This window comes from Yersinia massiliensis CCUG 53443, from assembly GCF_000312485.1.
Classification (GTDB): domain Bacteria; phylum Pseudomonadota; class Gammaproteobacteria; order Enterobacterales; family Enterobacteriaceae; genus Yersinia; species Yersinia massiliensis.
The window spans coordinates 422040-479710 of record NZ_HE997643.1 but is presented as its reverse complement, the minus strand read 5'-3'; the positions used below and the strand labels follow the sequence as shown (position 1 = coordinate 479710).

Here is a 57671-nt window from a genome sequence, read left to right as displayed (position 1 = left end):
CACACAAAGCAGATCACGACGACGGCCAAACATCGGCAATACTTATTTCGGCTTATCCCTAACAGCAACACCAATCCCAGCAACAGATGCATGCTACTTATATCTGGCAATTGCGGTAGAAAAATAAGGGGCAATAGGCCAACGACAATGGCTGCCGCAACCTGATCGATTTTAAGAGTAATAACAGACCGTCCGTTGTCGATAACCAGATAGCCTCATGCCATCCGTTCATTGCGCTAAGAAAAATCGATTTTCTATGTTGTTGAGTCATGCTGCCAGCACAAAACATGCGAGTTCAGAGTCAGTTCGCGGACTGTTTTGCCCTATTACATAATCAGTTAAAGAAATGCGAAACCTCTCTTAAAAGTGAAAAATTCAGCTAAGACGAAATGCTAAATATGAGGGGTGAAGACCTAGAGGGATTGTGGATGAAAATAGAGGGAAAAAATGGAGAAGAGGAAAAAGAAAAACGGTGCCATTAGAGGCACCGTTTATTATCAGCGTGTATACCTAGATCTTTAGGCACACATAATAACGCGGAAAGTTGTAAACAACTTAGCCGTAGATATTAGCGCGATCACGCAATTCTTTACCTGGCTTAAAGTGTGGAACGTATTTACCTTCCAACTCAACTTTAGCGCCAGTCTTCGGATTACGGCCAACACGCGGAGCACGGTAGTGAAGAGAAAAACTGCCAAATCCTCGGATCTCAATGCGCTCACCTTCAGCTAATGTTCCAGCCATATGTTCAAGCATTTCTTTCACTGCATCCTCAACGGCCTTAGCCGGTACATGAGAGTGCTGGCCAGCAAGTCTTTCAATAAGTTCAGACTTGGTCATATTACCTCCAAGCTTTGCAGCTAAACTACCGTATAGGGGCGTAAAGAACGCCCCCCGTTATTACTCGCCTTTTGCAGCTTTGAACGCTTCAGCCATTGCGCTAGAGAAGTTGCCTTCTTCTGGCTTGTTGTTAACTGTAGCAATAGCATCTTTCTCATCAGCTTCGTCTTTAGCACGAACAGACAGGCTGATTACGCGGTTTTTACGGTCAACGCCAGTATATTTGGCTTCAACTTCATCACCTACGTTCAGAACTAACGTTGCATCTTCAACGCGGTCGCGAGTTGCTTCGGAAGCACGCAGATAACCTTCTACGCCGCCAGCCAATTCAACTGTAGCACCTTTTGCGTCAACTGCAGTGACTTTACCAGTAACAATAGCACCTTTCTTGTTAACAGACAGGTAGTTATTGAACGGATCTTCTGCTAGTTGTTTCACGCCCAAGGAGATGCGCTCACGTTCTGCGTCAACTTGCAGAACAACAGCTGCGATTTCGTCGCCTTTCTTGTATTCACGAACTGCTTCTTCGCCTGCAACGTTCCAGGAGATATCAGACAGGTGAACCAGGCCGTCGATGCCGCCGTCCAGGCCGATGAAGATACCGAAGTCAGTGATAGACTTGATTTTACCTTCAACGCGGTCGTTTTTGTTGTGGGTTTCTGCAAACAGCTGCCATGGGTTAGATTTGCACTGTTTCAGGCCCAGAGAGATACGACGACGTTCTTCATCGATGTCCAGAACCATAACTTCCACTACGTCGCCAACGTTAACAACTTTAGACGGGTGAATGTTTTTGTTGGTCCAATCCATTTCTGAAACGTGTACCAGACCTTCAACGCCTTCTTCGATTTCAACGAAGCAGCCGTAATCAGTCAGGTTAGTAACACGACCAGTCAGCTTAGTGCTTTCTGGGTAACGTTTAGCGATAGCAACCCATGGATCTTCGCCCAGCTGTTTCAAGCCAAGGGATACACGAGTACGTTCGCGGTCGAATTTCAGAACTTTAACAGTGATTTCGTCGCCCACATTGACGATTTCGCTTGGGTGTTTAACACGTTTCCAAGCCATGTCAGTAATGTGCAGCAAGCCATCAACGCCACCCAGATCAACGAATGCACCGTAGTCAGTCAGGTTCTTAACGATACCCTTAACTTCCATGCCTTCTTGCAGGTTTTCCAGCAATTGATCACGCTCAGCGCTGTTCTCAGATTCGATAACTGCACGACGAGAAACAACGACGTTGTTGCGTTTCTGATCCAGCTTGATGACTTTGAACTCAAGCTCTTTGCCTTCCAGATGCAGAGTATCGCGAACTGGGCGCACATCAACCAGTGAACCAGGCAGGAACGCACGGATACCGTTCAGTTCGACTGTAAAGCCGCCCTTCACTTTGCCGTTGATCACACCAGTAACGGTTGCAGCTTCTTCGTAAGCCTTTTCCAGCATCAGCCATGCTTCGTGACGCTTAGCTTTCTCACGGGACAGCAGAGTTTCACCGAAGCCGTCTTCAACAGCGTCCAGTGCAACGTCAACTTCATCGCCGACTTGAATTTCCAGTTCGCCTTGCGCGTTCTTGAACTGTTCTGCTGGAATTGCTGACTCAGATTTCAGACCGGCGTCAACCAGTACGATATCTTTATCGATAGAAACAACAACACCACGGACGATAGAGCCCGGACGTGTTTCAATTGTTTTCAGGGATTCTTCAAAGAGTTGAGCAAAAGATTCTGTCATGTTTATGATCTTCAGGATTCTTAAGTTTAACGTCCATCTAGCATCCCGCCGGATGGGGTTGTTTCACATGCCTCGCCACATATCCTTGCAGCAAGGTTTCAAGTGCTCATCAAGAATAATTTTAATTAAAAAATACATTATTGAGAGCTCAGTTTTAACTGCATTGACGTTATTTTTTTAACGGCAATGCAAGAATTCGTTGGGCATAAGCCAGCGCCTGTTCAATCACTTGCTCGATAGACATACTGGTAGAATCCAGTACTAATGCATCTGCAGCAGGGACTAAAGGCGCAATAGACCGATTACGATCGCGATCATCTCGCTCCTGTATCTCGGACAAAAGACGTTCAAAGTTAACATTAAACCCCTTTTCCTGCAACTGTAGCATACGTCGATGTGCGCGTTCTTGCGAACTTGCATCAAGAAATATTTTTACCGGCGCATCAGGAAAGACTACTGTTCCCATATCGCGGCCATCAGCAATTAGACCGGGCGCTTCACGAAATGCCCGCTGGCGGCGCAATAACGCCTCTCGGACCCGCGGAAAAGCCGCCGCCTGAGAGGCCGTGTTTCCTACTGTTTCGGTACGGATCTCGTTGCTGACATCCTCACCTTCTAAAATGACTTTTAGCTGCCCATTTTGCGAGACAAAGCGAACATCGAGATGTGCGGCAAGTGGAACCAATGCCTCTTCGGTGTTGATATCAACCTGATGATGCAGTGCCGCTAAAGCTAAAACACGGTAAATCGCACCAGAATCTAGCAAACGCCAGTCCAACGATTCAGCCAGTGCTTTGCAAAGCGTGCCTTTACCTGCACCACTAGGCCCATCAACGGTAATCACCGGGGCTATCGCCGCCATTTCTCTCTCCTTTACGGTAGGCAAAACCTCTTGTCTACCCCATCGGGCAAACACAGGAGCAACATTATACGCCGCATCGATGTGAACTGTTACCCCACCGTGGTTTACTTGCTGAAAATAAGACCATGGTAGTGGCAGGAGTGTAGAAGAGATGGGAAGGTTCGCCAGAAAAAATTTTTATTATTAATGGAAGTGGTGGGTGATCATTGGGTATGAGCCACCTCTCTCACCTAAAAGATGAGCACCCAGTGGTGCCCATCATCAGACTGATTAAACAGATAATCTATGGCTAGGCGAGCTGGCTCAAACGGGCCAACTGTTCGAAATAATCGGGGAACGTTTTCGCGGTACATTTAGGGTCAAGGATAGTGATCGGTATATCTGATAACGCCACCAGCGAGAAACACATCGCCATACGGTGGTCATTATACGTACCGATTTCTGCGGTGGTTAACTGCACGGGAGGCACGACGCGAATAAAGTCGTCACCTTCTTCAACTTGCGCGCCCACTTTTCTCAGTTCAGTTGCCATCGCCGTTAAACGGTCAGTTTCTTTGACTCGCCAGTTATAGATATTACGAATAATCGTCGGGCCCTTGGCAAATAGCGCTGTTGTCGCGATTGTCATCGCAGCATCAGGGATATGGTTCATGTCCATATCAATGCCATGCAACTCACCACGACTACACTCAATATAGTCGTCACCCCAAGTCACGTTTGCGCCCATTTTTTCCAGCACATCGGCGAATTTGGTATCACCCTGCACACTTTTCTTACCAATACCTGTCACGCGCACTGTACCGCCTTTAATGGCGGCGGCGGCTAAGAAATAGGAGGCCGAAGAAGCATCACCTTCAACTAAATAAGTGCCCGGCGTACGATAAGTTTGTCCGCCTTTAATATGGAAAACCTGATAGTTTTCATGTTCAACCTTCACGCCAAAGGCACTCATCAGATGCAGAGTAATGTCGATATAAGGTTTAGAAACCAGTTCACCTTGGATCTGAATATCCGTGTCCTGTTCAGCCAATGGTGCAGTCATAAGTAGTGCGGTCAAAAATTGGCTTGAAACACTGCCATCAACTGTCAGTTTGCCGCCGTGAAAGCCCCCACGTAGACGCAGTGGCGGGTAGTTTTCTTGCTCCAGATAATCTATCTGAGCACCACCTTGACGTAATGCATCAACCAGATGACCAATGGGCCGCTCTTTCATTCGGGGTTCGCCAGTGAGTACGATATCGTTATTGCCCAGGCACAATGCAGCGGCTAATGGTCGCATTGCCGTTCCCGCATTCCCTAAAAACAGTTCCAAGGGTTGACTCGCGGTTAACTTGCCACCGACACCATCAACTTCGCAACGGGTGCGATCCGCAGAAAGGCGAACATTGACACCCAGTGCTTGCAGCGCATTGAGCATGTGACGAATGTCATCACTGTCTAACAGGTTATTGAGCTGGGTTGTCCCTTCGGCCAGCGCGGCCAGAAGAAGTGCACGGTTAGAAACACTTTTAGAACCGGGTAAATTAACGGTGCCATTAATCAGGGCAATGGGTTGTAACGTCAGGGATTCCAGCATGGGTAAAGCACTCTCCAGTCTTCAATGATCAACAGCCCCGTATAGGTCGGGGCTGTCGTTATGGCAGATTAAATAACAATCAAAATAAGGTATTACACATTCGTTGAGGCTGACATCCGCCCCGAGAGATCAACCATGGCGACGTTCAAAGTCAGCCATAAAATCTGTTAATGCTTTAACGCCTTCAATTGGCATGGCGTTATAGATAGAGGCACGCATCCCCCCTGCAACACGATGGCCTTTCAGCGCTTGCAAGCCTTGTGCTTCAGCTTCACTCAAGAACACTTTGTCCAATGAAGCATCGGCCATTTGGAAGGGGACATTCATCCAAGAACGGTTAGCAATCGCAACTTGGTTGCGGTAGAACCCCGTCTTATCAATCGCGCCATAGAGTAACTCGGCCTTAGCCTGATTACGTTTTTCCATCGCACCCAAACCACCCTGCTCTTTCAACCATTTGAAGACTAAGCCAGAGAGATACCAAGCAAAGGTCGGTGGGGTATTAAACATCGAGTCGTTCTCAGCCAACACTTTATAATCAAGGATCGACGGTAACTCTATACGAGCTTTACCTAATAAATCGTCACGAACGATCACCACCGTCAGACCTGCCGGACCAATGTTTTTCTGAGCACCAGCATAAATGACGCCATAGCGGCTGACATCAATCGGGCGAGAAAGGATGGATGAGGAATAATCTGCAACGACAATTTTGTCGCCGAAATCAGGTTCTTCGTTGATAGCCACACCGTCAATAGTTTCATTCGGGCAGTAATGCACATAGGCTGCATTACCACTCAATTTCCATTGCTTCATGGGCTGAATACCTGTCAGGCCGTTATCGTGAGTCGTGACATCGATAACATTCGGTGTGCAGTATTTTTGTGCTTCTTTTACTGCACTGTGCGCCCAATATCCGCCGTCAATATAATCAGCACTTTTACTGTCGCCCAGCAGATTCAGTGGTACTGCGGCAAATTGCGCACGCGCGCCACCATGGCAGAATAACACTTTATAATTAGCCGGAATCTGCATCAGGTCGCGCAGATCTTTTTCTGCCTCTTCAGCGACCTGTATAAACTCTTTACTGCGGTGACTAATTTCCATCACCGACGTTCCAAGGCCATGCCAGTTACGTAATTCTTGTTCCGCACGACGTAAAACTTCAACCGGTAGCATCGCTGGACCAGCGCTAAAATTATAAACCTGTGTCATTTCCCCTCACCACACTCTACTGAGATTGCCATCGTTATAACCCATCACTCGGTTTTATCATTCGAGTCCGCCTGCTGCAATGGTTATTCGCCATCGCGAGGGAAACTTTCAACCTCATCAGCAGCAGACCGTGCCATATCTTATTATTATCTTGAAGTTATTCACTAAAAGCGGTCTTAGCATGGCTTTACAGCATGATAGATAACTCATTTTGCCCGTTGATGGTGCAAAGCCTCTACCCAATGGTGATGACCACAGCGCTGGCATGTCGCTTGGGTATCTCTGGCGAGCGAAAGAATTAAGCTACATTGACTGCAAGCATACTCGCCCGATTTCTCAATCGTCGTGAACGGTCTAATACAGCATTTTGGTAGTACGGGCAGGCCTGGCTTGACTTGATCATCGGAGAAGAAAAAAACACTGATCGCACCGTTCACCTCTAGAATGCCGAGGCGCACTTGGCCAAGATGTTCGACACCTTGCTGGCGTAACTCCATAAAAAACTCGTCATGGGTGATATTTTCCTGTTGCATCGTTTTCCAAACAAATACGCCATCACTGACGATGATGAGGGGCTTGCCTTCCATCCATTGTTGGATTTTTTCACTGCGTGACATCAGATAAGTGGCTAGGCGATACAAAAGCATGATGCTGATAAATACCATGACCACAGGTAAGAGTGGCACATCATCATAAAAGGTGACGTCACCGGCGGCTGAACCCAACGTCAGAATGATCACCACTTCAAATAGCGACATCTGCCGTACACCACGTCGGCCGCTCAGTTTGAGAAATAAAAAAACCAGCACAAAGGTGAATAAGCACCGAATACCCACTTCAGCGAGAAATTCGATAGGGAATTTATCCAGCGCCATCCGGTTGAAATCAAAAGTTTGCATTCTATTGTTATCCTATCGCCTTAAACGCAAGTTAAAGCCCAGTGGCTTCTTACCTGGTAGTGAACTCTTACCTATTAAAGGTAGCTGGCAACTAGGTATTGACGTTTTAATTCAGATTAGCGGTAACAAAATAGAAACGGAGGCCGAAGCCTCCGTCGAAGATTGACTCGCTCAATGAGCAACTGGATTAATATTTGTGGAACAACTGTTGGATTTCTTGAGGTTTTTGCGTTTGAGTTAATGCCAGTTGCAGTAATACACGTGCTTTTTGCGGGTTGAGGGAGCCAGAGGCGACAAAACCGTATTTGGTGTCATCAACTTCTGCATCTTCAGTCGTGGAACCTGTCGGTACTCGGGATGAGCGTACAACGGCAACACCGTTATGAGCAGCCGTCGCCAGCGTATCGAACACCGAATGGTAGAGATTACCGTTGCCGACACCTGCACTAACAATGCCTTTATAACCATCTGCGATCAATGCTTTAGCTGGTAAATCAGAAGCGTTGGCATAGTTATAAACAATACCGACCTTCGGCAAGGTATTCAGGTTACTGATATCGAAAGCAGGTTGTCTTGGCTCGGGTTGATGAAGATAATTCACCTTACCATCATAGATATACCCTAACGATCCGGTATTCGGTGACTGGAAAGTTTGGACCGATGTCGTATTGGTTTTCATGACATCACGGCCCGAGAGCACCTGATCATTCATGGCAACCAAGACGCCACGTTTGGCTGAGTTCTCATCGCTGGCAACCACCACCGCATTATAGAGATTTAGTGGACCATCAGCGCCAAGTGCCGTGGCCGGCCGCATCGCCCCAACCATGACCACAGGCTTATCGCACTTCACCGTTAAATCGAGGAAATAGGCTGTTTCTTCCAGCGTATCGGTACCATGAGTAATGACGAATCCGTCTGTTTTGGCACAATCGGCATTAATTTTTTTCGCCAATTTCAGCCAGACTTCATCATTCATATCTTGAGAACCAATATTCACGACTTGCTCGCCTTGAATATTCGCCAGTTTTTTCATTTCTGGTACCGCATTGACCAAGGCATCAACCCCCAGTTTACCGGCGGTATAATTGGATTTGGTGGCTGAATCACCACCACCCGCGATAGTTCCTCCGGTTGCCAATAAAGTAATGTTGGGCAATGCAAAGGCCGAACCGCTGATCCCTGCTAAAATACCAGCTAATACCGTTAGCTTTATAGATTCCATAATTATGACTCCATGATTTATAAGCTAGCGAATTATCCGGAATATCCATAATAAAACTGTGACAATTACTGTACTTTAGGAATACGTGGAGCTATTAACTAAAACCCCGTATGATTGCGCGTTTTTAGTACCGCCAAAAAGTGATGACCATGACCCAAACCTTTATCCCCGGCAAAGATGCTGCACTGGAAGACTCCATTTCTCGCTTTCAGCAAAAACTGACTGACCTCGGTTTTAATATCGAAGAAGCCTCTTGGCTCAACCCTGTTCCTCACGTTTGGTCGGTACATATCCGCGACCGCGATTGTCCGTTGTGCTTCACCAACGGCAAAGGTGCTAGCAAAAAAGCAGCACTGGCATCAGCCTTGGGTGAATATTTTGAGCGTTTGTCCACTAACTATTTCTTTGCCGATTTCTATTTAGGCAAAGCCATCGCAGAAGGTGATTTTGTTCATTACCCAAATGAAAAATGGTTCCCGATTCCTGAAGATGATTTACTGCCGGAAGGCATTTTGGATGAACATCTGCTGGCGTTTTACGATCCAGAACAGGAATTAGTCGCCAGTGATTTGGTTGATTTGCAATCAGGTAATGCCAAACGTGGTATTTGCTCGCTGCCATTTACCCGCCAGTCAGATTTAGAAACCGTCTATATTCCAATGAACATCATTGGCAACCTGTATGTTTCAAACGGCATGTCTGCTGGCAATACAGCAAATGAAGCCCGAGTACAGGCGCTGTCGGAAGTTTTTGAACGTAATGTGAAAAATCGCATTATTGCGGAATCTATCAGCTTGCCGGAAATTCCAGCCGAGGTGCTTAATCGCTATCCGGGCGTGGTGGAAGCTATCGCTAAGTTGGAGGACGAAGGTTTCCCGATCCTCTCTTATGATGCTTCTTTAGGCGGCGCATATCCGGTTATCTGTGTGGTGTTGTTTAACCCATCAAACGGTACCTGTTTTGCTTCGTTCGGTGCACACCCAGATTTTGGTGTGGCGCTGGAACGTACGGTGACCGAGTTACTACAAGGCCGCAGCCTAAAAGATCTGGATGTCTTTACTGCGCCTACGTTTGATGACGAAGAAGTGGCTGAGCATACCAATCTGGAAACACATTTTATCGATTCAAGCGGTTTGATCAGTTGGGATATGTTTAAAGAAGATGCCGACTATCCATTTGTTGACTGGAGCTTTAAAGGTACCACCGAAGAAGAGTTCGCGACTTTGATGGCTATCTTCAAACAAGAAGATGCGCAAGTGTATATCGCAGACTACGAACATCTGGGTGTTTACGCTTGCCGTATTCTGGTACCCGGTATGTCTGATATCTACCCAGCAGAAGACTTGCTGATGGCAAACAACACCATGGGTGTTCACCTGCGTGACACCTTGTTGGCCCTACCTGATAGCGATTGGCAGCCTGCGCAGTATTTGGAACTCATCCAGCAGCTCGATGACGAAGGGCTAGATGATTTTGCCCGCGTACGTGAGTTATTGGGTATCGCGAGCGGCAAAGATAACGGCTGGTATACCCTGCGAGTTGGTGAGCTGAAATCGATGTTGGCGTTAGCAGGCGGCGACCTAGAGCTTGGGCTCATTTGGCTTGAATGGACGCAGGACTTCAACTCTTCTGTCTTCACGGCAAAACAGGCCAACTATTACCGTTGTCTGCAAACCCTCTTGTTGCTGACTCAAGAACCTGATCGTGAACCGATGCAATATCACAGCGCATTCGTGAAAATGTATGGTGCAGAAGCCGTAGAGGCTGCCTCTGCTGTCTTAGCAGGCGAAGAACGCTTCCACGGCCTGTTCAGTGTAGATGAAGACCTGAAAGCATTACCTGCGCATCAAGCACTGCTCGGTGCTTATGACAAATTGCAGGCAGCCAAACGCAGCTACTGGGCTAAAGGCGAGTAAAACTTCATTCTCCCGCTGATTAATCAATAATTGGCGGGAAATGCTCTCTTGAAAATCCGATTATTTATCGTTGCATTTATTCCCATCCCAAATAAGCATCAATTACTGAGTTCAACAATTGTTTTTGTCATAAAAAAACGTTATTTTCTGACGCCGTTTCTGCTGATAAGCAGCACTATTAAACAATTATTATTAGCTGAAGAGAAAAAGCAGACAAAAAGGTGAATAAATAGTTAATTTTTTATTAACGCTAATAATAAAAATAACTACAACCCCCCTTATTGATTAACCTTCCGAGTGGCATCAAAACCTCTCAATCAAAATTTTTTGTAAATATTAAAATAATTTTTTACGTTTATAATCAAAGCATTAGTGTTATTACCCACACATTTTATAATGATTTACCCGTAACTAAACTCACGCAATATGATCCACATCAATTTTCACGCTATACTGCTTTGCTAGTATCTCGTTGTGCTTTATTAACCCTTAAGAGAGAGTTAGTGTGAAAGCTGACAACCCCTTCGATGCCTTATTACCTGCGGCGATGGCTAAAGTAGCCGAAGATGCCGGTGTCTACAAAGCCACCAAGCATCCGCTAAAAACGTTTTATTTAGCGATTACTGCTGGTGTGTTTATTTCAATTGCGTTTGTTTTTTATATTACAGCGACTACCGGTACTGCTGGCGTGCCTTTTGGTTTTGCCAAGTTAGTGGGTGGTATTTGTTTCTCCTTGGGGCTAATGTTAGTAGTAGTGTGTGGGGGCGACCTTTTCACTTCTACTGTACTGACAACTGTTGCTAAAGCCAGTGGTCGTATTACTTGGCGTCAACTGGGCTGCAACTGGGTTAATGTCTATATTGGGAACCTTTTCGGGGCACTCTTCTTCGTTGCACTCATCTGGTTCGCTGGCCAATACACAGTGGCAAATGGTCAATGGGGGCTAAATGTCCTGCAAACAGCTGACCACAAATTGCACCATACTTTTATTGAAGCAGTCTGTTTGGGGATTTTGGCAAACTTGATGGTTTGCTTGGCGGTTTGGATGAGTTACTCCGGCCGTACCATAATGGACAAAATGTTTGCGATGATTCTACCGGTGGGCATGTTTGTTGCCAGCGGATTTGAGCATAGCATCGCCAATATGTTTATGATTCCTATGGGGATTGTGATTAAAAACTCCGCTTCGCCTGAGTTTTGGCAATCCATAGGAACAGCACCAGAGCACTTTGCTAACCTAACTGTAAGTAACTTTGTCATTAATAACCTGATTCCAGTCACTATCGGCAACATCATTGGTGGCGGATTATTGGTTGGTTTAACTTACTGGGTAATTTATCTGCGCGGTGACCAGCAACACTAAGTGTGGCCGCACACGGTTTTCGAAGAAATTAACATTAAAAGGTAGATGCATTATGACCGAACTTAATGAGAAATTGGCCAAAGCATGGCAAGGTTTTACCCAGGGTGACTGGCAGAACGAAGTAAACGTTCGTGACTTCATCCAAAAGAACTATACCCCTTATGAAGGTGATGAGTCCTTCCTTGCCGGCTCTACCGAAGCAACCGACAAGCTGTGGGCGCAAGTCATGGAAGGGATCAAACTGGAAAACCGCACTCATGCGCCAGTTGATTTCGATACCGACGTTGTTGCGACCATCACTTCCCATGATGCTGGTTATATCAATAAAGATCTGGAAACTATCGTTGGTTTGCAGACTGAAAAACCATTAAAACGTGCTCTGATCCCATTCGGCGGCATCAAAATGGTTGAAGGCTCTTGCAAAGTTTACGGTCGTGAACTTGACCCGCAACTGAAAAAAGTCTTTACCGATTACCGTAAAACACACAACCAAGGTGTGTTTGACGTTTACACCAAAGACATCCTGAACTGCCGTAAATCTGGCGTATTGACAGGTTTGCCAGATGCTTATGGCCGTGGCCGTATCATCGGTGACTATCGTCGCGTAGCCGTTTACGGTATCGACTTCCTGATGAAAGACAAACTGGCTCAGTTCAACTCTTTACAGGATGATCTGGAGAACGGTAAAGACCTGGAAATGACTATCCAGTTGCGCGAAGAAATTGCTGAACAGCATCGTGCTCTGAATCAGATCAAACAAATGGCAGCTAAATATGGTTGCGATATCTCCGGTCCAGCAACAAATGCCCGTGAAGCAGTACAGTGGACTTACTTCGGCTACTTAGCTGCGGTTAAATCCCAGAACGGCGCAGCAATGTCCTTCGGTCGTGTTTCTACTTTCCTTGACGTTTATATCGAACGTGACATGAAAGCAGGCAAACTGACTGAAATCGAAGCGCAGGAATTAATCGACCATTTGGTGATGAAACTGCGTATGGTTCGCTTCCTGCGTACCCCTGAGTATGATGAGCTATTCTCTGGTGACCCAATTTGGGCAACTGAGTCTCTAGCCGGTATGGGTGTTGATGGCCGTACTCTGGTGACTAAAACCAGCTTCCGCTTCTTGAATACCCTGTACACCATGGGGCCATCTCCAGAGCCGAACATGACCATTCTGTGGTCTGAAAAACTGCCACTGAACTTCAAAAAATACGCAGCTAAAGTGTCTATCGATACTTCATCTGTACAGTATGAAAACGATGATCTGATGCGCCCTGACTTCAACAACGATGACTATGCTATCGCTTGTTGTGTTAGCCCGATGATTGTCGGTAAACAAATGCAGTTCTTCGGTGCTCGTGCAAACTTGGCAAAAACCATGTTGTACGCAATCAACGGCGGTGTTGACGAAAAACTGAAAATCCAAGTTGGTCCTAAAGAAGCACCAATGATGGATGAAGTGCTGGACTATGACAAAGTCATGGATCGCATGGATCACTTTATGGATTGGCTGGCCAAACAATACGTGACCTCGCTGAACATCATTCACTACATGCATGATAAATACAGCTATGAAGCTGCGTTGATGGCACTGCATGACCGTGATGTTTACCGTACTATGGCATGTGGTATCGCAGGTCTGTCTGTTGCGGCTGACTCACTCTCTGCTATCAAATACGCCAAAGTAAGCACCATTCGTGATGCTGATGGCTTGGCTATCGACTTCAATATCGAAGGCGAATATCCACAGTTTGGTAACAACGACTCACGTGTAGATGACATTGCTTGTGACCTGGTTGAGCGCTTCATGAAGAAAATTCAGAAGCTGCGTACTTACCGTGGCGCTGTTGCCACTCAGTCAGTGCTGACCATTACCTCTAACGTGGTTTATGGTAAGAAAACCGGTAACACTCCAGATGGTCGCCGCGCGGGTGCGCCATTCGGTCCAGGTGCGAACCCAATGCATGGCCGTGATCAGAAAGGTGCTGTTGCCTCTCTGACTTCCGTTGCTAAACTGCCGTTTGCTTACGCTAAAGATGGTATTTCTTATACCTTCTCTATCGTGCCAAACGCACTGGGTAAAGACGATGAAGTTCGTAAAGCGAACTTGGCGGGTCTGATGGATGGTTACTTCCATCACGAAGCGTCTATCGAAGGTGGCCAACACCTGAACGTGAACGTCATGAACCGTGAAATGCTGTTAGATGCGATGGAAAATCCGGAAAAATATCCGCAATTGACTATCCGTGTATCAGGTTACGCTGTTCGTTTTAACTCGCTGACGAAAGAACAACAGCAAGACGTTATTACACGTACATTTACTCAGTCGATATAAGTTTTAGACCTTAAATAATTCGAGTTGCAGGTAGGCTGTAACAGAGTATCACCAGTGGCTTATACCAATAAGTCGCTGGGTAATCGAAAACAACCTACTCACTTGCAGTTTGAAGTATGACAGTCATAACTAAAATAGATTAGACTAAAGGCTCCACCTTAGTGGGGCCTTTATTTATTCAGTATTGGAGTAACCTGCAATGTCCGTACTTGGCCGCATTCACTCATTTGAATCCTGTGGCACCGTTGATGGCCCTGGTATTCGATTTATCGTCTTCTTCCAGGGTTGTTTGATGCGTTGCCTGTATTGCCATAACCGTGATACTTGGGACACCCATGGCGGTAAAGAAGTTACCGTTGAAGAATTGGTCAAAGAAGCCGTTACCTATCGCCACTTTATGAATGCTTCTGGCGGCGGTGTGACCGCTTCCGGCGGAGAAGCCATCTTACAGGCTGAATTTGTTCGCGATTGGTTCCGTGCATGCCACGAAGAAGGTATTCACACTTGTCTGGACACGAACGGTTTTGTCCGCCGTTATGATCCGGTTATCGATGAATTACTCGATGCGACCGATTTAGTGATGCTGGACTTGAAACAAATGGATGACAGCGTACATCAGAATTTGGTGGGCGTGTCCAATCACCGTACGCTGGAGTTTGCCCGCTATTTGGCAAAACGTAACCAGAAAACTTGGGTCCGCTATGTGGTAGTACCGGGTTGGTCAGACGATGATAAATCGGCACATATGTTGGGTGAGTTTACCCAGAACATGACCAATATCGAGAAGATAGAGCTGCTGCCTTATCATGAGTTAGGTAAGCATAAGTGGATTGCGATGGGCGAAGAATACAAGTTGGATGGGGTAAAACCTCCAACTGCGGAGATTATGGACCGCGTGAAAGGTATTCTGGAAAGCTATGGCCACAAAGTAATCTACTAAAAACCGCCTTGCGGCTGACTCTAGCCAAACAAAATAATATTCAATCAATGCCGCCCGTTGGATACCCGACTGGCGGCATTATTTTAGCCGTTAAATCGCGGCAAAAGGTGTTTGCTGCTGATCTGGCTTACGCAACAACATCATCAAATACACCAACGCGACGCCAGCAATCATGATGAACAATAAATTGTCTGAGTAACGCTGCATCAGCAATGAAGTCATGGTCGGGCCGGTCAGACTACCGATGGTATAACTCATCAAAAGCGCCTGATTCATCGCTACTAATTCGTCAGCACTGGCTTTTTCGCACGCCCACGCCATCGCGACTGGATAAAGAGTAAAACCCGCGCATCCTAGAATAAATAACGCCGGCGCCAAGGCGTAATGACCCAGGATGGCAACACTCCCCAAGATCACCACAAACACCTGAATCCGCAGCACCAATAAACGGCCATAACGGTCTGCCATTTTACCAATCGGCCATTGACCGATAATCCCAGAACTTACCAGTAAAGCCATCCACCATCCTACACTGGCATCGCTCATTCCTTGATGGGATAAATACAACGGCAGCAGCCCATAGAGCGAACCTAATAGGACACCTGAGATAATGCAACCATTGATGCCCAAACGTGCGCTACGGCGCTTTAGCATCGGCCAAATAGCGACGTGAGAGGATTCACTCCCCTCCTGATGTGAGAAATGAGCAAACAAGAGCGGCAACATCGCAGTAATGACTAATGCACTGACCCACGGAATAACATTGAGCAGTTTTGTCGACACCACACCCAGCAACAATTGCCCAGTCACGGTTCCCAAATAGTAAACCATCATATAAGCGGCCAACAGTTGCCCGCGGTTGGTTAACGTGCCGCTACGTAGTAAAGCGCTTTCGACAATCACCCAAATCAGTGCACAAGCTACGCCAGCGAAGAAGCGCCACCCCAACCAGCTCCAAAAATCGACTGATAGCATGAGGCCACAGGTCGCTAGAGCAAATAAAATGCAGGAATAGTGATAACTGCGATTAAATCCTAATCCTTGAATTAAGCGCCCAGCAACCAGTGTTCCAACTAAGTTCCCCGTAAAATAGGATGAGCTAACCATCCCCACTTGCCAAGTCGGCAACTGTTGATGGGATAACCACAAAGGAACCAATGTATTTAAAACCGCGATAGAAATCGTAAACAACAAAAGCCCACAGAGCAAAAGTAGCACCGGGCGAGAATATGCGGACATGATTAAAGAAAAACCGTCGAAACGATGAGAGTGAGCGCATCATGCCACTGGTGATAAAAAAGTCAATTACCGCTCTGATGGGAATAGCACAATATGCTGGTTTGCCCGACGATAAGCGAACGGGGCTCGAAGCCGTATTCTGAAAAAGAAAAAGCGCCCGAGGGCGCTTTATAACGAATAAATGATAGAAGCAGTAATTTTCAATCAGCCACTTTTTACTCACTCGTCCCTATTAACCGATAAACTCAAGACCACCCATATATGGGCGCAAGACTTCCGGTACTTGGATACGGCCATCAGCCTGTTGGTAGTTTTCCAATACCGCCACTAAGGTACGGCCAACAGCCAGACCAGAACCATTCAATGTATGCACCAAACGGGTCTTTCTATCTGTTTTATTACGGCAACGTGCTTGCATACGGCGCGCTTGGAAGTCCCAACAGTTTGAGCATGAAGAGATTTCACGGTAGGTATCTTGTGCCGGTAACCATACTTCCAGATCGTAAGTCTTGCTGGAACCAAAGCCCATATCCCCGGTACAGAGCAGCACTTTACGGTACGGTAATTCCAGTAACTGCAGCACTTTCTCTGCATGGCCGGTCAACTCTTCCAGTGCCGCCATTGAATCTTCAGGGCGTGTTATCTGCACCATCTCGACTTTATCGAATTGATGCATACGAATTAAGCCACGAGTATCACGACCATAAGAACCCGCTTCTGAACGGAAGCATGGCGTATGCGCGGTCATTTTCAATGGCAAGGATTCTTCTTCCAGAATCTCATCACGAATTAAGTTAGTCAGCGGGACTTCAGCCGTAGGAATCAAAGCATAGTTGCTGCTATCTGATTCTTCTTCCAGTGGTTTGGTGTGGAACAAGTCCTCGCCAAATTTTGGCAACTGACCAGTACCATACAACGTGGCATGGTTGACCAAATAAGGAACGTAAGCTTCTTGATAGCCATGTTTCTCGGTATGCAAGTCCAGCATAAACTGAGACAGCGCACGGTGCATGCGAGCAATTTGCCCTTTCATCACCACAAAACGCGCACCCGTCAGTTTCACCGCAGCAGCGAAATCAAGGCCACCGGCCATTTCACCCAAGGAAACGTGATCTCTCACCTCAAAGTCATACTTACGTGGTTCACCCCAACGGCTGACTTCAAGGTTGTCATTTTCATCTTTGCCAACGGGCACAGAATCATCTGGCAGGTTTGGAATTGACAAAGCCAAGTCACGGATTTCGTTTTGCAACTTATCCAGTTCGACCTTAGCGGCATCCAGTTTTTCACCCAGCACATTGACTTCTAAACGCAATGGTTCGATATCTTCGCCACGCGCCTTGGCCGCACCAATCAATTTCGATCGGGCGTTACGTTCTGCTTGCAGACTTTCTGTTTCAACCTGTAAAACTTTGCGGCGCTCTTCTTGTTGGCGCAACATCTCAACATCAAGTTTAAAACCTCTGCGAGCCAGTCTTTCGGCGACTGCGTCTAGCTCATTGCGCAGCATATTGGGATCGAGCATGCTAGTCCTGTGCTTGTAGTTATGGATATACCCTCATATATGAATATCGGGCATAAATGGTTAGTGAAAGCGAATTTAACGCTGTAAGCGGTTAAAGTGGTGTAAACAGCCACTTACCAAGCAGTTATAGCGCTAACCTTACCGCAACGGCAAGGCTAGCGGTAGCGTTTTATCGGGCTATTTTGATCCTGCTCAGCCAACCATGCCAGCTTTTCACCGATTTTCCCTTCCAAGCCTCGGGACGATGGAGAATAGTAGCGGGTAGCGGCCATTTCAGGCGGGAAATAGTTCTCACCTGCGGCGTAGGCATGCTGTTCATCATGCGCGTAGCGGTACTCCGCACCCAACCCCATTTCTTTCATCAATTTGGTCGGTGCATTGCGCAGATGTTCTGGCACATCAAAGTCAGGTTTGTCACGCGCATCCTGCATCGCGGCTTTAAACGCGGTGTAAACTGCGTTACTTTTCGGTGCGCAGGCCAGATACACAATCGCTTGAGCAATTGCTCGCTCACCTTCTGCTGGGCCGACACGGGTAAAACAATCCCATGCGGAGATAGCAACTTGCATGGCCCGTGGATCTGCGTTCCCAACATCTTCTGACGCAATGGCCAGCAAGCGCCGTGCAACGTACAGCGGATCACCACCCGCAGTGATAATCCGTGCATACCAATACAAGGCAGCATCAGGAGCTGAGCCACGAATAGATTTATGTACTGCCGAAATCAAATCGTAATAACGATCACCTTTATTATCAAAGCGAGCACTCCGTTCACCAGAAACTTCTTTGAGCAAATCAGGGGTTAATACACGTACCCCATTGGCATCAATTTCGGCCATATCTGCCATCATTTCTAGGCTGTTCAAGGCGCGGCGAGCATCTCCGCCCACCAGTTCAGACATCATCCGGCGGGTTTCATCGAGTAACTTGATGTTCTGCCCACCATAGCCACGTTGACTATCTGACATCGCTTGATCAATCACTTTTTCGATATCAGCAGCCGTAAGCGACTTCAGCAAATAGACGCGCGCACGGGAGAGCAAAGCTGAATTTAGTTCAAACGAAGGGTTTTCAGTGGTAGCACCGATAAAGGTGATTGTGCCATCTTCAATATGGGGTAAAAATGCATCCTGCTGACTTTTATTGAAACGATGAACTTCATCCACAAATAGTATCGTGCGCCGCCCTGCGTCCCTATTTTGTCGAGCCCGTTCGATAGCTTCGCGGATCTCTTTTATGCCAGAAGTCACCGCAGAAATACGCTCAACGTCTGCTTGACCATAACGGCCAATCACTTCTGCTAAGGTGGTTTTGCCGGTTCCCGGTGGCCCCCAGAGGATCATGGAGTGTAACTGCCCGGCAACGATTGCCCGCGGTAGCGGTTTACCCGGAGCCAGCAGATGCTGCTGACCAATATATTGATCCAACGTCAAAGGCCGCATCCGCGCGGCCAGTGGTTGAAACTCATTTTGGGAGAAATCGAGGGACATATTACTCACACAAACCTCACTGCCGCTGGTCGTCCAGCGTCACACCTTTAGGTAGGGTAAATTTAAATTTGCTGGCATCCGCTGAGCTATTCTGTTGCCCTTTAAGCGTATAGGCACTGCGCTGCCCATCCTGCTCAACCGCAGTAAAGCTTTTGATCGTACCTGTTGGTGTCACAGTAATCGCAAATTGCTTCAGATTACCGCTTGCACTTTTTGGCGTCAGCTCGAAATCGTCGCCTTTTTGCTTCACATTGTATTGCTTCCAATCATCTGGATTGTTGCGCGTAATCAGCATGAACGGGGTATTGCCAGTCGCATTTTTTAACCAAGTTGCCGTCGCCTGCTCAACAAATGGATTGTAGAACCACAATGTCTCACCATCGGAAATCAGGACACTCTCATCTGGTGAAGTCATATGCCAGTTAAAAAGATTGGGCCGTTTAACCCACAGTTCACCTTCACCTTCCTGCACTGCCGCACCATCAGCGGTGGTGACTTTCTGCGAGAAGTTAGCATGGAAACTATTCACCTTACTTAGGCGACCTTGCAAGTCAGAGCTGGCATCTGCCAAAACTGACGTTGAAATCAAGCCAGATAACAGACAGCAAGCAACAAGCAGTTTTTTCATTATTCTAAATACCTTATAAAATTCACTGATAAATATGGGGTCACGCTTTTTTGCATAAGGGCCGCAATGCGGCCCTGTCTATGTTAACTGCTTCAGAACAAGCGATTATTCATGAGGTGGCGGAGCCAAAACTTCACGATTGCCGTTATGGCCCGGCGTACTCACAATTTGCTGAGCTTCCATTTGCTCAATAATACGAGCAGCACGATTATAACCGATTCGGAATTGGCGCTGAACGCCAGAGATAGACGCACGGCGTTTCTCCAGCACAAAGCTGACCGCCTGATCGAACAGTGGATCCAGCTCTTCATCACTGTCCAACCCAAGGCTGCCGCCTTCACCCTCATCTCCACCACTGATAATACTCTCAATGTACTGAGGACGACCACGGGCTTTCCAATCATTTACCACAGCATGTACTTCCTGATCACGGACAAAGGCACCATGCACACGCACAGGAATTGAAGAGTTCGGTGCCATATACAGCATATCCCCCATCCCCAACAGCGATTCAGCGCCCCCCTGATCCAGGATGGTTCGGGAGTCAATTTTACTGGAAACCGTAAAGGCGATACGTGTAGGGATGTTAGCCTTAATCAAACCGGTTATCACATCAACTGACGGACGTTGGGTAGCCAGAACAAGGTGGATACCGGCAGCACGCGCTTTCTGTGCCAGACGGGCAATCAGCTCTTCAACTTTTTTTCCCACGGTCATCATCAGGTCAGCGAACTCGTCCACCATCACCACGATATAAGGCAGTTTCACCAACATTGGCGGTGAGATGTCCATACTATCGGATGGCTTCCAGAATGGATCTGGAATCGGCCGCCCCATCGCTTCAGCTTGCGCTACGCGCTCGTTGTAGCCCGCAAGATTACGGACACCTAAAGCAGACATTAGCTTATAGCGCCGTTCCATCTCACCGACACACCAACGTAATGCATTCGCAGCATCCTTCATGTCAGTGACAACACCGGTTAACAAATGCGGAATGCCTTCATAGACCGATAACTCAAGCATTTTCGGGTCAATCATGATAAAGCGCACTTCATCTGGTGTCGCTTTATACAAGATGCTGAGGATCATTGCATTCACCCCAACTGACTTACCCGAGCCGGTCGTACCTGCTACCAGCAAGTGAGGCATTTTGCCTAAATCAGCCACCACCGGTTGCCCTGCGATGTCTTTACCGAGCACGATAGCCAAAGGTGAAGGATTATCACGGAATTTAGCACAATCAAGCACTTCTCTCAGGTAGACCGTTTGACGGTGTTTGTTTGGCAGTTCAAGCCCAACATAAGGTTTACCGGGAATCACCTCCACAACACGCACGGCGATAGCAGAGAGTGAGCGGGCCAAATCACGGGAAAGATTCGAAATACGCGAAGCTTTAACGCCCGGAGCCAGATCCAGCTCGAAACGAGTAATGACCGGACCTGGAGAAATACCAACCACCTCAGCTTTCACACGATAATCACCTAAACGCGCTTCAACCAACCGCGCTGTTTGCTCTAATGCAAACATATCAACCGGTTCCTCTTCCGCTGGCGGTGAAGAAAGCAGGTCTAGCGTCGGTAATGGTGTCGTCGGTTTGACCAAAGGCTGGTCATTTCGCATCAAGAACGGGTGAATCAAGCTGTCCATCGCTGGCGTCGGTTCGACAGAAGGAGCAGATTGGCTTGGTGGTATTGATTGCACCGGCGTAGTGGGTTGGGCAACCAACGGTGGTACTGGTGCGGTATAAGTCGGTGCCGCCGCTGGCGGTGTGTATGCAGAGTGTGCATTAGCTGGAGAATAAGCAGATTGAGCCGGTGCTGCTGGCTCTGAATGCGCTTGATAGCCAGATGCATGTTGATGTGGCGGCTCTTGCTCTGAGTGTTCTGATACAAAAGTGCTATTTTCAGCTACGGACTCACTCTGCGCAGAAAGCGTGAATAGTGGCTCACGCGGGCTTTCATCAACTAAATCAGCTATTGGCGAGAAAGTGAAAGCGCTGTGGGTATCGACAGGCTGAGCTCGTTCAACTGCACTATTTTCGCCACTCTCATTTTCACGACTATAAAAGTGATTTTCATGATGAGCAGCATCTTCACTTTGCGCGTTGCTATAACGTTGTTGCTGTTGTGCAGCAAATGCTTGTCGTAATGCTGCCTCTTGCAGAGCTTGTTCATCTTCAGGCTCTGGCGCGGAGAAAATATTTACGCCAGCAACATCAGGCTGCCCATAGCGAGCTGATTGTTGGTCAGCAAAGGCTTGACGTAATATTGCCTGTTGCAGCGCAGCAGCATCCTCTGACTCACTTTGAGGATCAAATGACGTTACATTTACCTGGGCGTTTTGCGTTTCTTCTTCATGCTGCTCACGTTGTTCCTGTTCAGCGATACGCTGCGAAGGCAGCTTAATGCCGTAAGAGGCCAATTCACGTCGCGTTGGAATACGCACAGGATTCGGCCGCGGCAATTCTGGACCAATCCCTTGCTTAACTTGCGAGCTGCTATCGCTGGTTGCCGTAAATGCTGGCATAAATGTCGCGGCTACCGCACTTGCTCCAACCACTCCATCCGCCGAAATTGGGCTAGATGGCGATGCCATTCCCGCGGCCACACCCGCAGCAGTGAGGCCCTCAAAACCAGCTCCTACCCCAGGATTCATAGAAGGTAAGTTTTCTACCTGATCGCTATGACGCTGCGCGGTTGAAAAATCAAATGGCGAATGACGGGTCTGTTCTGCTGGTGTTTCCCATGACCCCATCTGAGGCTCGTGGCGTTCAACGGGTGATAAATTGCGATGCTGGGCTGGAACAGATGCTTCTTCCGGTATTTCAAATGAATACAGCGGTGGTGCCTCGGAGACATTATCAGGTGATGAAACCAGACTGTTAGTAGTCAAGGAGTTTAAGGCAAGGGTATGCACAGTATCATTATGACTAGCATCCTCAGGACTCAGAACCGGGGGAGTAGCGACCTGTGCGGGAGCCGCCACTAACGCAGATGAGTCATCATTTTCTGTAGCACGTAGCGAACTCAGTAAAGGATCATATTCATCGTCATTTTCAGTTAACGGTAATGGTTCATCAGTCACAGAACGTGCTGAAAAAAGGACATCATCCGCATCGGCGTAGGCTGAATTTGCCGCTAGCGCACTAGCTGTTACAGCGCCTGCCGCCGCGGCTTTGTTCGCTACTGAGCTTTTTTCTTGCTCGGCAGTCTTGGCATCATCTACATGGTCGCTGTCATCTTCATCGTCGTAGCGCTCTTCGCGGCGAGAACGATTAGTCATAAATGCCAGTGAACCTAAGACCACACCACCAATTTTTTCGGCGATGACCAACCATGACCAACCGGTAAAGAGCGTCAAGCCAACAGCCCAAATACAAAGCAGCGTCAGTGTTGCTCCTACACCATTAAACCACGGCAACATGGCATTACTAAATAAGCTACCAATCACCCCACCCGAAGCGAAGTAATAGAGATCATCAACATTGAGCGCAGCCAAACCGCATGACGTTAAAATTAGGGCTAATGTGCCAATCAGGCGTAATGAAAGCGCAAAGTAATCAACGTGCTCGCTGGCATCGCGCTGACGAAATGCTGCCCAGCACAACATCACCATAATGACTGGGATTGCATAAGCCAAAACACCAAAGGTAAAGAACAGCGTATCGGCCATCCACGCACCTATACCCCCACCAAGATTGTGGATAGGTTCGTGCCAAGCAGTTTGGGACCAACTGGGATCCGAAGGATTAAAACTCAGCAGCGCTGCCATTAAGTAGGCTGCAAGAAGGGTTACCACAATCAAAACAGCCTCAAGCAAACGACGCCCGCTGCTTAGCTTTTTCAGAGTAACTTCTTTGTCTTCTGTATATTCCTGGCTCAAGAAAGGCTCTCCAGGTTCCTGTTAACTAGTATGAGTAACAACGCCGAGAACCCTCCCGGCGTTGAAACTGTATGAATAAACAGGAGTGTAACCAAATTACTCAGGTTTTGCACCTGCCTGTTTACCGCGTTTTAATCACAAGGCGGTTACTCTGCTTCACTTCTTCCATGACCACATAGGTACGGGTATCGTTCACGCCCGGCAGGCGAAGCAAGGTCTCACCGAGTAAGGTACGGTAAGCGGACATATCAGGTACACGGGTTTTCAACAAATAGTCGAAATCGCCTGACACCAAGTGACACTCTTGAATTTCCTCAAGATTTTTTACAGCAGCATTAAATTGCTCAAACACATCCGGAGCACCACGATTCAGAGTAATCTCAACAATAACCAGCAATGATGCATCCAAATACTGTGGATTAAGCAGTGCGGTATATCCATGGATGAAGCCCTGACGCTCTAAACGGCGAACTCGCTCTAAACATGGTGTTGGTGACAATCCTACTCGTTTTGAAAGCTCTACGTTAGAGATTCGCCCATCCTTTTGTAATTCATTCAGGATGTTACGATCAATACGATCAAGCTCTTTCCCCGGCCGTTTTTTATTATCTATCATCTTATAGTCTCTCTTAATTTCCTTGAGTTTGCGGCATACCCTAAATGTTAGGAGCTTTAGAGCTTGCTACAAACCACGACCCGCAGCCTGTTTTATGCAAATATATCAACACGTTGTTAACTCACACCCTGTCTGTCCAACTGTATGCGAGGTACTCGATGATTATTAGCGTTGAGGAAGAGATAACACATCACAAACAACCGCAGATACATCCCCCCTACGGTTATTCGATAACTGACTCCACATGCCATCCAGTATTAATCGAAAACATTCCAGGGTTTTCGCTTGATGTCAGTGACACCAAAACTGAAATTATGGCGCGCAGATAATTTCTTCTTCCTATGATGTTTTCGCAAATGCGCAGCCGATTGTCAAAGTAAAAGAAGTTAAATCAGTAGAACGTGCCAGAATTAAAATCTCAGCCCCCTTCACTTAGCTATTTTTTCACCGCTTATTTGCTATAAAATGGTGCAAATCACCCTCTATCTATAATGACTTTTTTAATGGATATTGGCTCACAAGCCACATTCTTTATGGGGTCAACGCTTTTTCAGGCTATTTTTGCCATAACGTAGAAATCTATTTTGGTCCAATTTGTCGCCAAACTTATTTTTCTCATCAGCTAACTGCCGATTCTCAATACATTTAGTCTATTAAATAGGCATTGCCTATCAAACAAATCGCTATCAACATTTTTGTCTGCTTTTTTTCATGCACAATTTTCCCTACAATCGCTAACATTGTCCGCCATTGTGGGAAAGAGGTATTCATGAGCACGGCTAAACATAGCAAATTGATTATTCTGGGTTCTGGCCCTGCAGGTTATACCGCAGCAGTTTATGCAGCACGCGCTAACCTAAAACCTGTATTGATTACCGGAATGGAAAAAGGTGGTCAGTTAACCACTACGACCGACGTCGAAAACTGGCCCGGCGATCCCGAAGGACTCACCGGCCCAGCACTGATGGACCGGATGCATGAACATGCTGAAAAATTCCAGACAGAAATTCTGTTCGATCATATCAACAGTGTTGATTTAAAAAATCGCCCCTTCCGCCTATTTGGTGATAGCGATGAATACACTTGCGATGCGTTAATTATCGCAACTGGCGCATCTGCCCGCTATTTGGGGATGGAATCTGAAGAAGCGTTCAAAGGCAAAGGGGTTTCTGCCTGCGCAACTTGTGACGGTTTCTTCTACCGCAATCAAAAAGTGGCCGTCGTCGGTGGCGGTAATACTGCCGTTGAAGAAGCACTGTATCTGGCTAATATCGCTGCTGAAGTCCATTTGATCCATCGCCGTGATAGCTTCCGTTCAGAAAAAATTCTGATTGATCGCCTGATGGAGAAAGTGAAAAACGGTAACATCGTGTTGCATACTGACCGTACGCTGGATGAAGTACTGGGCGATGAAATGGGTGTAACTGGCGTGCGCCTGAAATCAACTCAAAGCAATGAAACCGAAGAACTTGCAGTTGCGGGGGTCTTTATTGCCATCGGTCATAGTCCTAATACCGCCATTTTTGGTGACCAGTTAGCACTGGAAAATGGCTACATAAAAGTTCAGTCCGGCACCCAAGGCAATGCAACGCAAACCTCAATTCCAGGTGTGTTCGCTGCAGGTGATGTTATGGATCATATTTACCGCCAAGCCATCACCTCTGCTGGCACTGGCTGCATGGCGGCTCTGGATGCTGAACGCTATCTTGATGGGTTAGTAAACGATAAATAGCGTTTATTGATATTACATCTTAGATTACTGTCTTACTGAATACATACGGGTAGCTGGCGATACGTGAGCTACCCGTTTCTATTTTGTACATTTAGCACCCCAATGAAAAACAGCAAATTATAGAAATCTACTAATGCGGTAACTATCACAAGCATTATAGTTTCGCCTCAATGCATCACGAGGTAAGATTGCCCCTCGCCAGTTTGCCACCGCCAATGGTGACAAACTTTAGATCTTTATAAGCCCAGAGTCATCAGTATTGTAGGTAGACCACATTCACACCCTATCTTGATATGGCGTGAAATAGCGTCATCCATCTCCCTGCATATCTGAGCCTTTTGGGTATATTTGCGCAGACAAATTGCCTGATGAATAAAACACGACAGTATGAGTTGATTCGTTGGCTGAAAAAACAAAGCGCTCCGGCGCAACGTTGGCTCCGCCTGTCCATGTTACTTGGCCTCCTCAGCGGGTTACTGATCATTGCTCAAGCATGGTTACTCGCCACCTTGCTGCAATCTCTGATTATCGATAAGTTACCGCGTGCGTTGCTGACCACCGATTTTGGGCTGCTCGCGGGCACTTTCGCCTTACGTGCCGTGATCAGTTGGTTACGTGAGCGCGTTGGTTTTATCTGCGGCATGAAAGTGCGTCAGCAGATACGCAAAGTAGTATTAGATCGATTAGAACAGTTGGGCCCAGCATGGGTGAAAGGTAAACCCGCTGGAAGTTGGGCGACCATTATTCTGGAACAAATTGAGGATATGCAGGATTACTATTCCCGTTATCTACCGCAAATGTATCTGGCAGTATTGATTCCCGTACTGATATTGATCGCTGTCTTCCCTATCAACTGGGCGGCAGGTTTAATCTTATTTGTCACCGCGCCACTCATCCCATTATTCATGGCGCTAGTCGGAATGGGCGCTGCTGATGCTAATCGGCGAAATTTTGTCGCGCTCGCGCGCTTAAGTGGCAATTTCCTCGATCGTTTACGAGGACTCGACACTCTTCGGCTGTTTAATCGTGCTAAAGCAGAAACAGACCAAATCCGCGACTCCTCAGAAGATTTCCGTCGTCGTACCATGGAAGTTTTGCGGATGGCGTTTCTCTCCTCCGCGGTATTAGAGTTTTTTGCTGCTATTTCTATTGCCGTCGTTGCAGTCTATTTTGGCTTTTCTTATTTAGGTGAACTGAACTTTGGTAGCTATGGCCTTGGCGTAACCTTGTTTGCTGGGTTCTTAGTGTTGATTCTGGCACCTGAGTTTTTCCAGCCTTTACGCGACTTAGGGACGTTTTACCATGCTAAAGCGCAAGCAGTAGGTGCCGCTGAGTCACTGGTGACTTTTTTGAGCAGCGAGAGCGAGTCTATCGGTCAGGGCGATAAAGTCTTAACTGGTGTAGAAGCGATTACCCTTGATGCCGATGAATTAGAAATTTTAGCCCCCAATGGCAACCGTCTAGCGGGACCACTTTCATTTTCACTGCCTGCTGGCAAACGTGTCGCCATTGTCGGTCTGAGTGGCGCAGGCAAAAGCTCCTTACTCAATTTGCTGCTCGGTTTTTTACCTTATCGCGGCTCGTTGAAAGTTAACGGGATTGAGTTACGTGACCTCGCACCGCCAGCTTGGCGCGATCAATTAAGCTGGGTAGGGCAAAACCCGCATCTGCCTGAACAAACTCTGATAGCCAATATCCTGCTAGACCAGCCTGATGCTGACGACAAACAATTGCAGCAAGCTATCGAACGCGCCTATATCAGCGAGTTTATCAATGACTTGCCGCAAGGGCTCAATACAGAAGTCGGCGATCACTCAGCACGCCTTTCCGTTGGGCAAGCTCAGCGCGTTGCAGTTGCCCGCGCATTACTCAATCCATGTCGTTTGCTACTGTTGGATGAACCAACAGCCAGCCTTGATGCCCACAGTGAGCAGTTAGTGATGAAAGCGCTGGAGGATGCCTCTCGCAGACAGACAACACTGCTGGTCACGCATCAGTTGGAAGATACCCGGGGGTATGATCAAATCTGGGTAATGGATAATGGCCTGTTAATTCAACAAGGTGATTATTCGAGCTTAAGCCAGTCTATCGGTTCATTTGCCAATCTGCTGTCCCACCGCAGTGAGGAGCTTTAATCATGCGCGTACTTCTTCCCTTTTTGGCGCTGTATCGCCGCCATTGGTTCCTCATATGCCTCGGCATTATTCTAGCGATTGTTACGCTGTTAGCCAGTATCGGATTGCTTACATTATCAGGTTGGTTCTTAGCCGGCACTGCCATTGCTGGGCCTGCGGGGCTCTATACGTTTAACTATTTGTTACCGGCTGCCGGTGTCCGTGGTGCAGCAATTGCCCGCACCGCTGGTCGATATGCTGAACGAGTTGTCAGTCACGATGCAACATTCCGCGTGTTGGCTCATCTACGCGTATTCGCTTTCCAAAAAGTCCTGCCGCTCTCCCCTGCTGGCATCGCTCGTTTTCGTCAAAGTGAACTCCTTAACCGTTTAGTTGCGGATGTCGATACCCTCGACCATCTCTATTTACGCGTTATCTCACCCTTGATAGCTGCCATCGTCATTATCGCTGTCGTGACGTTTGGCTTAAGTTATCTGGATGTCAATTTAGCATTGACCCTCGGGGCAATTTTGCTGGGGCTATTGCTGTTAGTCCCATTGATTTTCTATCGTGCAGGTCAGCCTATTGGCCGCGATTTAACTGATCTACGTGGTCAATATCGTTCGCAACTGACATCTTGGTTACAAGGGCAAGCTGAGTTATTAGTCTTTGGCGCACAGCGACGTTTCCGTGCGTCACTAGAGGGAATTGAACAGCGCTGGATGATCCGACAGAGACAACAGGCTTCGTTGGCGGGTCTAGCGCAGGCATTGATGATTCTAGCCTCCGGCTTAACTGTCACACTGATTTTATGGCTTGCTGCTGAAGGCATTGGTGGAAACAGCCAGCCAGGTGCATTGTTGGCCTTGTTTGTTTTTACCTCCTTGGCCGCCTTTGAAGCATTATTGCCCGTGGCTGGAGCCTTCCAACATTTAGGACAGGTTATTGCCTCAGCGACTCGGGTCGCTCAATTGATGGAACAAAAGCCTGAAGTGACATTCCCAGTATCGGGTCCAAAGGTTACCTCTCAGGTGGCGCTGGAAGTGACAGGGTTAAGTTTTACTTATCCGCAGCAGCCATTACCTGTTTTGCAGGATATATCGCTGTCACTGGCCGCAGGAGAGCATATTGCGCTATTGGGTCGTACTGGTTGCGGTAAATCAACACTGTTGCAGCTATTAACCCGAGCTTGGGATGCTAATAAGGGGGTCATCACACTCAACGGAATGCCACTGGCTCACTATGATGAAACAACGCTGCGCCAGATGATGACTGTGGTCAGCCAGCGGGTACATATTTTCAGCAGTACGTTGCGCGAAAATCTGTTACTTGCTTGCCCTGACGCCTCAGATGCACAACTAAAAGTAGTTTTAGAGCAGGTAGGTTTAGCCAATTTACTCGATAACAGTGAAGGATTGAATGCGTGGATGGGCGATGGCGGGCGGCCATTGTCTGGCGGTGAACAACGGCGCTTGGGGATAGCCCGTGCTTTATTGCACCCTGCCCCGTTGTTGTTACTTGATGAGCCGACCGAAGGGTTAGATGCAGAAACCGAGCAGCAAATTCTGGCGTTATTGCGTCAGCATTGTCAGCAGAAAAGCTTGATTATTGTCACTCACCGCTTGCATGGATTGGAGTTTATGGACCGAATCTGCGTCATGGACGGCGGGATGATAGTCGAACAAGGTGATCACAACAGTTTGTTGCAACGTAAGGGACGCTATTACCAATTCCATCAACGTCACTGATGTCGTGATAGGGAAACTATTATTGTGCTCAAATCAACGGCACAGCAGTAGCTCATCAACTAATATGATTAAAAGCGCTTGAAAGCAAAGCAGTATTACTGATGTTGAAACTGAGATGTCGACACTGAGACGTTGATCCTTATATGAGCCTGTTAGCATCGCCAAGGAGATTTATGCGCATTACACAGCTCTCTTCACAGTCATTCGCCTTCCCGTCACCTGAGCTGGCACTGCGTGAACCAAACGGATTGTTGGCGCTGGGGGGCGATTTATCTGCCCCCCGTTTGCTGGCAGCCTACCAACGGGGAATTTTCCCTTGGTTTAGTCCAGGGGAAATGATTTTGTGGTGGTCACCCGATCCACGTGCGGTTCTGTTTCCAGAGGATTTGCATATTAGTCGCAGCATGCGTCGTTTTTTGCGGCACTGCCCTTATCGATTTACGCTGAATCATGCTTTCAAGGATGTTGTCCAAGCTTGTGCCTCGCAGCGTGATGAGGGAACTTGGATTGGCGATGATGTTCAGCAGGCATATTGCCAGCTTCATGCTTTGGGGCATGCCCACTCAGTCGAAGTTTGGTTGGAAAATGAGCTAGTTGGTGGTTTGTATGGCATCGCCATTGGCGCATTGTTTTGCGGTGAATCCATGTTTAGTCGTGCTGACAATGCCTCAAAAAGCGCATTAATGGTTTTTTGTCATCATTTTACCGGTCAGGGTGGAGAACTGATTGACTGTCAGGTCCTCAACGCTCACACTGCGTCGCTGGGTGCGATTGAGATCCCCCGAAACTTTTTTTTACAGCAGTTGAGTCAACTCCAGTTTAGTCCACTACCGGCTGAATGCTGGTTACCGCAATCGTTGAGTTTTTCATCTTCGATGCAGTAAAACTCAACCGCTTAAAACACCCCACATTAGGCTTTATCCCCCTCTTACCGGCAGACTGATTTTGCGGAAATGGTGCGATGACCGCCAACACTTCTTTACATAATGTGGGTTTTTCGGCATTATCTTGCCGGTTAAAAACTAAGGTAGTTACACCTAGAGGATTCGATGGCCAAAGAAGACAATATTGAAATGCAGGGCACCGTTCTTGATACGCTGCCGAACACCATGTTCCGCGTTGAATTGGAAAACGGGCACGTGGTAACCGCTCATATCTCCGGTAAAATGCGTAAAAACTATATCCGCATCCTGACGGGTGACAAAGTCACTGTAGAGCTGACCCCGTACGACCTGAGCAAAGGCCGCATTGTCTTCCGTAGCCGTTAATCGGCTAATCTGTCGCAAGTCGACGACTCGCGAGCTCTGAGGATGTAGTCCCCCTCCGGCGCCCTTCCAATTTATGGTAAGGGCGTTTTGCGTTTTCTTTTATTTACTCAGTCATACGGCTTTATCAGCCATGAAGAAAGTGAAACACCCAAAATAAAAAGGGCGATAAGCTATCAACTTATCGCCCTTTTCTATTTTATTTGCACAAATTCGCCAGCATTAACACACCTTCGGTATTAACACGCTGAATTAGTGAACAGCACCTTCAGTTTTCCGCTTCTGCGCACTCTGGAATTCATAAGCCAGTTGTTGTTTTTCTTTATCCAACTGAACAGTGACCGAGCCACCATCAACCAGAGAGCCAAACAACAACTCGTTTGCCAACGGTTTCTTCAGATTTTCCTGGATCACCCGCGTCATTGGTCGTGCGCCCATCGCTTTGTCGTAACCTTTATCAGATAACCAATTACGGGCTTCTTCACTGACTTCCAGTGACACACCTTTGGCATCTAATTGGGCCTGCAACTCAACAATGAATTTATCCACAACTTGCTGGATAACCGCCGGTGACAAGTGATTGAACCAAATAATGTTGTCCAACCGGTTACGGAATTCCGGCGTAAACACTTTTTTGATCTCTTCCAAGGCGTCCGTACTGTTGTCCTGCTGTTTAAAGCCAATGGAAGTACGCTGTGTTTCGCGTACACCCGCATTGGTGGTCATCACTAAAATAACGTTGCGGAAATCGGCTTTACGCCCATTGTTATCCGTCAGTGTGCCGTTATCCATCACCTGCAATAACAGGTTGAACACATCTGGATGAGCCTTCTCAATTTCATCAAGCAGCAACACAGCATGAGGATGCTTGATAACCGCATCAGTCAACAGACCACCCTGATCGTAACCAACATAGCCTGGAGGTGCGCCAATCAGGCGACTGACAGTGTGACGCTCCATGTACTCGGACATATCAAAGCGTAGCAACTCGATATCCAGTGCTTTGGCCAATTGCACCGTCACTTCCGTCTTACCCACACCGGTAGGGCCAGCAAACAAGAATGATCCGACGGGTTTGTGTTCATGCCCTAAACCAGCACGGCTCATCTTGATGGCTTCAGACAGTGCATCTATGGCCTTATCTTGACCGAATACCAGCATATTTAAGCGTTCGTTCAAGTTCTTCAGGACATCGCGATCACTGGCAGAGACCGTTTTCTCCGGAATACGCGCAATACGAGCAACCACTGACTCAATATCCGATACATTGACGGTTTTCTTACGTTTGTTAGCAGGCATTAGGCGACTACGGGCACCCGCTTCATCGATTACATCAATGGCTTTGTCAGGTAAGTGGCGGTCATTGATATATTTCACTGATAACTCAACCGCTGCACGTATCGCTTTCGCGGTATAACGCACGTCATGGTGTGCTTCATACTTCGGTTTCAAGCCATTGATAATCTGAACTGTCTCTTCAGCCGTCGGTTCAGTAATATCGATTTTCTGGAAACGCCGCGCCAAAGCACGATCTTTTTCAAAGATATTGCTGAACTCCTGATAGGTCGTCGAGCCGATCACTCTGATTTTCCCACTGGAAAGCAGCGGCTTAATCAGATTAGCGGCATCAACTTGCCCACCAGAGGCAGCACCAGCACCGATGATGGTATGAATTTCATCAATAAAGAGAATGCTGTCTTTATCATTTTCCAGTTGTTTCAGCAGGGCTTTGAAGCGTTTTTCAAAGTCACCACGGTATTTGGTTCCAGCCAGTAGCGAACCGATATCCAGCGAGTACAAGGTACATTCAGACATCACTTCTGGTACATCACCTTGCACGATACGCCATGCCAGACCTTCGGCGATGGCCGTTTTACCGACACCGGACTCCCCCACTAACAATGGGTTGTTTTTACGCCGACGGCATAACACTTGGATGGTGCGCTCCAGTTCTTTATCGCGCCCAATGAGTGGGTCAATGCCGCCAACGCGGGCCAGTTGATTCAGATTGGTGGTGAAGTTCTCCATACGGTCTTCCCCTCCTGCCTGCTCTTCATTCACCGGATTTTCTGCATTCGGTGCCTGACCCGGCTCATCCTTACGGGCGCCGTGGGAAATAAAGTTCACGATATCCAGTCGGCTGACATCATGCTTACGCAGCAGGTAGGCCGCCTGAGATTCTTGTTCACTAAAGATAGCCACCAGCACGTTGGCACCCGAGACTTCATTACGCCCAGATGACTGAACGTGGAAGACCGCGCGTTGTAACACCCGTTGGAAACTGAGCGTTGGCTGGGTGTCACGTTCTTCTTCAGTGACAGGTAATGTTGGTGTGGTTTGTTCGATGAACGCTTCCAGTTCCTGGCGTAATGCCACCAGGTCAACCGTACACGCCTCCAGCGCTTCCCGCGCGGCTGGATTGCTCAGCAATGCCAGCAATAGGTGCTCCACGGTCATAAACTCGTGTCTGTGCTCACGCGCTCTGGCGAAAGCCATGTTGAGACTGAGTTCAAGTTCTTGATTGAGCATAGGCACCTCCCAATAATTGCCTTAATCAGGCTTTTTCCAGCGTACAAAGCAATGGATGCTCGTTCTCCCTGGCGTATTGATTTACATGTGCGACTTTTGTCTCTGCCACTTCAGCAGTAAAAACACCACAAATCGCCTTTCCTTGATAATGCACATTGAGCATCAATTGTGTTGCACGTTCAATATCATAAGAAAAGAACTTTTGCAGAACGTCAATCACAAATTCCATCGGTGTGTAATCGTCGTTGTTAAGTATAACTTTATACATTGACGGCGGTTTAAGCGCCTCTTTCTGTTTATCTTTGACTAAGTGTTCGAAATTTAGCCAGTCGTTATTATTACCCATTGCATGCCCATCGTTTCACTGAACTACACAGGAGCAATACCTCACTCCGGTTATAAGACCATTTGATGAAGATATCTATTATTATTTTAACATCACTTATGCCATAACGCCGCCAGAGAAAAAAGCCGATTCCCCCACCTTAAAAACGATTAAATTGTAACCAAACAAACACAATAGCGTTAGCTGCATCAAACTTTGAAGAACTGCCTCTGCCAGACAAAAGCGACTCCTTGACGTTATAAGCATTTCCACTAGAGTGTATTTTCGTGGGTTGCTGATGTTTTAACCAATGCTTAAGTTTTCATCAACGCTGACGGTTTAACCACTTTGCACTCACTTTAACCAGCGATTACCTCATCTCAAACTAGAATAGCCTTGCGAGGGACGTAGAAGTATGGAGACGGGTACTGTTAAATGGTTCAATAATGCCAAAGGTTTTGGCTTCATTTGCCCCGAGAACGGTGGTGAAGATATATTCGCTCACTATTCAACTATCCAGATGGATGGTTACCGAACGTTAAAAGCCGGTCAGATGGTTAACTTTGATGTCCACCAAGGGCCGAAGGGTAACCATGCCAGCCTGATAGTGCCACTTGGGTTAGAGGTGGTATTACAAGCAGACATACCGCAGGAAATGGCTGCACTAGCCTGACACCACGCACTCATTCGCATTAATACCATGGCAACTCCATCACCGAAAACACACCGGTGACAGATGTGTTTCTGGAGGCTATCGCCAATTACGCCATGACGTCTCAAAATGCCAGTCAATCATGACTGGCATTTTTATTTCCCTATTATGCGGGCTTAATAGATGTGGTCAATGGCCGATATTGATTCATTCTTATGACCGTAAAAATCATCATTGCGATCATCTTATCACCCGAATCGATGTTCGCTCAGCCATTATTCTCGCGCTAAAGCGTCAATCGGGTTGAGTCTGGCGGCACTTCGAGCCGGTAGATAACCGAACACGACCCCTATCACGGTTGAGCACAAGAATGCACTGAACAACGCCATCGGTGGGAAAGTAATTTGCCAGTTAGGTAAAAACATCTCCACAATCAAACCGATTGCGAAGGAGAGTGTTATCCCCAACGCCCCACCCACCAGACAGACCAAGATCGCCTCGATTAAAAACTGCTGCATAACATCACTCGATCGCGCGCCCACAGCCATGCGAATACCAATCTCGCGGGTACGTTCAGTGACTGAGACTAACATGATATTCATCACGCCAATCCCGCCAACCACCAGTGAAATCACCGCCACCAATGTCAGGAACAATTGCATGGTGCGGGTGGTTTTTTCCGCCGTCTGCAGCAAGCTGTCCATGTTGTAGGTGAAAATGTCTTTTTTGCCGTGCCGCATGGTCAACAACCGAATCAACTGTTGTTCAGCTTCTTTGCTGTTATAGCCTTCTTTAATCCGCACCGTGATCGAATCGAAGTATGAACGCCCCATCAAGCGACTGGCCATCGTGCTATATGGCACCCAAATGCGCAGTGCTTTGCTACTACCAAACATGGATTGTTTCTCTTCCACTACCCCCACCACGGTTGCAGGCATATTCCCAACCAATATCACTTGCCCCACGACATCGTTAATATGGGGAAATAACCTGCGTTGGGTATTACGGTCAATCACAGCGACTTGCGCTTGACGTTCAACTTGTTCACGCGTGATGGCGGTGCCTTGTTCGAGCTTCATGCCGTATACGCGAAAATATTGTTCACTCACACCCGACACACTGGCTGCCACATCGATATTGCCGTATCGCAGCCTCATACTGCCAGCGATAGTCGGCGATACCGCGCTGACATAGGATTGCTCTTTCAGCGCCGCCATATCGTCATAAACCAGTGCTTGTCGCGTACTGGGATCATCATCACCAAAATCTTTGCCAGGATAGATATCGATGGTATTCGTTCCGATCGCACGGATATCCGCGAGTACCATCTGTTTAGCCGCATCCCCAACCACCAATATGGAGACAACAGAAGCAATCCCAATGATGATGCCTAACATTGTCAGCGCAGTGCGCATTTTATTGGCCGACATCGCACGCCAAGCCATTAATAACGCTTCGCGGAAACGTCCCGTCAGTTGCTGCCATGAAGGCGCGGGCGGCGTGAGACTCGTGACTTCCGACGTTGCAACGGCGGCGACTGTTTTGGAGCCAGAATCTGCCATGATTCGGCCATCTTTAATTTCGATGATCCGCTCTGCTTGAGCCGCAACAGTCGGGTCATGGGTCACAATAATGACCGTGTGCCCCTGTTGCTGTAACTGCTTCAGGATCGCCATGACTTCAACGCTAGAATGGCTATCCAGTGCCCCAGTGGGTTCGTCGGCAAGAATAACCTGCCCGCCATTCATCAAGGCTCGGGCGATACTGACACGCTGCTGCTGCCCGCCGGAGAGCTGATTGGGTTGATAATCAACTCGCTCTTCTAATCCCAAGCGGGTTAGCAGCATTTTTGCGCGTTCACGTCGCTCCTGCTTCCCCAAACCCGCATAGACCGCCGGAACTTCCACATTATGGGCCGCACTGAGATGCGGTAACAGGTGATATCGTTGGAAAATAAAACCAAAATGCTCACGACGCAGTGCCGCCAGCGCGTCATTATCTAACGTGGCAACATCTTGGCCAGCAACACTGTAGACACCTGCACTTGGCTTATCTAAACAACCCAGGATATTCATCAGCGTTGACTTACCCGAGCCCGAAGCACCGATAATGGCAACCAACTCACCCGCATTAATCGTCAGTGAGACATCCTGCAATACATCAACCGTTTCGCCACCAGACTGATAACTCCGGCGGATGCCTTTTAATTCAAGCAGTGCCGTCATTATGCTTCCTCCATGCCGCCGCGGCTGACGATGACCTCCTCACCGACGTTTAACCCTGCCACTACCTGCGCATCCACATTATTACGAATGCCAATGGTCACTTCGCGTTTCTCTTCTTTGCCGTCTTTTAGCACCGCAACCTGATAACGATTAGTGCCTAGCTCCTCACCTAATGCTGATAATGGAATCACGATGGCTTGTTTCACATTTGCTAGCTCAATGGAAACCTGTGCGGTCATCTGCAAACGTAACACTCGGTCAGGATTGGGCACTTCAAAGCGTGCCGAATAAAAAATCGCATCATTCACTTTTTCCGGTGTCGGCTGAATGTCTTTTAGCACGCCATCGAAACGCTTTCCGGGGTCACCTAACACGGTAAACGAGGCTTTCATCCCCGGTTTCAAATGAATCACATCGGCTTCGGAAACCTGCGCATTGACCAGCATGGTACTCATATCTGCTAATGTCAGAATATTCGGCGCCTGTTGAGCTGCGATAACAGTCTGGCCTTGCAAGGTGGTGATTTGCACCACATCACCGGCCATTGGGGCAGAGATTTTGGTGTAATCCAAATTAATATTGGCGGTATCCAAACTGGCCTTGGCCTTATTAATTTGCGCATTAATGGTCTCAACTTGCGCTTTTTTCACGGCCAATGTCGTACTGGCTTGATCCAGATCCTGACGCGATACGACCTGAAGTTTCGCCAGATCTTGCTGACGGCGCAACGTCACTGCTGCCAGTTGCATTTCCGCTTTTGCTTGCGCCAACTGGGCGTTCAAATCCTGTAGTGTCGCTTCTACTTCTTTGATTTGGTTTTGCGCCTGTTGCGGGTCGATCATCGCCAATAGCTGTCCTTGCTTCACTTGATCGCCAATTTCTACGTACAGTCTTTCCAACTGCCCACTGACCTGCGCACCCACATCTACTTTGCGCACTGCATCAAGTTTGCCCGTTGCCAAGACATTTTGTTGCAAATCACGATGAGCAACTTTGACTGTCTGATATTGAACCGGCGCTGGCGCCATTGAGTGTTTAGCGAGGAAAAAACCTCCGATAATCACTACGACAAGTACCAAGAGCCACCGGCGCTGAGTGCTACTGAACGGCATCAAATTAATTACCTTCCCTTAATTTTCTTCTTCAAATTGCCGAAATTACCATCGGAAATTCTCATTTAGTTAAACGAAATCTCAATATAACCATGCTACCAGCGAATCCTAAGATGCATTGACACACTGTTTAGTTCCCGATTGTTTCAATAGCCACGTAACGTCAATAGCGGCGAAAAAATAGTGATACAACGGATTTAATCATGCATAACATTAGTAACACCACATCAAACCCTAACAATATTAACTCTTGGGGGTTAATCGCATTGCTGTTTAAAGGCAATCCCGCGTTGGGCGGTTCATGGCATAAATTGATGTTTCGACTTAAATTTATCGCCCGAAGCTTAATTTGCCCTAAATTAACCTTTAACTTGTTAGGCATTCTGGTGAAACAGCCGTTTCTGAGCAAAATGTTACGCGAGCAACCTGATTTACCCTGTAAATTGCATCGCCCTTATTTGGCAAATACATTTAATAATCGCCAAAAACTGGCGGTATTACAGGATCATTTCGAACTGATAAATGAATGTATGCCAGCGTCATTACGGCACCATTATGCCAATAACTCGCCCTATCAATTGACTGAGCTAACCGGTAAAAATGAGGAGAAGTACTTCCTTTATTTGGCCGCGATAGCGAGATTCAATAAAGAGGGGGAAATTACGCTGATGCTGACCAATGAGCAACAACAAACGCTGGCCGTACTGACGTTCAGCTTATTTCATTATCAGCAGCAAAAAACGTTGTTTATTGGTGGCTTACAAGGGGCTGATAACGATACTCCCCATAGCGAAATTCATCTCAGTACCAAAGCGTGCCATGGTTTATTTCCAAAACGTTTGGTGTTAGAGGCAGCCTGCGCGTTGGCAAACCTGATGGGCGCAACACAAATCATCGCGGTTGGGAATTCCACGCACATTTATCAAAACTGGCGCTATCGAGCGAAGAAGAAAGATAAGTTGCACGCAGATTACGATAGCTTCTGGCGCTCCTTGGGCGGGATACAATGCTCAAAAGGCCATTTCAGCTTACCCACACAGATTGCACGTAAGCCGATTGAAGATATTGCGAGCAAAAAACGGGCAGAATATCGCCGCCGTTATCAGTTGCTTGATCAACTCGAAAGCGGCTTAGCTGCGCATTTTATCGAGAGTTAAACGCAACACATTGTTGCGCTATTCTGCCTGCCATTGCGTTAGTCTGCTCGCCCACGCGCGAGCCAAACAACACGCGAGAACATTTTTTTCAGTAATGGGGGGATTGATTCTACCCCCCAATCTCTGGCCTGACTGGTCACCTCAATGGCAAGATCTGGCTTGGAGGTGCGATGAATGGCTTTCTCAATCACTCTACGTGGCTGCATTTTGGCATTCATTGGTATTCCCGAGACTCGATGGTAAACATCACCAAAACCACCCCGATATAAAAAATGCTCCATATCAGGTGCGGGTAAAATAGTCAGACGATCCCGCTCATGGTCATTTTCTGCCATTGTTCGTACCGTGGCAGCATACTTTTTGCCAGCATCATCGCCATCCGTCAGAACATGCCATTGAATCCCCATACGATTAGCGTACTTCAACAGAGGCCGCAAACCACTTTGGGCAAACTCAATCACTTTTACGCCCTCAGCTTCAAAATGATGGCCACACTGACGCGCTAGCTCATTGAGTAACCAGATTTCTGTTTCCCCCTCCACCATCAACCAGCAGCGAGCGAATAAGGCTGAAGGCCGATTGAAGCGGATATGAAACGCGATGCGGCGGCTGTCTTCTGCACTCATGCCACGTGGCCCAATACGGTAAGTTGCCACCCGTGACGATTCACGTACCAACCGGCAAATGCTCTCGACAGGCACCAATGACACGAGTTCGCCAGAATTAGTGGTCGTAATTCGCTGTAAGGGAAGTTGGCTGAGTAACCCCCAAGCGACCGATAGCATAATGGGGTGCAAGCGAGTTTCAGGGTCTTCAACCAACAATAAAGGCCGGGCATGAGGATCAAGGCTTAGCGGGCCTTTAGCTTGCAGTAACGTTGAAAACATACCCAATAATATTAATCGCATACTACGGCTATTGGGTTCAGCCACCATTCGGTTGATATTGTCGAGCGCCAGCCAAGCCTCACGCTCGGGTTGAGGGCGAAAGCGATGACTACGTACGCCGACTGATTGCGAGCCAAACTCAGCAAAATAATGCTCCAGCAATTGGCGCATGGCTTCTAGCCCTTGGCGCAGTTCAGAATTAGTCAATTTCTGTGGGTTGCGCACCAATTCACGGCTTAACTGATCTAACTGTTGGTTCAGCGCCACTTTATCTGGCGATTGGCCATTTTCAAGGGTGGTAGTCCGTAGTCGACGCATAAAACGCGCATCGCGTAATCGCAGTACAGGATGAATGCGAATGACGCCCCGCGCCAATTTTTCAATATCATGTAACGCCAGCGGCTGGCCTTCTGAATCGAGGAATGTACGCCAAGTGCACACGGTGCCATCATCAGCCAACTCACCTTCAACCCGATAATAAATACGATGCAAGCCGTCATCATTATTGATCCATAGCGGGGCTAATTGTCGATAACGAGGCGCACGCCAATGGCCGATATCTTTCTCACAAAAGGTAAAAATAACCTGTAAATGGCGCTCTTTCGCCTGTTCATCCCCCGCCGGATAATAAAAATCCTGCATAGTGAAATGATAAAGTTGCGGTTCGGGGGATAAAAGTAACGTAAGCGCATCTAATAGGCTGGATTTACCCCAAGCATTCTCACCGATCAACACGGTATTATCATCAAGGTTCAATGAAATACGGTTGATACCGCGAAAACCGACTATATCTACGCGTTCAAGATACATGTTACGCCTCCGGTGCGAATGGAATCAGACTGTTACTACTAGATAATACTGATGACTAGATAACATTGATTACTAGATAACACTGTTAACTCGGCAAGCATAGCGGATTATATTGAAAATATGAGGTAAAAAACCTCATCTAAACAGATGATACAGCGATATCTATGCGGCTTTACTCTGCGGGAATTTTTAGATAGCTTATTGCAGCACTGAGCGCTATTGCTTATCTGATATTGGTACTGGTTCGTTCTAACCGCCGTGTCACTCATCCCCGCATAATAATCTTAACCGCAAAACAGGACGGTATAACTCGTGTATTCAGGATTGCTGATCATTCTTTTGCCGTTAATCGTCGGTTATTTGATCCCACTTAGCAGCAAGTCACTCATTCAAATGATCAACCGCTTATTAAGCTGGATGGTCTACGTGATTTTATTCTTTATGGGCATCAGTCTGGCATTTTTGGAAAATCTCAGCGCTAATTTGCTGCTGATCTTCCAATACACGGGCGTTTTTTTCCTCTGTATTTTTTGTGCCAATCTACTCGGGTTGTTTTTACTCGAGCGTAAATTACCTTGGCGGAACACACATCGTCAGGAAGCATTACCTTCGCGGCTGCATATGGCGTTGGAATCATTAAAATTATGCGGTGTGGTAATTATCGGTTTTTTGCTGGGGTTGAGCCAATGGGCATGGCTACAGTTTGCGGCGAAAGGCAGCGAAATCGCACTGATCTTCCTGCTGTTTTTAGTCGGCATCCAATTGCGTAACAGTGGCATGACACTGCGTCAAATCGTGCTGAACCGCCGTGGCACTATTGTGGCCTTTATCGTCGGCATCAGTGCATTACTCGGTGGTGCACTCGCCGCAGCGTTAATGGGGTTACCGATTAAAACTGGGCTAGCGATGGCTTCGGGTTTCGGTTGGTATTCACTGTCCGGTATTTTGCTGACTGATGCATTTGGCCCAGTGATCGGCAGCGCGGCCTTCTTCAATGACTTAGCGCGGGAATTGGTGGCGATCATGCTCATCCCAACGCTAGTTCGCAGCAGTCGCTCAACGGCGCTTGGCTTGTGCGGTGCAACTTCAATGGACTTTACTTTGCCCGTATTGCAGCGCAGTGGTGGGCTGGAAATGGTCCCAGCGGCCATCGTTCACGGCTTTTTATTGAGTCTATTGGCGCCAGTATTGATCGCATTCTTCTCGTCATAATGATCACTTTGCGCGGTGAGTTGCACAACTCACTGCGCATCACCCTCGCCGCAAAGTGAATAAATTCTCATTCTCAGCAAAAATTGCGCCAAATCAAAACAAGTGAAAGTTGCCTTAAATAGGCCTTTTTAAACCAGCCAGACATCACTATGCTTTTAAACATGCATTACAAATGCACTTTTAAAAGGAAAAATAATTATGTTCTGTGTGCAATGTGAACAAACCATCCGGACACCTGCGGGCAATGGCTGCTCTTACGCGCAGGGGATGTGCGGCAAAACGGCAGAAACCTCTGATTTACAAGATTTATTGGTTGCCGTGCTACAAGGACTTTCGGCATGGGCATTGACTGCGCGTGAATTGGGTATCGTTGATCACGAGATTGACAGCTTTGCACCCAGAGCCTTCTTCTCAACCCTAACCAATGTGAATTTCGATTCAGACAGAATCATCGGTTACGCCAAAGAAGCGATTTTACTCCGTCAATCACTGGCCATTCGTTGCCGTCTGCTCGACAGCACGATTACTGTTGATCACCCCTTAGCTGAACTGCAACTGCTGTCAGATGACATCTCTGCCCTGCAACAGCAATCACAGCAATTTGCCTTGAACAGCGACAAAGCAGAAATCGGCGATGACCTTCACGGCCTGCGGATGCTGTGTTTGTACGGCCTCAAAGGTGCGGCAGCCTACATGGAACACGCCCATGTATTGGGCCAGTACGATGAGCAGATTTATGCTGAATATCATGCTTATATGGCTTGGTTAGGCACGCAACCCCGTGACGTTGATACATTGCTCAATAACGCGATGGGCATTGGCAAAATGAACTTCAACGTGATGGCCATATTAGACGCCGGTGAAACCCAAGCTTATGGCGATCCACAACCAACGGCCGTTAACGTGCGCCCTGTCGCCGGTAAAGCTATCTTGATATCAGGTCATGATCTCAAAGACTTACAAATGCTGTTGGAACAAACCGAAGGGACTGGCGTTAACATTTATACCCACGGTGAAATGCTGCCAGCCCATGGCTATCCTGAGTTAAAACGCTATCCGCATCTGGTGGGGAACTACGGCAGTGGCTGGCAGAATCAGCAAACCGAATTTGCCAAATTCCCTGGCCCGATCCTGATGACATCCAACTGCATCATTGACCCGAATGTGGGCAATTATGGTGATCGCATTTGGACCCGTAGCATTGTTGGTTGGCCGGGTGTGAACCATCTGGAAGGCGATGACTTCAAGCAGGTAATTGATCAAGCATTAAGTCTGGCCGGCTTCCCGTACGATGAACTGGAGCATCTGATCACCGTCGGTTTTGGTCGTCAAACCCTGCTAAATGCTGCTGATACCGTGATTGATTTGGTCGCCACGAAAAAATTACGCCATGTCTTCTTGGTGGGAGGCTGTGATGGTAGCCGCACCGAACGCAGCTATTTCACTGATTTTGCCCGCAGTGTGCCGCAAGATTGCATCATCATGACACTGGCCTGCGGCAAATACCGCTTTAACAAACTGGATTTCGGCACACTGGAAGGCTTACCACGCCTGCTGGATGTCGGCCAATGTAACGATGCCTACTCTGCCATTATGCTGGCAGTGAAGTTATCAGAAAAGTTAGGCTGCACCGTCAATGACTTGCCACTCAGCTTGGTGCTGTCATGGTTTGAACAAAAAGCCATTGTCATCCTCCTGACGCTGCTGTCATTAGGCGTCAAAAACATTTATACCGGCCCGACCGCGCCTGGCTTCCTGACAGATAACCTGATGGGGATCCTGTATGAGAAATTTGGTATGCGCCCTATTACCACCGTTGAACAAGATATGAACGAGATTCTGGGCAGCTAAGCCTCTATTTTTCGATAGCTTAGCGTGAGGTCAATGTGACGTAAGTTCATCGAGCAATACCACCTTGCCCGGCCAGTGCGGTTTAGCGCCATTGGTCGGGCATGATTCCTACTTCTAGCCCGAAAATGACCTGATTTGTTGTGAGGCCCCGATGACCGATTTTATCCCAGCTGATTGCCCCACCTCCCTTTGTCCTAACCGTATGCAAGTCCACTCCATCGTGCAAGAAACCCCCGACGTCTGGAGCCTGCGGCTGATTAATCATGACTTTTACGCTTACTTACCGGGGCAATATGCTTTGGTCAGTATCCGCAACAGTGATGAAACGTTACGTGCATATACATTGTCCTCCACGCCCGGATTAAGCCCCTTTATCCAACTGACAGTACGCTGCTTAGCACAGGGTGAAGGTTCCAACTGGTTAACCCAACAGGTTAGTGAAGGCGATTATCTGTGGCTTTCCGATGCTCAGGGTGAATTTACCTGTGCCCATGCTGATGATGACCACTACCTGATGTTGGCTGCGGGTTGTGGCGTCACACCCGTGATGTCAATGTGCCGTGACTTATTGGCTCAGCGTAAACACGCTGATATTCGGGTGATTTTTAATGTACGCTCACCGGCTGATGTGATTTTTGCCGATGAGTGGCAACAGTTATTGCAGCGTTATCCGAAGCAACTGCAACTCACTTTGATGGCTGAGCAAGCAGCGACAGACGGTTTTATCGCCGGAAGAATCACCACTGATGTGATGCAGCATGTTGCGCCCGATATTACCCAGCGCCGAGTGATGACCTGTGGCCCAGCCCCCTATATGGATTGGGTCGAGCAATATTGCCGTGAGCAATCCGTTCCTGCGGATCATTTCCAGAAAGAGCAGTTCCGCACTGCGGATAGCGATATAGACACTAGCAATGAATTGACGATGACCATCAGCCACCCACTGAGAAGCATGAAAGTTCCGGTCGGCACTTCACTGCTGTTTGCATTGGAACAGCATAAAGTCCCCGTCATGGCCGCCTGCCGCGCCGGTGTTTGCGGTTCTTGCAAAACACGTATTCTGCATGGCGAATACACTACCACCAGCACCATGACACTCACGCCCGAAGAGATCGCCCAAGGCTATGTTCTGGCGTGCAGTTGCCAGCTACAAGGTGACGTTCAGTTAGCATAAGTGTCTGACTAATGCCGTCACGGAATTTACCGCCCCATGCATACCCATCCATATTATCCATGGGGCAATTGCTCACCTTAATAGAGCAAAAATGGTTAAACGCGCCATACTTTGACCTCATAGAATAATGACTCGCCATTAATCATTGAGGGTACAAAGATGAAGCAAACTGTGGCAACACTGGTCGCTAAAACGTTGGAACACGCTGGCGTGAAGCGAATTTGGGGTGTAACCGGAGACTCACTCAACGGGCTAAGTGATAGCCTGCACCGAATGGGCACCATTGAATGGCTCGGCACTCGTCATGAGGAAGTCGCCGCTTTCGCCGCCGGTGCTGAGGCACAACTGACAGGACAACTGGCCGTTTGTGCAGGCTCCTGTGGCCCCGGTAACCTGCATCTGATCAATGGCTTATTTGATTGTCATCGCAACCATGTACCGGTATTAGCCATTGCCGCACATATTCCCTCAAGTGAAATTGGCAGCGGTTATTTTCAGGAAACCCACCCGCAAGAGTTGTTCCGCGAATGCAGTCACTACTGCGAATTAGTGTCCAATCCGGAACAGTTACCACGTGTGCTCGAAATCGCCATGCGCAAAGCGATTCTTAACCGTGGCGTTTCGGTGATCGTGTTACCGGGTGATGTTGCGTTACAACCTGCCCCCGAAGAGGCGGCTATCCTGTGGCAAACACCGAAACTACCGCTGGTTCAGCCGCTGATGAGCGAGTTGAACATTTTGGCGCAAACACTGAATAAGGCAAAAAATATCACGCTGATGTGTGGTAGCGGATGTGCCGATGCACATGATGAAGTGGTGAAACTGGCTGAAATGCTGCAAGCCCCTGTGGTTCATGCGCTACGGGGCAAAGAACATATTGAGTGGGACAACCCTTACAGTGTGGGAATGACCGGTTTGATTGGGTTCTCCTCCGGTTATCACGCCATGATGAATGCCGATACGCTGGTTTTACTTGGCACCCAATTCCCCTACCGCGCCTTTTACCCCAGCAAAGCGAATATCATCCAGATTGATATCAACCCCGGCAGCATAGGGGCTCACTGCCCAGTGAACATGGCGCTGGTCGGTGATATCAAAACGACACTCAGCGCGCTGTTACCACAGCTAGACGCTAAAAGTGATAACAAATTTTTAGAAAAAGCGCTGGAGCACTATCGCACCACCCGCAAAGATCTGGATGGGCTGGCGACCGCGAATGACAACCAACCGATCCACCCACAATATCTGGCGCAACAAATCAGCCGCCATGCTACGGATGATGCTATTTTCACCTGCGATGTGGGTACGCCAACGGTGTGGGCAGCCCGCTATCTTGAAATGAACGGCAAGCGGCGCTTACTGGGTTCTTTCAACCACGGTTCGATGGCCAACGCCATGCCGCAAGCCATTGGTGCGCAAGCTACCGCGCCTGACCGACAAGTGGTTGCTTTGTGCGGTGACGGCGGTTTCACCATGTTAATGGGGGATTTCCTCACACTGGCGCAGCTAAAATTGCCGGTGAAAATCGTAGTATTTAATAACAGTGTGTTGGGGTTTGTGGCGATGGAGATGAAAGCCGGTGGCTATCTGACGGATGGCACTGACTTGCATAATCCTGACTTTGCCGCGATTGCCAATGCTGCTGGGATTAAGGGGATCCGAGTCGAAAAAGCTTCAGAACTGGATGCCGCATTGGAGAGTGCCTTTGCTCATCAGGGGCCAGTGTTGGTGGATGTGGTCACCGCCAAGCAGGAACTATCGATGCCACCACAAATTAAATTCGATCAGGCCAAAGGTTTCAGCCTATATATGCTCAGGGCCATTATCAATGGCCGTGGTGATGAAGTCGTCGAGCTGGCAAAAACCAATTGGCTGCGCTAACACTTTTATGGTGACACTCAGGCTATTATTCGCTATCTAGGCTGAGTCATCAGCCTTTAGCGCCCCACCATTAACCATCGACTATTAACCATGACGAAAGCGGTGACTTAGCCGCTTTCGTCACATTCCACTCTGCTGAGTCATTCAAGTCTGAACCCTTCTCATTGATCATGTGGCGTAAGCGGATAATGTGCCGTAAGCGACACTTTCTGTTTATCGCGCTATTAAATCGCTTATAGAGGCGTAGAGTCTTTTATAGATCAACTGTCATCACATTAACTTTATGATCAGCACGCTCATTTTATTGATGGTGGTATTTCTATGCTAAAAAAAGCGAAGTCAGGAGTGTCAGCAACCGCTGAATTGACCTGTTTGCTCCGAGCAAAGTCATACGGTGAAAAAAGGCCGCAATTGAAATGTGATGATTACGTCGCGGTCATTCTGAGTCAGACCTTTCACTCGTTCTTTTCGATGATTCAGAAAACGTTTCTGTTAGGGGATGATGTCGTTAATCTCGCTACCCCTGTTGGTATTTATCCCTACATTGTCGCTCGCACTTTATATATCGATCAGATTTTTCAAAAAACGGCTGGGCGCTTCAGTAAAATCTTTATTCTGGGGGCCGGTTATGATTCGAGGGCGATTCGTTTTCATCATTCACTGCAACATAGCCGCATCTTTGAAATTGACCACCCCACGATGCAACAGAACAAAATAGAGAAACTCGCCAAAGCCCACATTACACCGCCGTCTAACCTGACGTTTATTCCCATTGATTTTAATCAGCAAAATTTGGCTGACACACTAGCAGCCCTCCCATTACAGCCCGGTGAAAAGTGCCTATTTTTGCTGGAAGGCTTGCTGATGTATCTGACCCACCCGCAGGTGAAATCGCTTTTTACTGCCATCAGTGACTACAGCAGCGATGGTAGCCAGATTATTTTCGATTTTGTTTATGACCATCTGTTAATAAATGATAATCAATCCGTGGAGCCCCCCCTCATTACGAATGAATATGGCGTAAAAGAGAGTGTTGAAGGCGTTCGCAGCCTTGGTGAAGCATGGACATTTGGCATCGCAGAGAAAGGGCTAGACACATTCCTCGAACAATATGGTTTGACGTTACTGGATAGAGCTGATGCGCGTGAATTAGAAAAGCGCTTATTTACCGATAACCAAGGGAAATGCCTTGAGAAAATTAATACCGCGTCGTGCTTGGTCTACGCCACTCGAGAAATATCCTAATAAATCAGTTAATAATCACAATTTGATTCATTTTCAATTAATCTGATAAGCAATATTCACAATATCGATAAATAAAACCCGCCACGCCTTTCTTGTTTTATCAATCTGGCTATGATGAAGCATGCGCCCTTATTCTGACCGTGAGAAAATTATGCTGATCGATTTACGCAGTGACACAGTAACGCAACCTAACGCCGCGATGCGCAATGCCATGGCTAATGCTGAAGTGGGTGATGATGTGTATGGCGATGACCCGACGGTCAATGCATTGGAAGCCAAAGCCGCGAGCTTATCAGGCAAAGAAGCCGCCCTGTTTTTGCCAACCGGTACGCAAGCGAATTTGGTGGCATTATTGACTCACTGCCAACGAGGTGAAGAGTATATCGTTGGTCAAAAAGCGCATAACTACTTGTATGAAGCAGGTGGTGCCGCGGTACTCGGCAGTATTCAACCACAGCCGATTGATGCTAACGATGACGGCACCCTACCGCTGGATAAAGTCTTAGCCGCGATCAAACCTGACGATATTCATTTTGCCCAAACTCGATTACTCAGTTTGGAAAATACTCATAGCGGTAAAGTGTTGCCACTGGATTATTTACAGCAAGCATGGGCACTGACTCGGGAAAAGAAACTGGCGTTGCATATTGATGGCGCACGTATTTTTAATGCCGCCGTCGCACTGAATGTGCCTTTGAGCGAAATCAGTCAATATTGCGATACGCTGACGATTTGCCTCTCTAAAGGGCTGGGGACGCCGGTGGGATCGTTACTATGTGGCAGTGCTGAATACATCCAACGCGCGCGCCGCTGGCGTAAAATGACCGGCGGTGGCATGCGTCAAGCAGGCATTCTCGCCGCGGCAGGGCTATACGCACTGGAGCACAATGTCGCACGATTAAAAGAGGATCACGACAATGCCGCTTGGCTCGAACAGCAGTTACGCTCATTGGATGTCGATATTGTGGCTCCCGGCGCGCAAACTAACGTGCTGTATATCAAGCAATCTGCCGAGTCTGCGGCCAAACTTGGCCCTTGGATGCGTGAACGTGGCGTATTAATCAGTACTGGGCCAATCACCCGAATGATTACTCACATCAATGTCAGCCGCCAAGCTCTGGAAAAAGTCGTGACATTGTGGCGTGAATTTTTGGTCGAGCAACGCTCATGACCCCGCAACGGATATTAGTGCTTGGCGCGAGTGGCTATATTGGCCAGCATCTGATCCCTAAACTCAGCCAACAAGGCCATCATGTGACTGCTGCCGCTCGTCGTATCGAGTGGCTAAACGAGCAGCAGTGGCCGGGTGTCCAATGCCGTTTTGTCGATCTTTACCAACCTACCACTCTTAATGCTGCGTTACAGGATATTGATGTCGTCTATTATCTGGTCCATGGTATGGGCGACGGGCAAGATTTGATTGAGCAGGAGCGTATTGCAGCCAACAATATGAAGGCCGCACTGCAAGCGCCATCATCAACGGTGAAACAAGTTATTTATCTCGGCGCATTGCAACCAGGAAATAACAGTTCATCCCACCTGATTGCCCGTAAACTGACCGGTGATTTGTTGCGTCAAAGTGGTCTTCCCGTCACGGAGCTGCGCGCCAGTATCATTGTCGGCCCCGGCTCTGCCGCTTTTGAAGTGATGCGCGACATGGTTTATAACCTGCCCATCCTGACGCCACCACGCTGGGTACGTTCGAAATCTTCCCCCGTTGCACTGGAAAACCTGTTGGTTTATCTCACAGAAATGCTCCATCATCCGGCGCAAGAAAACCGTATTTTTGATGTCGCAGGGCCGGAATATATCAGCTATCAAACGCTGTTCGAACGCTTTATTGCCATCAGTGGTAAGCGGCGTTGGTTGATTCCGATCCCATTGCCAACCCGATTTATCTCAGTGTATTTCATCAGCATGATCACCTCAGTACCAACGCCCATTGCCAGCGCATTAATCGAGGGTTTGAACCACGATTTACCCGCTGATGGTGAAGCGTTGCAAGCGCTGATCCCCCAACAGTTAATTCGTTTTGACGATGCAGTCAAAGAGACGTTGCGTCGTGAGGATGAAGTGGTGGATTCCGCTGATTGGGGCTATGACCCCGAGGCTCGCGCCCGTTGGCGACCCGGTTACGGATTCTATCCGAAGCAAGCGGGTTGCCAGCTTTACACCACGGCCTCGAGTGAAGCACTTTGGCATGTGGTGCAGCAAATCGGTGGAAAAGAAGGCTATTTCTATGGCAACCCACTCTGGAAAATCCGTGCTTGGATGGACGATATTGCCGGTGGTGGCGTGGTGTATGGCCGCCCTGACCGTGACACGCTGGAGTTGGGTGATCTGGTTGATGGCTGGAAAGTGATTACCGTCAAACCACTGCGCCAATTAGCGATGATGTTCGGCATGAAAGCACCCGGTTTAGGCCGGCTAACCTTTACTATCAAGGATATGGGTGGAAACCGCTGTTTTGATGTACGAGCATGGTGGCATCCGGCAGGTTTTAGCGGTTTGCTTTATTGGTTTGTCATGATGCCGGCACATCTGTTTATTTTCCGTGGGATGGCAAAACGCATTGCCGCACTGGCGGAACAGTATGATCGCGAGCATCAGCCTGAGATATTAGGGCAAAGCGAATCAAATTCTGACAAATCAGCGTAATGAACCAAAAGGCCGATAAATAGCGGTTATTTGTCGGCCTTTTGGCCCTTTTGTCATATTCTTCTCCAAAGTCATATTGCATAGCGCATCATTTCACGGAAGAATGGCATCTTATTTGCTGAGCGAATAATTCTATACGCTAGCATTCTGATTTTTGGTGGGAACCGAATTCGCTATGAAGGTATTGGTCACCGGTGCAACCTGTGGGTTAGGCCGAAATGCCGTTGAATATCTCCGTCGTCAGGGTATCAAAGTCATCGCTGCCGGTAACAACCCCGCGATGGGAACATTACTAACCAAAATGGGCGCTGAATTTATTCATGCGGATCTGACGAATCTGGTTTCCTCGCAGGCAAAAGCCATGTTGGCTAATGTCGACACCCTGTGGCATTGCTCCGGCTTTACCTCGCCGTGGGGGACGGAAGAAGCGTTTGAGTTGGCCAATGTGCGTGCCACTCGCCGCCTAGGTGAATGGGCCGCCGCCTATGGTGTGGAGAATTTTATTCATATCTCCTCGCCAGCGATTTATTTCGATTTTCATCATCATCGTAATATTCAGGAAGATTTCCGCCCCGCGCGTTACGCCAATGAATTCGCCCGCAGCAAAGCAGCCGGTGAAGAAGTCATTGAACAATTGGCGCTGTCCAACCCGCAAACCCATTTTACGATCCTGCGCCCGCAAGGCTTATTCGGCCCTCACGATAAAGTGATGCTGCCGCGCCTGCTACAGATGATCAAATATTATGGCACTCTGCTACTGCCTCGGGGCGGTAATGCATTGGTGGACATGACTTATCTGGAAAACGCGGTGCATGCTATGTGGTTGGCGACTCAAAGCCAAAATACACAGTCGGGCCGCGCTTATAACATTACCAATCAGCAGCCCCGCCCGTTACGCACTATCGTGCAACATCTGTTAGAAGAGCTGTCGATGCCGTGCCGTATTCGTTCCGTGCCTTATCCGATGATGGATATCATGGCCAGAACGATGGAAAAACTGGGGAATAAAGCCGAAAAAGAGCCGGTATTGACTCACTATGCTGCCGCTAAACTCAACTTTGATATGACGCTAGATACCCGCCGAGCCGAGCAAGAATTGGGCTATCGCCCGATAGTGTCGCTCGACGAAGGCATTATTCGCACCGCCCGCTGGATAAAACAGCATGGCAAATTAAGTGGGCAATAAAGCTGTTCATTTATAAAAACATGCTAGGCATAGCTTGGCTGAATGAGACAATCTCCTGCAAGCGTGAAACTGTCAAGAAAATAGGTCTATACTACAATCACTTTCATAACAGATTCTTTCACCTAAGGTCATCATATGAAAAAGAAAAATATCGCTCTGATTCTCCCTCTCGTCATTATACTTAGCGCCTGTACCAACACCGTCGATCCGGCGTTTAAGGATGTGAGTAGCCGTACAACACCTTGTATTGAGGGTGGGCCAGATCAGGTCGCACAACAATTCTATGATCTGCGGGTTCAGCAAATTGGCAATCGCAGTGGCCTACCGGATGATAATCTCTCGGCCCAATTCCGCCCTTATCTCAGCCAAGGGCTCTACGACACGATCCAAACCGCCAGAAAACAGGCTGGCACTCGTAGCACGACTCAAGTGAATAAAACTCAAGCTATCAACGGTGATATCTTTACCAGTATGCGTGAAGGTAGCACTCATGCCGATGTCGCCAGTGCTTCAACGATCCCCAATACCGATGCCAGAAATATCCCACTGCGGGTGAATTTGACGCATCAAACGGCCGGAGGTCAAACCGTGGCGTGGCAAGATGAAGTGTTGATGATCCGCGAAGGGACGTGCTGGGTTGTTGATGATATTCGCTTTATGGGTGTGACTGCGCCCGCCAGCAGCTTGCGCCAACTATTAGGTGATCACTAGTCACACAGGATTTTTCTGGCTGCCTTATCAGGGCGATGTCTATTCGCCCTACTCATCATTAACTTCAACAAGGAAGAAGTTGCCATGTCCTCTATTCACTCAGCTATCAGGCTTATCGCCGTCAGCGGATTTTTTATCGCCATCACAGCACAAGCGGCACCTCAGTGTGGGCAAACCGCCCAACTTATTAATGCACGCTTAAGCTATATGAAAGATGTCGCCGGCTATAAAGCGCAAAATCATTTGCCCGTAGAAGATGTTGCCCAAGAAGAAAAAGTACTCGATAAAGCACTGGCTGAAGCGGCGTCACTTGGTCTTGACCCTGTCTCCATCAAACCTTTTATGGTGGCGCAAATCAATGCAGCAAAAGCCATTCAATACCGCTATCGCGCCGACTGGCTATCACAGCCAGAATCTGATTGGCAGCCAAAACCACTCGAGACAGTGCGAACACAAATTGGTGAGTTGAGTAGTAAAACGCTCAAGCAAATAGCCGAAGAACTCAAAACCTGTGACAAAGCGGCCTTCTCCGACAAAAACGTCTTTACCAATACAATACGTCAACATCACCTACAAGCTGCTGACGTCGATGTCATCTTCACAACATTCAATCTGATTAAATTAAAATAACTGCCAGATTATTCTTGCCATAAATGTGTACCGGTTTTCTTCCATAAATCGGTATGCATTGATTTAAAAGTAAATTTCCATTTCGCCTATTTTTTAATCACCACTGCGGATACTCTGTCAGATTTATTCATCGCACGACAAATTCCCTTTCAGCGCAATCAAATCCAAATGTTATGCTGGTTTTTAACGTTAGCGCTGGTTATTAATAAATTTTAACGCACAAAGATTGCATAAGTATGCCGCGGAAGTTACCATTCACCGCATCATTGGCTATTCAGATTTGGCGCATGAGTATTCAACTTAGCGGAATTAACTGTTACTACGGCGTACATCAGGCGCTGTTCGACATTACATTAGACTGTCCGGCAGGCGAAACCTTAGTCTTACTAGGGCCAAGCGGTGCCGGTAAAAGCTCACTTCTACGTGTGCTTAATCTGTTGGAAATGCCTCGTTCCGGCACATTACAGATAGCCGGTAACCACTTCGACTTTACCCAAGCTCCGGGTGCAAAAGCGATTCGCGACTTGCGTCAAAATGTCGGCATGGTTTTCCAACAATATAATCTCTGGCCACACCTTTCCGTGGTACAAAATCTGATTGAAGCGCCTTGCCGTGTGCTGGGCCTATCAAAAGATGAAGCCATGGCGCGAGCACAGAAATTACTGACGCGCCTGCGTTTGACTGATTTTGTGGATCGCTACCCGCTGCACCTTTCTGGTGGTCAGCAACAGCGTGTCGCGATTGCTCGCGCGCTGATGATGGAGCCTCAGGTTCTACTGTTTGATGAACCGACTGCGGCGCTCGACCCAGAAATTACGGCGCAAATCGTTAGCATCATTCGTGAATTAGCTGGGACCGGTATTACCCAGGTCATCGTCACGCATGAAGTTGAAGTGGCCCGCAAAACAGCCAGCCGCGTGGTTTACATGGAAAACGGTCATGTGGTGGAACAAGGCGATGCCAGCCACTTTACACAACCAACAACCGAAGCTTTTGCCAGCTATCTGTCACATTGATATCTATTTGGGAATTTGCGATGAAAAAATTAATAATTGCTGCAGTCCTTGCCAGTATCAGTCTTTCTGCCTCTGCTGCTGAAACCATCCGTTTCGCTGCTGAAGCCACTTACCCGCCATTCGAATTTATCGACGCTAATAATAAAATGCAGGGCTTCGATATCGATCTGGCTAATGCACTGTGTAAAGAGATGCAGGCAGACTGTACCTTTACCAATCAGGCCTTTGACAGCTTGATTCCAAGCCTCAAATTTAAACGTTTTGATGCGGTTATCTCAGGCATGGACATCACCCCTGAGCGCTTAAAACAAGTGGCATTTACTCAGCCTTACTACGATAACTCTGCGTTATTTATCGCTGAGAAAGGTAAAGTTGCTGATTTAGCGGCCCTGAAAGGGAAACGTGTTGGGATGCAAAACGGCTCCACTCATCAAAAATACCTGATGGAAAAACACCCTGAAATCACTGCCGTACCTTATGACAGCTATCAGAATGCGATTCTTGATCTGAAAAATGGCCGTCTGGACGCGGTATTTGGTGACACTGCGGTGGTTAATGAATGGCTGAAGCAGAATGACCAATTGGCTGCTGTCGGGGATAAAGTGACTGATGCTGACTACTTCGGCACAGGCTTAGGTATCGCCGTTCGTCAGAACAATACCGAGTTACAGGGTAAGTTAGATGCTGCACTGGCGAAAATTAAAGCAGATGGCACCTATCAGACCATTTATAAAAAATGGTTCCAGCAGTAATTTAAACACCCATGAATGAATTTCAACCTTTAGCAAGCGCCGCCGGTATGACCGTCGGCCTTGCCGTTTGTGCATTGGCCCTCGGTCTGGTTCTGGCGATGTTGTTTGCCGTCTGTGAATCATCACGTATTAAAGTGGTCAGTTATCTGACGACGGGCTGGGTCACCATTTTACGCGGGCTGCCTGAGATTCTGGTGGTCCTGTTTATCTATTTCGGCTCTTCACAATTGCTGATGATGCTGTCGGATGGCTTTACCCTAAATCTTTATCTGTTTGAGTTGCCGATTAAGCTCAGCATTGATGATTTTGAGGTTAGCCCGTTCCTGTGCGGTGTCATCGCCCTCGCCCTGCTCTATTCAGCTTATGCGTCGCAAACCTTGCGCGGTGCACTGAAAGCCGTCCCCATTGGGCAATGGGAGTCTGGGCAAGCACTGGGTTTGAGTCAGGCCGCTATTTTCTTCCGCTTGATTATGCCGCAGATGTGGCGTCATGCATTACCCGGTCTCGGTAACCAATGGCTGGTACTGCTGAAAGATACGGCATTAGTGTCACTGATCAGCGTCAATGACTTGATGCTGCAAACCAAAAGCATTGCGACCCGCACTCAAGAACCTTTCACTTGGTACATGATTGCGGCGGCGATTTATCTGGTCGTGACCCTGTTGAGCCAATACGTCCTCAAATGGATTGAACTCCGTACCACCCGCTTTGAACGGAGCCCATCCTAATGTTGGAATTCTTACCTGAGATTTTAAAAGGGCTGCACACCAGCCTAACATTGACGATTGCTTCATTAATTGTGGCCTTGGTGTTATCGGTGCTGTTTACCATCGTCTTGACACTGAAAACCCCGATTATGACCTCGTTGGTCAAAATCTATATCACGCTGTTCACGGGCACCCCGCTGCTGGTGCAGATCTTTTTGATTTATTATGGCCCAGGGCAATTCCCAGCTATCCGTGAATACCCATGGTTATGGAGCTTGCTATCACAACCATGGCTATGTGCCATGATTGCGTTGGCATTGAACAGTGCGGCCTATACGACTCAATTGTTCTACGGGGCTGTTCGGGCGATTCCGTCGGGTCAATGGCAATCCTGCGAAGCGTTGGGGATGTCCAAGGCTCAGTCGTTACGTATCCTGCTGCCATTCGCCTTTAAGCGCGCGTTATCATCCTATTCCAACGAAGTGGTATTGGTGTTCAAAAGCACTTCATTGGCTTATACCATCACATTGATGGAAGTCATGGGTTACAGCCAGTTGATGTATGGGCGTACTTATGACGTGATGGTCTTTGGTGCTGCTGGCATCGTGTATCTGTGCGTGAATGGGTTGCTGACGCTATTGATGCGTTTAGTGGAGCGCAGAGCGCTTGCCTTTGAACGGCGTAATTAGCGCGAATAAATCTTCTCTTCGTAAAAGGCGCGCTTGGGCAAAAATGTCCAAGAGCGCCTTTTGGCTTAGGCGAGGAACACAAAATCACCACCGAATGAATAGCAACCACAATTAAATCCGCTCCAAACTCAGCGCCCCCGACTCCTCACTTCCTTCGAAAATAAAAACTAAATTTTTAATCACATTACTTGCATATAAATTCATATGGTGGCAATGTAATCCACATCATTCATCCGAATATATTGCGATGAACAATGACTAGTCATAATAAAATCAATAACTAATAAATAATTCGTTATAAAAAATTCAGACAGGAGTTTAAGCATGAAAAAGTTACTATTGGCAACAATCTTGAGTGGCGTGGTTTTCAGCGCAACCGCAGCAGAAACCATCCGTTTCGCGGCCTCAGCCACTTACCCGCCATTTGAATCAATGGATGCCAATAACGAGATCGTCGGCTTCGATATGGATTTGGCAAAAGCATTATGTAAGCAGATGGAAGCCAACTGTACCTTCACCAATCAAGCTTTCGATAGTCTGATCCCAGCGCTTAAATTCAAACGTTATGATGCTGTTATCTCCGGTATGGACATTACGCCAGAGCGTAGCAAGCAAGTGGCATTCACCCAGCCTTACTATGCTAACTCCGCTATCGTGATCGCCCCCAAAGGCAAATTTAGCGCGTTTGCTGATCTGAAAGGGAAGAAGATCGGGATGGAGAACGGCACTACGCATCAGAAATATTTGCAGGATAAGCATCCTGAAATCCAAACTGTGGCTTATGACAGCTATCAGAATGCCATTATTGACCTGAAGAATGGCCGTATTGATGGGGTGTTTGGTGATACTGCGGTGGTGAATGAGTGGCTGAAAACCAATCCTAATTTGGCCTCAGTTGGCGAGCATGTGACTGATCCACAATACTTTGGCACTGGTTTGGGGATTGCTGTGCGCCCAGATAATACCGTGCTGCTAGAAAAACTGAATAAAGCGATTGATGCCGTTAAAGCTGACGGTACCTATAAGGTCATTAACGATAAATGGTTCCCGCAATAATAATCTTTATCTTTGCGTTGCAGGTTAGCGGCAATTGAACTCATCCCGATGAGCATACATGA

Annotated in this window: 45 protein-coding genes (1 of these 45 only partly in view); 26 read left to right on the top strand and 19 right to left on the bottom strand. The window is 47.8% G+C overall.

The genetic code is table 11. The annotated features are described in order from the left end of the window. The 8 genes from BN68_RS02165 to ansB all read right to left on the bottom strand — a co-directional run. A protein-coding gene (locus BN68_RS02165) for a ComEC family protein (RefSeq protein ID WP_042806366.1) crosses the window boundary here: on the bottom strand, positions 1 to 182 show its start. The gene continues 2095 nt to the left of window position 1, outside the view; only the first 182 of its 2277 coding nucleotides appear in the window; the start codon lies at positions 180 to 182; its stop codon lies beyond the left edge, outside the window. 373 nt (positions 183 to 555) lie between these two features. After that, positions 556 to 840 (bottom strand): integration host factor subunit beta, encoded by a 285-nt coding sequence (gene ihfB / locus BN68_RS02160; protein WP_019209506.1) that lies wholly within the window; start codon positions 838 to 840, stop codon positions 556 to 558. A gap of 60 nt (positions 841 to 900) precedes the next feature. After that, on the bottom strand, positions 901 to 2574 hold the full coding sequence (gene rpsA / locus BN68_RS02155) for a 30S ribosomal protein S1 (RefSeq protein WP_004391091.1): 1674 nt from the start codon (positions 2572 to 2574) through the stop codon (positions 901 to 903). A gap of 169 nt (positions 2575 to 2743) precedes the next feature. Further along, entirely contained in the window at positions 2744 to 3436 is a 693-nt protein-coding gene (cmk, locus tag BN68_RS02150) for a (d)CMP kinase (protein WP_019209505.1), read from the bottom strand. 289 nt (positions 3437 to 3725) lie between these two features. Beyond that, the gene (gene aroA, locus BN68_RS02145; RefSeq protein WP_019209504.1) at positions 3726 to 5012 is read right to left on the bottom strand and encodes a 3-phosphoshikimate 1-carboxyvinyltransferase; all 1287 of its coding nucleotides are present in this window, start codon (positions 5010 to 5012) and stop codon (positions 3726 to 3728) included. Positions 5013 to 5141: 129 nt separating this feature from the next. Then, positions 5142 to 6227: a 3-phosphoserine/phosphohydroxythreonine transaminase gene (gene serC / locus BN68_RS02140; RefSeq protein WP_019209503.1), complete on the bottom strand. Its 1086-nt coding sequence runs from the start codon at positions 6225 to 6227 to the stop codon at positions 5142 to 5144. A gap of 206 nt (positions 6228 to 6433) precedes the next feature. Continuing rightward, a complete protein-coding gene (locus BN68_RS02135) occupies positions 6434 to 7126 on the bottom strand; it encodes a DUF421 domain-containing protein (RefSeq protein ID WP_019209502.1) in 693 nt (230 codons plus the stop codon). A 187-nt stretch (positions 7127 to 7313) separates the two neighbouring features. Further along, the gene (gene ansB, locus BN68_RS02130) at positions 7314 to 8351 is read right to left on the bottom strand and encodes an L-asparaginase 2 (RefSeq protein ID WP_019209500.1); all 1038 of its coding nucleotides are present in this window, start codon (positions 8349 to 8351) and stop codon (positions 7314 to 7316) included. 149 nt (positions 8352 to 8500) lie between these two features. On the opposite strand from ansB, the gene ycaO reads away from it, so the two are divergent. The 4 genes from ycaO to pflA all read left to right on the top strand — a co-directional run bounded on the left by ycaO (position 8501) and on the right by pflA (position 14905). Next, positions 8501 to 10267 carry a 30S ribosomal protein S12 methylthiotransferase accessory factor YcaO gene (gene ycaO / locus BN68_RS02125; protein ID WP_019209499.1) on the top strand — a complete coding sequence of 589 codons (1767 nt, stop codon included), beginning with the start codon at positions 8501 to 8503 and terminating at the stop codon, positions 10265 to 10267. 505 nt (positions 10268 to 10772) lie between these two features. Further along, complete coding sequence (gene focA, locus BN68_RS02120) at positions 10773 to 11630, top strand: formate transporter FocA (RefSeq protein ID WP_019209498.1); 858 nt, start codon at positions 10773 to 10775, stop codon at positions 11628 to 11630. Between the two features lie 52 nt (positions 11631 to 11682). Beyond that, the gene (pflB, locus tag BN68_RS02115; RefSeq protein ID WP_019209497.1) at positions 11683 to 13965 is read left to right on the top strand and encodes a formate C-acetyltransferase; all 2283 of its coding nucleotides are present in this window, start codon (positions 11683 to 11685) and stop codon (positions 13963 to 13965) included. A gap of 199 nt (positions 13966 to 14164) precedes the next feature. Beyond that, entirely contained in the window at positions 14165 to 14905 is a 741-nt protein-coding gene (pflA, locus tag BN68_RS02110; protein WP_019209496.1) for a pyruvate formate lyase 1-activating protein, read from the top strand. 90 nt (positions 14906 to 14995) lie between these two features. On the opposite strand, the gene BN68_RS02105 is transcribed toward pflA, so the two are convergent. The 6 genes from BN68_RS02105 to lrp form a co-directional block, all read right to left on the bottom strand. After that, positions 14996 to 16144, bottom strand: a complete 1149-nt coding sequence (locus BN68_RS02105; RefSeq protein ID WP_019209495.1) for an MFS transporter — start codon at positions 16142 to 16144, stop codon at positions 14996 to 14998. Positions 16145 to 16376: 232 nt separating this feature from the next. Beyond that, positions 16377 to 17669, bottom strand: coding sequence for a serine--tRNA ligase (gene serS / locus BN68_RS02100; RefSeq protein ID WP_019209493.1), 1293 nt, complete (start codon positions 17667 to 17669; stop codon positions 16377 to 16379). Positions 17670 to 17824: 155 nt separating this feature from the next. After that, positions 17825 to 19168: a replication-associated recombination protein A gene (locus tag BN68_RS02095; RefSeq protein WP_042806365.1), complete on the bottom strand. Its 1344-nt coding sequence runs from the start codon at positions 19166 to 19168 to the stop codon at positions 17825 to 17827. 7 nt (positions 19169 to 19175) lie between these two features. Beyond that, positions 19176 to 19787 carry an outer membrane lipoprotein chaperone LolA gene (gene lolA / locus BN68_RS02090; protein ID WP_019209491.1) on the bottom strand — a complete coding sequence of 204 codons (612 nt, stop codon included), beginning with the start codon at positions 19785 to 19787 and terminating at the stop codon, positions 19176 to 19178. A 105-nt stretch (positions 19788 to 19892) separates the two neighbouring features. Continuing rightward, positions 19893 to 23669 carry a DNA translocase FtsK 4TM domain-containing protein gene (locus tag BN68_RS02085; RefSeq protein WP_019209490.1) on the bottom strand — a complete coding sequence of 1259 codons (3777 nt, stop codon included), beginning with the start codon at positions 23667 to 23669 and terminating at the stop codon, positions 19893 to 19895. A 121-nt stretch (positions 23670 to 23790) separates the two neighbouring features. Continuing rightward, positions 23791 to 24285 carry a leucine-responsive transcriptional regulator Lrp gene (lrp, locus tag BN68_RS02080; protein WP_002211340.1) on the bottom strand — a complete coding sequence of 165 codons (495 nt, stop codon included), beginning with the start codon at positions 24283 to 24285 and terminating at the stop codon, positions 23791 to 23793. Between the two features lie 769 nt (positions 24286 to 25054). Between lrp and trxB the strand changes: the two genes are divergently transcribed. The 5 genes from trxB to infA all read left to right on the top strand — a co-directional run bounded on the left by trxB (position 25055) and on the right by infA (position 31147). Then, on the top strand, positions 25055 to 26017 hold the full coding sequence (gene trxB, locus BN68_RS02075; protein WP_019209489.1) for a thioredoxin-disulfide reductase: 963 nt from the start codon (positions 25055 to 25057) through the stop codon (positions 26015 to 26017). 368 nt (positions 26018 to 26385) lie between these two features. Continuing rightward, positions 26386 to 28152, top strand: coding sequence for a heme ABC transporter permease/ATP-binding protein CydD (cydD, locus tag BN68_RS02070; protein ID WP_019209488.1), 1767 nt, complete (start codon positions 26386 to 26388; stop codon positions 28150 to 28152). Positions 28153 to 28154: 2 nt separating this feature from the next. Continuing rightward, complete coding sequence (gene cydC / locus BN68_RS02065; protein WP_019209487.1) at positions 28155 to 29879, top strand: heme ABC transporter ATP-binding protein/permease CydC; 1725 nt, start codon at positions 28155 to 28157, stop codon at positions 29877 to 29879. A gap of 173 nt (positions 29880 to 30052) precedes the next feature. Next, complete coding sequence (aat, locus tag BN68_RS02060; protein ID WP_019209486.1) at positions 30053 to 30763, top strand: leucyl/phenylalanyl-tRNA--protein transferase; 711 nt, start codon at positions 30053 to 30055, stop codon at positions 30761 to 30763. 165 nt (positions 30764 to 30928) lie between these two features. Continuing rightward, positions 30929 to 31147 carry a translation initiation factor IF-1 gene (gene infA, locus BN68_RS02055; protein ID WP_002211347.1) on the top strand — a complete coding sequence of 73 codons (219 nt, stop codon included), beginning with the start codon at positions 30929 to 30931 and terminating at the stop codon, positions 31145 to 31147. A gap of 249 nt (positions 31148 to 31396) precedes the next feature. Here infA and clpA read toward each other — a convergent pair whose 3' ends face one another. Continuing rightward, a complete protein-coding gene (clpA, locus tag BN68_RS02050; protein ID WP_019209485.1) occupies positions 31397 to 33673 on the bottom strand; it encodes an ATP-dependent Clp protease ATP-binding subunit ClpA in 2277 nt (758 codons plus the stop codon). Positions 33674 to 33698: 25 nt separating this feature from the next. Then, the gene (gene clpS / locus BN68_RS02045) at positions 33699 to 34019 is read right to left on the bottom strand and encodes an ATP-dependent Clp protease adapter ClpS (RefSeq protein ID WP_005184739.1); all 321 of its coding nucleotides are present in this window, start codon (positions 34017 to 34019) and stop codon (positions 33699 to 33701) included. 394 nt (positions 34020 to 34413) lie between these two features. Here clpS and cspD point away from each other — a divergent pair, with 394 nt between their 5' ends. Then, on the top strand, positions 34414 to 34671 hold the full coding sequence (gene cspD / locus BN68_RS02040) for a cold shock-like protein CspD (RefSeq protein ID WP_019209484.1): 258 nt from the start codon (positions 34414 to 34416) through the stop codon (positions 34669 to 34671). Between the two features lie 254 nt (positions 34672 to 34925). Here cspD and macB read toward each other — a convergent pair whose 3' ends face one another. Both macB and macA read right to left on the bottom strand, forming a co-directional pair. Continuing rightward, positions 34926 to 36875: a macrolide ABC transporter ATP-binding protein/permease MacB gene (gene macB / locus BN68_RS02035; RefSeq protein WP_019209483.1), complete on the bottom strand. Its 1950-nt coding sequence runs from the start codon at positions 36873 to 36875 to the stop codon at positions 34926 to 34928. Further along, complete coding sequence (gene macA, locus BN68_RS02030; RefSeq protein WP_019209482.1) at positions 36875 to 37987, bottom strand: macrolide transporter subunit MacA; 1113 nt, start codon at positions 37985 to 37987, stop codon at positions 36875 to 36877. Before macA ends, macB begins: the two co-directional genes overlap by 1 nt. A 203-nt stretch (positions 37988 to 38190) precedes the next feature. On the opposite strand from macA, the gene BN68_RS02025 reads away from it, so the two are divergent. Then, complete coding sequence (locus BN68_RS02025; RefSeq protein ID WP_019209481.1) at positions 38191 to 39144, top strand: VirK/YbjX family protein; 954 nt, start codon at positions 38191 to 38193, stop codon at positions 39142 to 39144. A 38-nt stretch (positions 39145 to 39182) separates the two neighbouring features. On the opposite strand, the gene BN68_RS02020 is transcribed toward BN68_RS02025, so the two are convergent. Beyond that, positions 39183 to 40841, bottom strand: coding sequence for an ATP-dependent endonuclease (locus tag BN68_RS02020; protein WP_019209480.1), 1659 nt, complete (start codon positions 40839 to 40841; stop codon positions 39183 to 39185). A 312-nt stretch (positions 40842 to 41153) separates the two neighbouring features. Between BN68_RS02020 and BN68_RS02015 the strand changes: the two genes are divergently transcribed. From BN68_RS02015 to artJ (BN68_RS01945), 15 genes are all read left to right on the top strand, one after another. Next, entirely contained in the window at positions 41154 to 42053 is a 900-nt protein-coding gene (locus BN68_RS02015) for a lysine exporter LysO family protein (protein ID WP_019209479.1), read from the top strand. Between the two features lie 198 nt (positions 42054 to 42251). Continuing rightward, entirely contained in the window at positions 42252 to 43904 is a 1653-nt protein-coding gene (gene hcp, locus BN68_RS02010) for a hydroxylamine reductase (RefSeq protein ID WP_019209478.1), read from the top strand. Positions 43905 to 44055: 151 nt separating this feature from the next. After that, on the top strand, positions 44056 to 45078 hold the full coding sequence (hcr, locus tag BN68_RS02005; protein WP_042806363.1) for an NADH oxidoreductase: 1023 nt from the start codon (positions 44056 to 44058) through the stop codon (positions 45076 to 45078). Positions 45079 to 45237: 159 nt separating this feature from the next. Then, positions 45238 to 46959, top strand: a complete 1722-nt coding sequence (gene poxB / locus BN68_RS02000) for a ubiquinone-dependent pyruvate dehydrogenase (RefSeq protein ID WP_019209477.1) — start codon at positions 45238 to 45240, stop codon at positions 46957 to 46959. 321 nt (positions 46960 to 47280) lie between these two features. Beyond that, positions 47281 to 48204 (top strand): class I SAM-dependent methyltransferase, encoded by a 924-nt coding sequence (locus BN68_RS01995; protein ID WP_019209476.1) that lies wholly within the window; start codon positions 47281 to 47283, stop codon positions 48202 to 48204. 151 nt (positions 48205 to 48355) lie between these two features. Beyond that, on the top strand, positions 48356 to 49375 hold the full coding sequence (gene ltaE / locus BN68_RS01990) for a low-specificity L-threonine aldolase (protein WP_042806485.1): 1020 nt from the start codon (positions 48356 to 48358) through the stop codon (positions 49373 to 49375). Further along, a complete protein-coding gene (locus BN68_RS01985; RefSeq protein WP_019209474.1) occupies positions 49372 to 50862 on the top strand; it encodes a DUF2867 domain-containing protein in 1491 nt (496 codons plus the stop codon). The genes ltaE and BN68_RS01985 overlap by 4 nt, the downstream gene beginning before the upstream one ends. 175 nt (positions 50863 to 51037) lie before the next feature. Next, positions 51038 to 52048 carry an NAD-dependent epimerase/dehydratase family protein gene (locus BN68_RS01980; protein ID WP_019209473.1) on the top strand — a complete coding sequence of 337 codons (1011 nt, stop codon included), beginning with the start codon at positions 51038 to 51040 and terminating at the stop codon, positions 52046 to 52048. 135 nt (positions 52049 to 52183) lie between these two features. Further along, complete coding sequence (locus BN68_RS01975; RefSeq protein WP_019209472.1) at positions 52184 to 52759, top strand: lipoprotein; 576 nt, start codon at positions 52184 to 52186, stop codon at positions 52757 to 52759. A gap of 84 nt (positions 52760 to 52843) precedes the next feature. Next, entirely contained in the window at positions 52844 to 53389 is a 546-nt protein-coding gene (locus BN68_RS01970) for a chorismate mutase (protein ID WP_019209471.1), read from the top strand. 287 nt (positions 53390 to 53676) lie between these two features. Continuing rightward, on the top strand, positions 53677 to 54405 hold the full coding sequence (artP, locus tag BN68_RS01965; protein ID WP_049605719.1) for an arginine ABC transporter ATP-binding protein ArtP: 729 nt from the start codon (positions 53677 to 53679) through the stop codon (positions 54403 to 54405). 20 nt (positions 54406 to 54425) lie between these two features. Then, a complete protein-coding gene (artJ, locus tag BN68_RS01960; protein ID WP_019209469.1) occupies positions 54426 to 55157 on the top strand; it encodes an arginine ABC transporter substrate-binding protein in 732 nt (243 codons plus the stop codon). 11 nt (positions 55158 to 55168) lie between these two features. Further along, positions 55169 to 55885 carry an arginine ABC transporter permease ArtQ gene (gene artQ, locus BN68_RS01955; protein WP_019209468.1) on the top strand — a complete coding sequence of 239 codons (717 nt, stop codon included), beginning with the start codon at positions 55169 to 55171 and terminating at the stop codon, positions 55883 to 55885. After that, entirely contained in the window at positions 55885 to 56553 is a 669-nt protein-coding gene (gene artM, locus BN68_RS01950) for an arginine ABC transporter permease ArtM (protein WP_019209467.1), read from the top strand. Before artQ ends, artM begins: the two co-directional genes overlap by 1 nt. Positions 56554 to 56877: 324 nt before the next feature. Next, the gene (gene artJ, locus BN68_RS01945) at positions 56878 to 57609 is read left to right on the top strand and encodes an arginine ABC transporter substrate-binding protein (protein WP_019209466.1); all 732 of its coding nucleotides are present in this window, start codon (positions 56878 to 56880) and stop codon (positions 57607 to 57609) included. The last annotated feature ends 62 nt before the right edge of the window (positions 57610 to 57671 follow it).

Bases quoted from the DNA above. Each gene is read 5' to 3' on its own strand.
- ihfB (WP_019209506.1), bottom strand. From the start codon at position 840: ATGACCAAGTCTGAACTTATTGAAAGACTTGCTGGCCAGCACTCTCAT.
- rpsA (WP_004391091.1), bottom strand. From the start codon at position 2,574: ATGACAGAATCTTTTGCTCAACTCTTTGAAGAATCCCTGAAAACAATT.
- cmk (WP_019209505.1), bottom strand. From the start codon at position 3,436: ATGGCGGCGATAGCCCCGGTGATTACCGTTGATGGGCCTAGTGGTGCA.
- aroA (WP_019209504.1), bottom strand. From the start codon at position 5,012: ATGCTGGAATCCCTGACGTTACAACCCATTGCCCTGATTAATGGCACC.
- serC (WP_019209503.1), bottom strand. From the start codon at position 6,227: ATGACACAGGTTTATAATTTTAGCGCTGGTCCAGCGATGCTACCGGTT.
- BN68_RS02135 (WP_019209502.1), bottom strand. From the start codon at position 7,126: ATGCAAACTTTTGATTTCAACCGGATGGCGCTGGATAAATTCCCTATC.
- ansB (WP_019209500.1), bottom strand. From the start codon at position 8,351: ATGGAATCTATAAAGCTAACGGTATTAGCTGGTATTTTAGCAGGGATC.
- ycaO (WP_019209499.1), top strand. From the start codon at position 8,501: ATGACCCAAACCTTTATCCCCGGCAAAGATGCTGCACTGGAAGACTCC.
- pflB (WP_019209497.1), top strand. From the start codon at position 11,683: ATGACCGAACTTAATGAGAAATTGGCCAAAGCATGGCAAGGTTTTACC.
- pflA (WP_019209496.1), top strand. From the start codon at position 14,165: ATGTCCGTACTTGGCCGCATTCACTCATTTGAATCCTGTGGCACCGTT.
- BN68_RS02105 (WP_019209495.1), bottom strand. From the start codon at position 16,144: ATGTCCGCATATTCTCGCCCGGTGCTACTTTTGCTCTGTGGGCTTTTG.
- serS (WP_019209493.1), bottom strand. From the start codon at position 17,669: ATGCTCGATCCCAATATGCTGCGCAATGAGCTAGACGCAGTCGCCGAA.
- lolA (WP_019209491.1), bottom strand. From the start codon at position 19,787: ATGAAAAAACTGCTTGTTGCTTGCTGTCTGTTATCTGGCTTGATTTCA.
- lrp (WP_002211340.1), bottom strand. From the start codon at position 24,285: ATGATAGATAATAAAAAACGGCCGGGGAAAGAGCTTGATCGTATTGAT.
- trxB (WP_019209489.1), top strand. From the start codon at position 25,055: ATGAGCACGGCTAAACATAGCAAATTGATTATTCTGGGTTCTGGCCCT.
- cydD (WP_019209488.1), top strand. From the start codon at position 26,386: ATGAATAAAACACGACAGTATGAGTTGATTCGTTGGCTGAAAAAACAA.
- cydC (WP_019209487.1), top strand. From the start codon at position 28,155: ATGCGCGTACTTCTTCCCTTTTTGGCGCTGTATCGCCGCCATTGGTTC.
- aat (WP_019209486.1), top strand. From the start codon at position 30,053: ATGCGCATTACACAGCTCTCTTCACAGTCATTCGCCTTCCCGTCACCT.
- infA (WP_002211347.1), top strand. From the start codon at position 30,929: ATGGCCAAAGAAGACAATATTGAAATGCAGGGCACCGTTCTTGATACG.
- clpA (WP_019209485.1), bottom strand. From the start codon at position 33,673: ATGCTCAATCAAGAACTTGAACTCAGTCTCAACATGGCTTTCGCCAGA.
- clpS (WP_005184739.1), bottom strand. From the start codon at position 34,019: ATGGGTAATAATAACGACTGGCTAAATTTCGAACACTTAGTCAAAGAT.
- cspD (WP_019209484.1), top strand. From the start codon at position 34,414: ATGGAGACGGGTACTGTTAAATGGTTCAATAATGCCAAAGGTTTTGGC.
- macB (WP_019209483.1), bottom strand. From the start codon at position 36,875: ATGACGGCACTGCTTGAATTAAAAGGCATCCGCCGGAGTTATCAGTCT.
- macA (WP_019209482.1), bottom strand. From the start codon at position 37,987: ATGCCGTTCAGTAGCACTCAGCGCCGGTGGCTCTTGGTACTTGTCGTA.
- BN68_RS02025 (WP_019209481.1), top strand. From the start codon at position 38,191: ATGCATAACATTAGTAACACCACATCAAACCCTAACAATATTAACTCT.
- BN68_RS02020 (WP_019209480.1), bottom strand. From the start codon at position 40,841: ATGTATCTTGAACGCGTAGATATAGTCGGTTTTCGCGGTATCAACCGT.
- hcp (WP_019209478.1), top strand. From the start codon at position 42,252: ATGTTCTGTGTGCAATGTGAACAAACCATCCGGACACCTGCGGGCAAT.
- hcr (WP_042806363.1), top strand. From the start codon at position 44,056: ATGACCGATTTTATCCCAGCTGATTGCCCCACCTCCCTTTGTCCTAAC.
- poxB (WP_019209477.1), top strand. From the start codon at position 45,238: ATGAAGCAAACTGTGGCAACACTGGTCGCTAAAACGTTGGAACACGCT.
- BN68_RS01995 (WP_019209476.1), top strand. From the start codon at position 47,281: ATGCTAAAAAAAGCGAAGTCAGGAGTGTCAGCAACCGCTGAATTGACC.
- ltaE (WP_042806485.1), top strand. From the start codon at position 48,356: ATGCTGATCGATTTACGCAGTGACACAGTAACGCAACCTAACGCCGCG.
- BN68_RS01985 (WP_019209474.1), top strand. From the start codon at position 49,372: ATGACCCCGCAACGGATATTAGTGCTTGGCGCGAGTGGCTATATTGGC.
- BN68_RS01980 (WP_019209473.1), top strand. From the start codon at position 51,038: ATGAAGGTATTGGTCACCGGTGCAACCTGTGGGTTAGGCCGAAATGCC.
- BN68_RS01975 (WP_019209472.1), top strand. From the start codon at position 52,184: ATGAAAAAGAAAAATATCGCTCTGATTCTCCCTCTCGTCATTATACTT.
- BN68_RS01970 (WP_019209471.1), top strand. From the start codon at position 52,844: ATGTCCTCTATTCACTCAGCTATCAGGCTTATCGCCGTCAGCGGATTT.
- artP (WP_049605719.1), top strand. From the start codon at position 53,677: ATGAGTATTCAACTTAGCGGAATTAACTGTTACTACGGCGTACATCAG.
- artJ (WP_019209469.1), top strand. From the start codon at position 54,426: ATGAAAAAATTAATAATTGCTGCAGTCCTTGCCAGTATCAGTCTTTCT.
- artQ (WP_019209468.1), top strand. From the start codon at position 55,169: ATGAATGAATTTCAACCTTTAGCAAGCGCCGCCGGTATGACCGTCGGC.
- artM (WP_019209467.1), top strand. From the start codon at position 55,885: ATGTTGGAATTCTTACCTGAGATTTTAAAAGGGCTGCACACCAGCCTA.
- artJ (WP_019209466.1), top strand. From the start codon at position 56,878: ATGAAAAAGTTACTATTGGCAACAATCTTGAGTGGCGTGGTTTTCAGC.